The following is a 56409-nucleotide window of genomic DNA, read 5'->3' on the forward strand; positions in this document are numbered from 1 at the left end:
ACGCTCGTATTCGATCGCGCCGGTGTTGCGATCCAGGCTCAGCCACGCATCGCCGCCGGGGCGCGGCAGCGCCAGGTACACCTCGTCGGCCGACCATTCGCCGTTGCGCGTGCCGATGCTGATCTCCAGCTCACGCCCCAGCCAGTGCGCTACGCGTGGCGGCAGCGGGGCGTCGCCATCTTCGCGGGTGCCCAGGGACTTGAGCAGTGCCGGCGGCAGCGTGAGCGTGCGGTGTTCGGTCGAGGGGCTGGCTTCGATGCGCGCGGCGTGATTCAAGGTCAGCCCGGTGATGGTGAACAGCAGCATGCCGATCAGGCACAGCGCCGAACTGATCCAGTGCCATTGATGCAGCATGCGCAGCCAGAAGCCGCGGCGTTGCTGCGTGGTGGCCAGGGTGTCATTGGAAGTGGCCATGCCGCGCTCAGGCCACGTCCGCTGCCGGGGACGGCTGCAACTGCGATTGCCGCGCGGTCACTTCGCTCAGCAACGCGCGCAGACGTGGGTGCGTTGCACCCGCCAGCAACGGCGTGAGCTGTTGCAGGAAGCCGGCATGCCCGCCGGCGATCGCACGGCGCATCCAGCGCTCGGCCTGATCGAGGTCGCCGGCATCCGCGAGCAAGGTGGCGTAACTGGCCTGGCCGCGAAAATCGCCTGCTTCTGCAGAGCGGCGATACCAGTGGCGCGCAGCGATCGGATCCGCGGTGCAGGCCAGGCCCTGGTCGAGATAGCGCGCCACAAAGTTCATCGACTTGGCGTGCCCGCGTTCGGCGGCCGTGCGGTACAGCGCAAGCGCCTGGGCGTGGTCCTGTGGCACGCCACGCCCGGAGCCGTACAGATGCGCGAGGTTGTACATGCCCCAATCCAGGCCATGTTCGGCGGCGCGGCGATACCACAGCGCCGCCAGCACCTCGTTGCACGCGGTGCCGAAGCCCAGTTCATGGCAACGCCCCAACTGGTTCATCGCTTCCGCATGCCCGGCATTGGCGGCCACCTCGTACCACAGCATGGCCATGGCCGGATCGGCGGGGATGCCGCGGCCCTCGGCGTAGAGCTGCGCGAGCAGCAGTTGCGCCGCCAGATCCTGGCGCTCGGCGGCCTTGCGCAGCCATGCGATCGCGCGATCGGGGTGAGTGCGCAGCAGGTCGATCAACTGCGTGGGGTCCGGTGCGGGCTCAGACATCGGCCCATTGCCGCAACAGGTTGTGATACACGCCGGTGAGCTGGATCAGCGAGGGATGGCCAGGGGTGTCCTGGGTCAGCCGCCGGATGGACACATCCAGTTCGAACAGCAGGCGCCGCTGCGCATCGTCGCGCAACATGCTTTGCGTCCAGAAGAAACACGCCACGCGGGCGCCGCGGGTCACCGGCATCACCCGATGCAGGCTGGTGCCGGGATAGATCACCAGGTGCCCGGCCGGCAGCTTCACCGACTGCGTGCCGTAGGTGTCTTCGATCACCAGCTCGCCGCCGTCGTAGCTGTCCGGGTCGCTGAGGAACAAGGTGGCGGAGACATCGGTGCGGATGGGATCTGCGCCGCCGCGACTGCGGTCGTAACGGATCGCGTTGTCGACGTGATACCCGAACGACTGCCCGCCGCTGTAGCGGTTGAACAGCGGCGGATAGATGCGCCGCGGCAACACCGCCGAAAAGAACGTGCTGTTGCGCGCGAGCGCCTCGAGCACCAGCGCGCCGGCCTCGCGTGCAATGGCGCTGTCTTCGGGCAGTTGTGCGTTGTCCTTGGCCTGCGCGGACTGATGGCCGGCAGTGATGCGGCCGTCCGCCCAGTCGGCTGCGTCCAGCCGTGCCCGCAACTCGCCGAGTTGTGCGGGGGTGAGGACATCGGGAATGGGCAGCAACATGGGCAGATCTCCACGCCGCCCGCACCGTGCGGGCGGCGTGCCGGAGGCTTAGAAACTAAACGTTGCGCTCAACACCGCCGAGCGGCCTTCGCCAGGAATTGCCCAGCCATTGCCCGCCGTGACAGTCCCTGCGGTGTTGACGGTGAGGTTGTTGCGCACGCTGGTGTAGTACTCCTCGTCGAACAGGTTGTTGACGTTCAACTGCAGGCTGAGCCAGTCGTTGACGCGCAGGCCGACCATCGCGCGGTGCACCCAGTAGTCATCGGTCTTGATGTAGGCGGCCGCCGAGGAATTATTCGGATAGAAACCGCCCTGGTAGGTGACGCCGTAGCCGAAGGTCCACTGGTTGAGCGTGTAGGTGGTCCAGATGTTGCCGGCATTGCGCGGAGTCTGCACCAGCTCGCGTCCGGCCACCGGGTCGCCGGTGAGGCTCTCGGTGCGGTTGGACACGCTCTGCAGCACTTCGCTGTCCAGGAAGGTGTAGTTGGCGAAGATCGACCAGCGCTCGGTCAGGTAACCGGCGGCGCCAAGCGCGACGCCGTCCACGCGCGCCTTGCCGTCCAGCACCTGCTCGGGAATCAGCGGGTCGCCGCTGTTGACCTTGTAGTTTTCGCGCTCATTGCGGAACACCGCAGCGGTCAGTGCCAGGCGCTGGTCCAGCACGTCCCACTTGCCGCCCAGTTCGATGTTGACCGCCGTCTCCGGCTCGACATTGCAGTTGGCGCCGGCGGTGGCAGTGGCGATCGGCGTGCACGAGCCGTTGACCGAGGCCTTGGACGGCGTCTTGCTGTTGGCGTAGGACAGGTACAGGCTGGCGTTCTCGGTCGGCTTGAAGACCAGGCCGGCGCGATACGAGAACAGGTCCTCTTCGCTGCCGGCCGGGAAGCCCGGGCTCACACCGGTGACGTTGCCGGCGGCGTTGACGGTATAGGTGGTGCTGTCGCCTTCGTTGTGCTCGTAGCGGCCGCCCAGGTTGAGCATCCATTGCTCGTTGAATTGCAAGGTATCGAACAGGTACACCGCCTGGTTGGTCAGGCTGCCCTTACTGCGCCCGGTGCGGAAATAGTTCTGCGGGCCGGTCCAGACGTTGTAGGGATTGTCGAAGGACTGCAGCGGATAGGTGATGCCGGTGGTGGAGCCATCGGCATTGCGGAAGGTGGTGCCGCTATCGAGTTCGAAGTCTTCCTTGCTGAAGGCCACGCCAGCGACCACGCGGTGCTCGATGGCGCCGGTATGCAAGGTGGCGGTCAGGTCGGTCTGGCTGTGCGCGATGAAGTTCTCCGTCTCGCGTACCAGGCCGCGCGGGCCGCTGTTCGGATTCCAGCTGGCCGCCGGCTGGCCGGCGCAGGCGCGGCCGGTGTACGGATCGGTGCCGTCGGGCAGGCACCAGGTGCCCTGCAGCGCGGTGGCGTTGGTGGTCTGGTCGACCCGCTGCACGCGCGCCAGGCTGCGCAGCTTGATGTTGTCGTCGAAGTCCATTTCCAGCACGCCGGTCAGCATGTCCACGTCGATGTCCTGACGCGAGGTGTTGCGGTACCCGAAGAAGGTCTCCGGGTCCACGCCCGGCAGCGGACCGTCGTTGAACGGGCTGAGCGCGAATGGCACGCCGTACTGCGGCAGGTTGTTGTCGTGCTGGTGCAGATAGCTCAGGGTGAAGCGGGTATCCGAGCCCAGGCCGAAGGCCACCGACGGCGCAAAGCCCCAGCGATGCCGGAATTCCTCATCGCGCCCCGGCACGTCCTGGGTGTGGCCCATCGCGTTCAGGCGCACGGCGGTGCCGTTGTCGAAATCGTAATTGCTGTCGGCGGTCAGCCGGCCATAGCGGTCGCTGCCGCCACCGACCATAACGTTGGTGAAGTCGCCCTGGCCGGCGGTCTTGGTCACCAGATTGATGTTGCCGCCGACCGAGCCGGCGCCGGACATGGCCGAGTTGGCGCCGTTGATCAGCTCCACGGCCTCGAGGTTGAAGGTGTCGCTGCGGCTGTACTGCGCGCTGTCGCGCACGCCATCGGTGGTGATGTCGCTGCTGGCGGTGAAGCCGCGCAGGTTGATGCTGTCGCCATAGCCGCCGCCGCCTTCGCCCGCGCCGAAGGTGATGCCGGGCAGGGTGCTCAGCACGTCGCGCAGCGACAGCAGGTTCTGCTGGTCCATGGTCTGCTTGGTGACCACGGTGATCGTCTGCGGCGTGTCGCGCAGCACCTCGGTGTACTTGGGCGAGGACGGCTTTTGCGCACGTTCCTGCTGCACCCGGATGGCGTCCAGATCGACCGCGCCCGGAGGCGCCGGCGCATCGCCGGGCTGGGCGAAGGCAGGAGCGGACAGCGTCAGCAGCACGGCCGAGGTGAGCGGGGAAATCCTGGGAGTCATGAGGCGTCTCGAAGAGGAAAGCGAGGCTCCGGCCTGGCGATGGCTCGGCGGATGCGGGATGGGAAGGCAGGTCGGGGAGCGCGCCCGCTAGCCCGAGGCGGACAGTCGGCCCGACCAGTGTCCGGACACACGCAAGCGCTGCGCAGCCAGGCGCATGCGGGGCAAGGTCAGGAAAAACGTGTCGAGCAGGGCTGGGCGCATGGGATCGCAGGGCAGGCCAGTTGTTAAGAAGGCCTGAAGGGCTGAGATCTTAAATGCAAATCATTCTTCTTTGCAATCTTTCTTGGTGCCTGCCATGCCAAGGGACAACCGCGACGCCTGAGGCATCAGGCAGCTGCAGTCCCAAGGCAGAGATGCGTGGGAGATGCGTGTGTCCGCGCCTGCTCGCCGGCCCAACAGCCGCGCTCCAGCCGGCCGCGCTCGCTGACATGGCAGGGGGATTCCCATGCAGGGCGCGAAGCTGCGGACTCCGGGTGTGCATGCAGGACAGCGACCCACTGCAGATCAGCGCCGTGCGTGGCCTCCACTCACGGCTGCCGTAACGCGCGCGGATGCGGCCGCGGTCAGCGGTCGTCGCGGGTCCAGATGCCGCCGTGTTCGCGCTTGACCGGGAACTTGGGCACCGCGGTGTAGGCCGGTGCGCACAGCGGGCGGCCGTCGCGGATGTCGAAGCGGGCGCTGTGCAGCAGGCACTCGATGCTGCCTTCTACGGGGTCGAACGTGCCCGGCGACAATTCATAGTCTTCATGGCTGCAGCGGTCTTCCAGCGCGTACAGCTCGCCGTCGAGGTTGAAGATCACGATCGGGGCATCGGTTACCTCGTCCCAGACGGTCTGCAGCTCGCCGGGCAGCAGCGCCTCGCTGGCGCAGACAAAGGTCCAGGTGTCGCTCACAGCGCTGGGCCGCCGAGCGGTTTTTCCAGCACCTCGAAGCGCAGGTCCTGGCGCAGCGGCACGCCGAAACGCGCGTCGCCATACGGGAACGGCTTGGTGATGCCGGTGCGGCGGTAGCCGCGTCGCTCATAGAACGCGATCAGCTCGGCGCGAATGTCGATCACCGTCATGCGCATTACCGGCAACTGCCACTCGCTGTGGGCGATACGCTCGGCCTCGGCCAGCAGCGTCTTGCCCAGCCCGCTGCCCTGCAGCGCGGGGTCGACCGCAAACATGCCGAAGTAGCCGGCACCCTGGTCGTCGGCGATATGCGCACAGGCCAGCAGGCGCCTGTCCTGTTCGACCAGCAGCACCAGGCTGCGATCGCGCAGCAGGTCCTCGCGCAGGACTGCAGGATCGATCCGCGCGCCGTCGAGAAAGTCGGCCTCGGTGGTCCAGCCCACCCGGCTGACATCACCGCGATAGGCCGAGGTCACCAGTGACACGAGGGCGTCGATATCGTCGACGGTGGCGGTACGGAAGGTGGTGGTCTGCATGGCAGCAGTTTAGCGGGAGTCGGGATTTGGGATTCGTAAAAGCGCAAGAACGCTGTTTCTTATGCCGTGTCGGACGCCTGGATTGCGGCGTTGCTCTGAGTCTTGTCATGGGCAAGTGCGCCAACGCACGGAGGTCTGGCGCACGCGCTGCAGGGTAGCGAAGGGGTCTTCCGAATCCCCAATGCCAAATCTCAAATCCCCGCCGTCAACCCAGCAGGCGACGCACCTTCACCAGCGCAGCGACGAAGCGCTCGATCTCGTCATGCGTGTTGTAGAACGCCAGCGAGGCACGGCAGGTGGCGGCGACGCCGTAGTACTGCAGCAACGGGTGCGCGCAGTGCTGGCCCGAGCGCACCGCGACGCCTTCCAGGTCGAGCAGGGTGGCCAGGTCATGGGCATGCGCGCCTTCGATCAGGAACGACACCACCGCGGCCTTGTCCGGCGTGGTGCCGAAGATGCGCAGGCCGTCGATGCGCTGCAGCTCCTCGGTGAAGTGCGCCAGCAGCTCGGCCTCGCGCGCTTCCACGTGCGCCAGGCCGACCGACTCCAGGTAATCGACTGCCGCGCCCAGGCCGATGAATCCGGCGATGTTGGGCGTGCCGGCTTCGAACTTGTGCGGGGCATCATTGAACACCGTGCCCTCGAAACTCACTTCCTTGATCATCTCGCCGCCGCCCAGGAACGGCGGCATCGCCTGCAGGTGTTCGCGACGCGCCCACAGTGCGCCGGTACCGGTAGGCCCGCACATCTTGTGGCCGGTGATGGCGTAGAAATCGCAGCCGATGCCGGCCACGTCGATACGCCGATGCGGCGCCGCCTGCGAGCCATCCACCACGGTGACGATGCCGCGCTTGCGCGCCTCGCGGCAGATCTCGCGCACCGGATTGACCGTGCCCAGCACATTGGATACATGCGTGATCGCCAGCAGCTTGACCTGCGGCGTCATCGCCTTGCGCAAGGCATCCAGATCCAGCGCACCGTCCGGGGTGATCTCGGCCACGCGAATGGTGGCGCCGGTGCGTTGCGCCACCAGCTGCCACGGCACGATGTTGGCGTGGTGCTCCATGCGCGAGATCAGGATCACATCGCCGGCGCCCAGGCGCGGCAGCGCCCAGGAATAAGCGACCAGATTGATCGCAAAGGTCGTGCCGCTGCACAGCACCAGTTCGTCGGCGCGTACGTTGAGAAAGCGTGCCAGCTTGCTGCGCGCGCCTTCGAAGGCATCGGTGGCCTCGGTGCCCAGCGCATGCACTGCGCGGCTCACGTTGGCGTTCTGGCGACGGTAGAACTCGTCGGTCGCGGCGATGACCTGCAGCGGCTTCTGCCCGGTGTTGGCGTTGTCGAAATAGATCAGCGGCTTGCCATGCACCTGCCGCATCAGCAACGGGAAATCCGAGCGCACGCGCTCCCAGTCCGGCGCGGCGAGGTGCGTGGTGGCGGGCGCGTTCATGCCACGCCTGCCGAGGTCAGTGCGCGATCCAGCTGCAGCGCCAGCACCGCGCCCAGCGCGCTGGGCAGCATGCGCAGCGGCTCGTGGCAGAACGCGGCGCTCAGCAAGCGCTGCGCCTCGGCCTGCGGCAGGCCGCGCGAGCGCAGATAGAACAGGGCATTGTCGTCAAGCTGGCCGACGGTGGCGCCATGCGCGGCCTGCACTTCCTCGGCATCGATCACCAGCACCGGCTGGGTATCGATCTCGGCATTGGCCGACAGCAGCAGGTTCTTGTTCGACAGCCGCGCGTCGGTGCCGTCGGCGCCGGGACGGATGTTGATGCCGCCGTGGAAGACCACCCGGCTGCGATCGGCGCCCACGCCGCGCCAGACCAGCTCGCAGCTGGTGTCGCGGGCGATATGCGCGATACCCAGGCGTGTATCGACATGGCGGCGGCCGTTGCCGAGCAGCACGCCATTGGCGGTGAGCTGGGCATTATTGCCTTCTAGGCGAACGTTGAGCTCGTGGCGCGACAGGTTGGAACCCAGTTCCAGATCCACGCGCTGGTAGCGCGCATTGCGCGCCAGCACCGCGTCGGTGCGCAACAGCGACGTTGCGTGCGCACTGTCGGCCTGCACGCGCGCATGCGACAGCACCGCATCCTGGGCCAGATGGACATGCATCAGGCTGTTGTGCAGATGCGCGGCATCGCCGACATGCAGGTGATGCTCGACCACGTTCAGCGCAGCGCCGGCGCGCAGTTCGATCAGGTGACGGTGATGCCAGGACAGGTCATGCTCGCCGGCCACGCCGATGAAGACCAGGTGCAGCGGCGCCTCGATCTGCGCGCCGTCCTGCACGCGCACCAGCACGCCTTCGTCGGCAAGCGCGGCATTGAGGCGTGCGAAGATTTCGTCGGGTCCTTCGAAACGGCGGCCAAGCAACTGCTGCGCCTCGTCGCCTGCGGCCAGCGACGCGGACAAGGTATCCAGCTGTACGCCGTCCGGCAGCGTCGACAGGTCGCTCAATGCGTCGGACGGGCGGCCGTTGACGAATACCAGCCGCGGCGACGGGATCTCGTCCAGCAACGCGGCGTCGATCAACGTCGGCACCAGCGGCGCGGGCTGGAAGCTGCGCCGCTCCAGCTGCCGCAGCGAGGTGTATTTCCAGGCTTCGGCGCGCGGGCCGGGCAGGCCGGTCTGCAGCGCGGCATCGAGCTCGGCGCGGCGAGCGTCGTTGCCGCTGAAGCCACGGGCGAGGGATTCCAGCAGGGCGCTCATCAGGCAGCCGCCTCGGGCACCACGCGGTCCTTGAGGAAGTGGTAGCCGTGCTTTTCAAGCTCCAGCGCCAGTTCCGGGCCGCCGCTCTGCACGATGCGGCCTTCGGCCAGGACATGCACCACGTCCGGGGTGATGTAGTCGAGCAGGCGCTGATAGTGGGTGATCACCAGGAACGAACGCTCCGGCGAGCGCAGCGCGTTGACGCCATCAGCCACGCTCTTGAGCGCGTCGATGTCCAGGCCCGAATCGGTCTCGTCCAGGATGGCGAGCTTGGGTTCGAGCACGGCCAGCTGGAAGATCTCGTTGCGCTTCTTCTCGCCACCGGAGAACCCTTCGTTGACGCCACGGTGCAGCAGCTCGTCCTTCAGATGCAGCACGGCCAGTTTCTGCCGCACCAGCTTGAGGAACTGCATCGAGTCCAGCTCGTCCTCGCCACGCGCCTTGCGCTGTGCATTGAGGGCCGCGCGCAGGAAGTAGGTGTTGTTGACGCCGGGGATTTCCACCGGGTACTGGAAGGCCAGGAACAGACCGGCCGCCGCGCGTTCTTCCGGCGGCAGCTCGAGCAGGTCCTTGCCTTCGAACTGCACGCTGCCGGCGCTGACCTCATAGCCGTCGCGCCCGGCCAGCACATTGCCCAGCGTGGACTTGCCGGCGCCGTTGGGCCCCATGATGGCGTGCACCTGGCCCGGCTGGATGTCCAGCGACAGGCCCTTGAGGATGTCTTTGCCGGCGATGCTGGCGTGGAGGTTGTTGATCGTAAGCATGGGAATAGGGAATCGAGAATAGGGAATGGGTAATGCGAGACGTTGGCGCGGCAAGGAGCAGGAAAGAGAACCAATACCGATTCTCCATTCCCCACTCCCGATTCCGTCGGCGTCAGCCGACGCTGCCTTCCAGCGAGACTTCCAGCAGCTTCTTGGCTTCCACTGCGAACTCCATCGGCAGCTCGCGGAACACCTGCTTGCAGAAGCCGTCGACGATCAGCGACACCGCGTCTTCCTGGCTGATGCCGCGCGCGCGGCAATAGAACAGCTGATCGTCGCTGATCTTGGAGGTGGTGGCCTCGTGCTCGACGGTGGCGCCGGGGTTCTTCACCTCGATGTAGGGGAAGGTATGCGCGCCGCACTGCTTGCCGATCAACAACGAATCGCACTGGGTGTAGTTGCGCGCGCCATCGGCATTGCGGTCCACCTTGACCAGGCCGCGATAGGTGTTCTGCCCGCGCCCGGCGCTGATGCCCTTGCTGACGATCTTGCTCTTGGTGCGCTTGCCGATGTGGATCATCTTGGTGCCGGTATCGGCCTGCTGACGGTGATGGGTCAGCGCCACCGAATGGAACTCGCCGACCGAATCGTCGCCGAGCAGCACGCAGGAGGGATACTTCCAGGTGATCGCCGAACCGGTTTCGACCTGGGTCCAGGTGACCTTGCTGCGCGCGCCGCGGCACTCGGCACGCTTGGTGACGAAGTTGTAGATGCCGCCACGGCCTTCCTCGTCGCCCGGATACCAGTTCTGCACGGTCGAATACTTGATTTCGGCATCTTCCAGCGTCACCAGCTCGACCACCGCCGCGTGCAACTGGTTCTCATCGCGCATCGGCGCGGTGCAGCCTTCCAGATACGACACATAGGCCTTGTCCTCGCACACGATCAAGGTGCGTTCGAACTGCCCGGTGTGGCCGGCGTTGATGCGGAAATAGGTGCTCAGTTCCATCGGGCAACGCACGCCCTTCGGGATGAAAACGAAGCTGCCATCGGAGAACACCGCCGAGTTGAGCGCGGCGAAATAGTTGTCGCCGACCGGCACCACGCTGCCCAGATATTGCTTGACGATCTCCGGGTGTTCCTTGATGGCCTCGGACATCGAGCAGAAGATCACGCCCTTTTCGGCCAGCTCCTTGCGGAAGGTGGTGCCGACCGAGACCGAGTCGAACACCGCATCCACTGCCACGCCGGCCAGCCGGGCGCGCTCGTGCAATGGCACGCCGAGCTTGTCGTAGGTGTCGAGCAGCTCCTTGGGCACGTCGTCCAGCGAGGCGTACTTCGGGCCCTTGGGCGCGGAGTAATAGCTCAATGCCTGGAAATCGATCGGCGAAACCTTCAATTTCGCCCATTCCGGCATCGGCATCTTCAGCCAGTGCCGATACGCCTCGAGACGCCAGTCGGTCATCCATTGCGGCTCGTCTTTCTTGGCCGACAACGCACGGATGACGTCCTCGTCCAGGCCGGGCGGGAGCGAGTCCGATTCGATCTCGGTGATGAAGCCGGCGTCATAGCGTCGGCCCAACCGTTCGATAATTTCGGCATTCTGCGGGGGTGCAAGTTCGGTGGCCATCGGGCTGCCTACAGGGTCAGGTGGTCGCGACGCGTGCGGCGATGGAACGCCGACGGCCGTCGCCAGGGAGAGAGAGGGGCTGCAACATCTGGGCGAGCGTGACGCGACGCAATGCATCGCCAACCACGTCGTTGATCAGGCGCCAGTTGGAGCGCACCCCGCATGTCTGCGCGATGCCGCACTGGCTGTGGTCCTGGCTGCATTCGGTGATCGCCAGCGGGCCTTCCATCGCCTCGACGATCTCCACCAGCGTGATCTCGCTGGCCGCGCGCGCCAGGCGGTAGCCACCATGCACGCCGCGCAGCCCTTCGACCAGGCCCGCCTGCGACAGCGGCTTGAGGATCTTGCTCACGGTCGGCGGTTCCAGGCCGGCCTGCTCGGCCAGTTCGCTGGCGCTGAGCACCTGCCCGCAGCGCGCTGCCAGGACGGTCAACACGACGGTGGCGTAATCGGTGAGTTTGGTAACGCGCAACATGAGCGAGCAGGAACCTTAAAGCGGACCGAAATTGTACTCTTTCCGGCCGGGCAGGGCCAACCGCCCGGTTCAGCCGCCGGCAAGCGTGCGCCGTTGCGAGCGATGGTGCGCTTGTGCTTGGCGCATCGTCGCACTGCAGTCACAATGAGCGGCCCCATCACTGGACCCCTTCATGTCGCGCAAAGTTGCCGCCCGCAAGTCACGTATCCACGGCAATGGCATGTTCGCCCTCGCCGCGCTCCGCAAGGGCGAGCGCATCATCCAGTACAAGGGGCGTTTGCGCACGCACGCGGAAGTGGATGCCGATGACACCGGCGATGTCGAAAGCGGGCATACCTTCCTGTTCACGCTCAGCGACGACTACGTGCTGGATGCCAACTACGAGGGCAATGTCGCGCGCTGGATCAACCACAGCTGCAATCCCAATTGCGAAGCGGTGATCGAAGAGGCCGAAGGCGACGACCGTAGCAAGGACAAGATCTTCATCGAGGCCAAACGCGCGATCAAGGCCGGCGAAGAGCTCACCTACAATTACGGCATCACGCTGGCCGAGCGGCATACGCCGCGTCTGAAGAAGATCTGGGCATGCCGCTGCGGGTCCAAGAACTGCACCGGCACCATGCTGCAGCCCAAGCGCTGAGCACGCGCGTGCGGCTGCCCACACTGACGCGGCGCACACATCGGTTCACCCACGTGCAACAGCTGCACGACTAGCGTGCGGGCTTCTTTTCAGCAAGGAGTCCCCCATGTCTTATTCGCTCTCCGGCAAGACCATCGCCGTGCTCGCCACCGACGGCTTCGAACAGTCCGAACTGACTGAGCCCAAGCGCCTGCTGGAATCCTGGGGTGCCAAGGTCGATGTGATCGCGCCCGGCGACGCCGCGCAGATTCGCGCCTGGGACAAGACCGACTGGGGCGATTCGGTGCCGGTGGACCAGCGGCTGGACCAGGCCAAGGTCGATACCTACGATGCGCTGGTGCTGCCGGGCGGTGTGCTCAACCCCGACACCTTGCGCGGCGACGCCAAGGCGATCGCATTCATCCAGGCCTTTGCCAGCGCAGACAAGCCGGTTGCCGCGATCTGCCACGGCCCGTGGCTGCTGGTGGAAAGCGATCTGGTGCGCGATCGCGACGTCACCTCGTGGTCGTCGGTCAAGACCGACCTGCGCAATGCCGGCGCACGCTGGCAGGATGCAGAGGTCGTTGTCGACGGGGCGCTGATCACCAGCCGCAAGCCAGACGATATCCCGGCCTTCACCGCCGCGGTGGCCAAGGCCCTGGTGACCTGATCGCGTCGTTGCAATGGTGACAGCATGAAAGCAAAGGCCCGGCGTGGTGGCGCCGGGCCTTTGTCTTGATCCAATCATGGTTCGCGCGACTTTGCGCAACGGCATGACGGCGTACGTCCATGCTGCGTCGCGACCGGTGCGAGGGCCTATTTCCCGGACAGTGCGGCTGCTGGCACCAGTTGCTCGATGTTCTGGTTGAAATTGACCGCGACGCGGCCGTTCTGGATGCCGACCGACTCCACCTGCACATTGCCCATCACCGCCGCGATGGCCGGGTCGATGCGATAGATCGGCTCCTTGCGCGCGTAATCGGCCAGCCAGGCATTGAGCAGCTGGCGGGTGCTTTGGTCGAGTCGTGCGCCGGCGTTGGCCGGGCGGAAGTCATCGATGGTGGGCTGATCCAGGTAAAAGCCCTGCTTGGCGGTGTCGTAGCGCAGTGCGCTGGTCAAGGTCACATTGCCGACCGGTGCGGGCGCGCCGCCGGCGGTGGCCAGCGCCAGATCGAATGCCATCTTGAGCCGGTCGCCCGGCGGCAGCGACAGCGCCGGATTGCTGACCGTCATCTCGACCAGGCCGCCCAGCGCATCATGCGTCTGCGGGAAGCGGCCACCCAGGAACTGCTGCAGGTCGCTGCCCTGCACGCTGATCTGGTGCCCCTGGATCTGCGGCGTCGCCCACGCGCCGGTCGTCGGTAGCGCCAGAGCCAGGGCAAGCAGGGATCCGGCAAGCGAACGCAGTTTCATCGGGTGACTCCGGCAACAGGTGGAGATCACCTTAGTCGGTGCCGGTGAACCGTGGGTTAGCGCAATACCGGGTGCAGGGTGGCCGAATAGATCTCCCAGTCATCGCTGCCGCTGCGCGGCTGCAGCCGGTAGGCGCCGGCCAGGCGTTGGGTGCCGGCCTCGGTGCGCACGATCAGTCGCACCGGTACTTCGATCAGGCGCGGGGGCTGCGCGTGGTCCAGTGCGATGGGCGGGTCGTTGTCGATGCGCATCGACTGGATGTTGGTGATGCTGCGCAGCGCCGCATCGTCCGGTGCCGGCGCAGGGCGACCACCGCTCCACAGTGCATCGGCATCGCCACGTGCCGCGCCGGGCAAGGCGCCCAGATACCGCTGCACGGTTGCGCTTGCTTTGGCGAAGTTGGCGCGCGTGGCGGCTTCGTCAAGGTTGGCATCGGTTGCGGGTCGTGCGGGCGCATCGCCCTCGGTGGCGACCCCTGGCGTCTTGGTTGCCGCCATGACTTGCGAGGACGCTGCCGCGGCGGTTTCTTCGTCAGCGCTGCGATGACAACTGCAACCGGCGATGGCCGCTGCAAACATGACGATCCCCAACCCACGCATGGCGCATCTCCCGTCCCCGATGCGCGCAGTGTAGCGATCACCGCGGCGTCGGTCTCAGCTGCCGGGAGCCGGCTGCACGCGCTGCAGGCGCTCCAGCAGCAACTGCAGTTTTGGCCGCAAGGCCTCCAGCGCATCGCTTGGCTGCGCGCGCGGGCGGGCGGCCAGGTCTTCCAGCAACTGCGAACCGACGGTCAGTGCGGCACATTCGTCGCTGCTCAAATCGCGTCGCAGGTGCAGCTCCTCGAGCAGCCGCATCCAGTCGGCACGTGAGCGCTGTTCGAATTCGATGGTGCAGCGATCGCTGCAGGGGCGGCCATCGCTCTCGATGGGCGTGACCGTAATGCGATAGCGTTTTCGGGACATGGAAAGGGCGTCGTTCCTTGGGCTGACTCCACCATAGGCGCAGCCAGCAACGGCCTCGATAGCGCGGGCCATGACGCAGTGTTCCAGCATGCTCACTGTGCCGGCTGTGGCACGGGTTTGCGCAGCAGCGGCAGCGGATCGTACGCACCGTTGCGCCCATAGACACCATAGTGCAGATGCGGCGGCGTGCCGCGCGCGTTGCCGGTGGTGCCGACCATGCCGAGCCGTGTGCCGGGCTCGACGACATCGCCAACGGCCAGGCCGGCGGCCCAATCGTCCAGGTGCGCATAGTAATGGCGTTCCATCGCCGGCCCGAGCACCCAGACCTGTTTGCCGCCCAGGCCTTGATCGCGGATGGCACTGACCACCCCGCGCGTTGCGGACAGCACCGGCGTGCCGCGCGGCGCGAAGATATCCACGCCGGCATGGCGTCGGTCGCGACCGCGCGGTGCGCCGAAGGTATCGGCGATGCGGCGCGCCTGCACCCCTTCGACCGGTACCGATAACTGCGCCGGTGGCGGCATGCGCGACAGCTCCCAGCTGGTGCGCAGTTGTTCGGCAATCGGCAATTGCCATGCCCAGCGCGCCGCCACACCCAGGACGCACAGCAGTGCAATCGACACCAGCAGGCGGCGCAGGCGACGTGCAGGGCTGCGGGCTGCCGATGGCATCGGTGTGGATGGGCGGGGAGACGACGATGGATCGGTCACATGCACCTGCTGCGTTGCGAATCAGCGCGCAGGGTAGGCAAGTGCCGATGAGCGGCATGTGGGTAGTGAAGCGGGCGGTCACGTGCGCAAAAAAAGACGGCCCGCAGGCCGCCTTCGTGGCACCGGAGGCATGCTCGATTAGAGCGCGGCGTCCTTCAACTTCTTCAGCAGGCGCGCCTTGACCTTGAAGCTGGCCGGCTTCGCTGCAAAGGTCTGCTCTTCCTTGGTGAACGGGTTGATGCCCTTGCGCTTCGGCTTGGCCGGCACGTGGACGCTGGTCAGCTTCAGCATGCCCGGCAGGGTGAACGAGCCGGCGCCCTTCTTGTTCAGCGACGAATGGGCGGCCGTTTCCAGCGACGCCAGAACGGCGCGAACGTCCTTCGGAGCCAGCTGGGTGGATTCGGCAATGTGCGCGACCAGGCCGGTCTTGCTCAGCGCTTCCTTGATCGGCTTCGGCGCAGCGGACTTGGCAGCAGCGGCCTTGGCCGGCTTTGCGGTCTTGGTCGCGGCGACCTTTTTCACTGCCTTCTTGGGGGCAGCCTTCTTAGCGGCGGTTTTTGCCATGAGTTATGTGTTCCGTGATCGTTGGTGGTGTTGGGTCTGCCGACCCGGTCGGCAACGCGAAATGTAGGGCAACTGCTGCGCGCCGCCAATAGGCAAACGATGAAACAACCGAAAAAAAGCGTCTTTTGACGGGGATTCGTTCACCGCTGGCAGAAAACCCCCGCCAACGCGCTGTCGAAGCGGCTGCAATGCGCATGGCGATGCGGTGTCTGACGCACAGCAGCAGGTCGTTTGCGCGAAGGCATGTGTGCTTTTTTGCAGCGCGCTCGGTGCCGAGCGTTGCTCACGGTGTGCTGCCGGCGGTGGCGTTCGCTGCCGCGATCAGCGTTGCTGCGTGGCTATGCCTTGCAGGAGACGTCTGGCGTTTCCGGCTGTTGGTACGCGTACCCGAGGCCTTGCTCGATCCGTCGACCCGCTGCGTTCGCGCTGTTGCTGCCATGTGCGCCAGTCACGTGCGCCGGGTTTTTTCCTGCACCTGGCAGGCGCCGATGCGCGACGCGTCGTGACGGTTCCACCGCACAGTCGCCGTGGCACTCCCGCGCGCGGCACGGCCGGCCGCTGCGAGACATTCCTGCTTTGGATGATGTCCCGTCACCGGTCGACTAATCATTGGCCGCCGACAAGCTGCGGCCGCGTTCGGTCGCTGCGGCAATCGCCTGGGCGGTGAGCGCTTCGAACTGGCCGGCCTGAAAAGTCTCGATTGCCGCCTGCGTGGTGCCGTTGGGCGAGGTCACCCGGCGGCGGAGCAGCTCCGGTGCCTCGCCCGATTCGGTCAGCATGCGCGAGGCACCGAGCAGGGTCTGCAGCACCAGCGTGCGTGCGGTCTCGGCTGGCAGGCCTTGCGCACACGCGGCGGCTTCCATCGCTTCGGCCAGCAGGAACACATAGGCCGGACCGCTGCCGGAGACCGCGGTCACCGCGTCCATCTGCGCTTCGTCGTCGATCCAGACGGTGACACCGGCGCTCTCCAGCAAGCCGGTTGCCTGCGCGCGTTGCTCGTCGGACACGCGGGAATTGGCATACAGCCCGGTGACGCCGGCACCGAGCAGCGCGGGCGTATTGGGCATCGCGCGCACCACCGCAAGGTTGCCGCCGGACCAGCGCTCCAGCTGCGGCGCGGTGATGCCGGCGGCGATGGACAGCAGCAACGGCTGTTGCGCCTGCGCAAGATCGGCCAGCTGCGCGCATACCGCCGGCAGCACCTGCGGCTTGACCGCCAGCACCCAGACGGCTGCGCCCTCCACCGCGCTGCGCGCCTGCTCCACGGCATGCACGCCGAAATCGCGCGCCAGCGCATCGCGCAGTTCGGCCACCGGCTCGGCGACGCGGATGCTGGCAGCGGGGACGCCTTGCCGGATCAGCCCGGCAATCAGGCTGCGCGCCATGTTGCCGCCACCGACGAATGCGGTGAGCGCAGCGGCAGCAGGCGAGGGCGCGGGGGCGGAGGGCAGAGTCATTGCGACACCTTAAATAAGAGGGAGCAGGATAAGAGGGCGCAGCGACGCTGCGCGCGGCTGACCGGAAGGAATGCTCAGGACGCTGCGGCAGCCGATGAAGCGCGTTCGCCGAACAAGGCAGTTCCCACCCGCACCATGGTCGCGCCAGCTGCGATCGCTTCGGCAAAATCCGAACTCATGCCCATCGACAAGGTATCCACCTGCGGGTAACGGCGCTTGAGGTCTTCGAACAGGTTCTGCATGCGGGTAAACGCCGCCATGCGGCGCGCCTGCTCGGGAAACGGCGCGGGGATCGCCATCAGGCCGCGCAATTGCAGCTGCGGTTGCAGCGCGATGGCCGCGGCCAGGCCGTCGACCGCCTCCGGCGCGCAGCCGTGCTTGCTGTCCTCGTCGTCGATATTGACCTGGATCAGCACATTCAACGGTGCGCGATCGGCCGGGCGGTGCCTGGCCAGCGGTGCGATCAGCTTGGCGCGGTCCACGGTCTGCACCCAGTCGAACCACTGGCTGGCCAGTTCGGCCTTGTTGGATTGCAGGTGGCCGATCAGGTGCCACTCCAGTCCCAGCGTCTGCAGCCGGGCGATCTTGGTTTGCGCTTCCTGCACGTAGTTTTCGCCGAACGCCCGCTGGCCCTGCGCCGCCAGCGCGGCAACCGCATCCGCCGGCCGGGTCTTGGACACTGCCAGCAGGCGCACATCGGCGCGCGCGTGCCGAGCCGCGGCGGCGTGGATGGCATCGAGAATCTGCTGCAGCGACGAAGCCGGCACGTGGCAATCCAGGCGGGAAAGGAACGCTATAGTGCCGCCCCCGGCAGCGTCCTTCCAGCCGGGTTGCCGAATCGGGCCGGCCAAGGACGCTGCACTGGCGCGCGGCGGTGCCGGGACCGGCCGCAGGCGTGGCGAGCCGGCAGTCGATGCCCGAGCCGGACCAGGCAAGGAGCGTGCCCGCACCGCAGCCCCAAACCAACGCCTTCAGGCCCGCCCGATGGTGCCGGCCTGAACCGGCCGCGCGCCGCTTCCCGCCGGCAGCCAGAACGCTATACTGCCGCTTGGGGAGTAACTTCCAATCGCAGCCTAGGGGAAAAGCAGCGCATGGATATCGCTGAACTATTGGCGTTTTCTGTCAAGAACAAGGCATCGGACCTGCATCTGTCGGCTGGCTTGCCGCCGATGATCCGTGTCGATGGCGATGTCCGTCGCATCAATATTCCGGCCCTGGACCACAAGCAGGTGCACGCGCTGGTCTACGACATCATGTCGGACAAGCAGCGTCGCGATTACGAGGAATTCCTCGAGGTCGACTTCTCGTTCGAGATCACGTCGCTGGCGCGCTTCCGCGTCAATGCGTTCAACCAGAACCGCGGCGCCGGTGCGGTGTTCCGTACCATTCCGTCCGAAGTGCTGACGCTGGAGGACCTGGGCTGCCCGCCGATCTTCCGCCAGCTGATCGACCAGCCGCAGGGCCTGATCCTGGTCACCGGCCCGACCGGTTCGGGCAAGTCGACCACGCTCGCCGGCATGATCGACTACATCAACAAGAACGAATACGGCCACATCCTCACCGTCGAGGATCCGATCGAATTCGTGCATACCTCGCAGAAGTGCCTGATCAACCAGCGCGAAGTGCACCGCGACACGCACGGCTTCAACGAGGCGCTGCGCTCGGCGCTGCGCGAAGACCCGGACATCATCCTGGTCGGCGAATTGCGCGACCTGGAAACCATCCGCCTGGCGTTGACCGCCGCCGAAACCGGCCACCTGGTGTTCGGCACCCTGCACACCAGCTCGGCGGCCAAGACCATCGACCGCATCATCGACGTGTTCCCGGCCGGCGAAAAGCCGATGGTGCGCTCGATGCTGTCCGAATCGCTGCGTGCGGTGATTTCGCAGGCATTGCTCAAGAAAGTGGGCGGCGGGCGCACCGCCGCCTGGGAAATCATGGTCGGCACCCCGGCCATCCGTAACCTGATCCGCGAGGACAAGGTGGCGCAGATGTACTCCTCGATCCAGACCGGCCAGCAATACGGCATGCAGACGCTGGACCAGCATCTGCAGGACCTGGTCAAGCGCAGCCTGATCACGCGCAACCAGGCACGCGAATACGCCAAGGACAAGCGGATATTCGAGTAGCCGGGATTCGGGATTCGGGATTCGCAACGGCGGCTCCCGGACCGGACCCCGCTCTTGCGAATCCCGAATCTCCACTCCCGACTCCCTGCTCCCGAGGAGCACGCCATGAGCACCATCGACTTCACCTCCTTCCTCAAGCTGATGGCGCACCAGAAGGCGTCGGATCTGTTCATCACCTCGGGGATGCCGCCGGCGATCAAGGTGCACGGCAAGATCAGTCCGATCACCCAGACGCCGCTGACCGCGCAACAGAGTCGCGACCTGGTGCTGAACGTGATGACGCCGTCGCAGCGCGAAGAATTCGAAAAGACCCACGAGTGCAATTTCGCCATCGGCGTGTCCGGGGTCGGGCGCTTTCGCGTGAGCTGCTTCTACCAGCGCAACCAGGTCGGCATGGTGCTGCGCCGGATCGAAACGCGCATCCCCACGGTGGAGGAGTTGAGCCTGCCGCCGGTGATCAAGACGCTGGCGATGACCAAGCGCGGGATCATCATCTTCGTCGGCGCCACCGGTACCGGTAAATCGACCTCGCTGGCGGCGATGATCGGTTACCGCAACCAGAATTCCACCGGGCACATCATCACCATCGAAGACCCGATCGAATTCGTGCACAAGCACGAGGGCTGCATCATCACCCAGCGCGAAGTCGGCATCGATACCGACAGCTGGGAGAACGCGCTGAAAAACACCCTGCGCCAGGCGCCGGACGTGATCATGATCGGCGAGGTGCGCACCCGCGAGGGCATGGATCACGCCGTGGCCTTTGCCGAAACCGGCCACCTGGTGCTGTGCACCCTGCACGCCAACAACGCCAACCAGGCGATGGACCGCATCATCAACTTCTTCCCGGAAGACCGGCGCAACCAGCTGCTGATGGATCTGTCGCTCAATCTCAAGGGCGTTGTCGCGCAGCAGCTGATTCCGACCCCGGATGGTCGCGGCCGGCGTGTGGCGATGGAGATCATGCTGGGCACTCCGCTGGTGCAGGACTACATCCGCGACGGCGAGATCCACAAGCTCAAGGAGATCATGAAGGAGTCCACCAACCTGGGCATGCGCACCTTCGATCAGAGCCTGTTCGAGCTGTACCAGGCCGGCGAAATCAGCTACGAAGACGCGCTGCGCTACGCCGACTCGCAGAACGAGGTGCGCCTGCGCATCAAGCTCTCGCAGGGCGGCGACGCCAAGACCCTGGCCCAGGGACTGGATGGCGTGGAGATCGCCGAGGTTCGTTGAGCAATTGCAGGCGTGCTGCCGTGGCCGATGGCCGGGGCATGCGCGGAAGCAGGATGGCCTGCGCCGGGCGCGGCGTGTTGCTGACTGCAGCTGTCCGGTGCGCGATGCCAGCGGCGGATGGCGCCGCAGCGACACGGGCGCAGCGGAAGGCGCGGACGGTGTGATGTTTCAGATGTAACCAGGTGCGCCGATAGTGTCTAATATCCGCACCCCACCGCAGTGCCCAGACCCGTGAGCCTTCCCGATTCCGATCTCCGTCCGGAGCAAGAGCCGTTGCCCGACGACGGTGCCGTGTTCACCTCCGGCCCGCTGACGCCGCCGCCGGATTCGGCCGGTACCAGCGCCGATGACCACGCGTATCACCACTCGGTGGCCGAGGATGCGCAAGGCATGGTGCTGGCGACGTTGGTGGCATCGCTGGGGCTGGCGATCTTTGCCAAGGGCGGCCTGATGATCGGTGGCATGGCCGGGGTGGCGTTCCTGCTGCACTACGCGTTGCACTGGAATTTCGGCCTGGTGTTCGTGCTGGTCAATCTGCCGTTCTATTGGTTGAGCGTGCGCCGCATGGGCTGGGAATTCACCTTGAAGACCTTCGCTGCGGTGGGCGCCTGCGGGGCCTTGACCGACCTGCTGCCTCGTTGGGCCGACTATGCGCACATGAGCACATTGTTTGCCGCAGTGGTGGGCGGTGCGTTGGCCGGGCTGGGCATTCTGTTCTTCATTCGCCACCGCGGCAGCCTGGGCGGCATCGGCATCCTGGCGGTGTACCTGCAGCGCGAGCGTGGCTGGAGTGCGGGCAAGGTGCAGATGAGTTTCGATGCGATACTCATGCTAGTCGCGTTCTTCGTGCTGACGCCGGACAAGGTACTGTATTCGGCCATTGGCGCGCTGATGCTGAGCCTTGTGCTGATGTTCAACCACCGGCCGCACCGCTACATGGGCGTGTGAGCGCGCAGCGGAATTACACGACCTCCTCGCGCGCCGGGCAGTCTGTGGGCAGGTCCAGTCGCTGCATCAGGCCGCGCGCATCGAACGGTGCGTGCACCTTCATGTCGTTGTCGAAATAGCAGTACACGTCGCGCCGCGCGCGCTTGCTGGCACGCGGCCCGACACGCTGCGCATCGGAGGGCTCACCGCCTGCGGCCCAGGCCGCGATCCGCTCGCCCCAGCGGTCCAGAGCGTGGTCACTGTAGCCGCTGGCATACAGCTGCGCGTCGCCATGCAGCCGCAGGTAGACAAAGTCGGCAGTGACATCCTCCAGGTACGGAAACTTGCCTGCAGTGTCGGCCACCACCACGCCCACCTTGTGCTTGCGCAGCAGCTTCATGCAGGACGGGTCGCAGAAGCTGGAATGGCGCATTTCCAGCGCATGCCGTAGCGGGCGCTTGCGATCGACGCTCAAGGCCATGCGCCCATGCATCAAGGTGGTGTCGCGTTTGCGCGCCAGGGTGAGTGCCGCCTCGGTGTCGTGCGGCAGGTTGGAGAGAAATGCATCCAGCACCGCTGCGTCAAAGCGCAGGCTTGGCGGCAATTGCCACAGGATCGGCCCTAGCTTTGGCCCCAGCCGCAGTACGCCGGACGCAAAGAAGTTGGCCAGCGCCTGTTCGCAATCGCGCAGCCGCTTCATATGCGTGACAAACCGCGGTCCTTTGACCGCGAAGACGAAGTCGTCCGGCGTCTCGTCATGCCAGCTCTGGTAGCTCTCCGGCCGCTGCAGCGAATAGAACGAGCCATTGATTTCCACGCTGGGAAAACAGCGCCCGGCGTAGGCCAACTCGCGCCGCTGGGCCAGGCCAGTCGGGTAGAACGTGCCGCGCCAGCGTGCATAACGCCAGCCTGAAATGCCGATGCGGATGCTCATGTGCCGACCATGCCGCAACGGGTGTGCAGTGATCGTGGATGCTGCGGCAAGGCCGCGTCATCTAGTGCGCCGCGTGCGTGCGAGTGGATAAGCGGGACGGCATTGTCGAAACGATCGCGCCGCTGCAAGGCGGGCGCGGCCGGTGCGCGGAGTAGGCATGGAGCGCGCCCCCGGTACCCGCCTGGTGCGCCATCACTGTCTGGCTGGCGGCGCGTTGCGTGCGGTCAGTCTTGTGAGGAATCCACAGGCGCTGCGGTGATCAATGTAATGCCGCTGCGCTCGCGCGTTGACAGCAGCGGCAGGTTCGCAAACTGGTTGCCGGGCGCGTCGTAGAGCCACAGCACGCAGCACTCGGTATTGGCGCTTTGGAAGCTACTGCGGAACGCCACCACGCTGGCGCCGTAGCAGTCGCTGCCGTGGCGCACGCCAAGATCGGCGACAAAGTCGAACGTGTAATGCCCGGCGTCATGCCATGGCCATTGCGCCTGCAGCTCGGGGTCGCTGCTCTCGGCGGGCGTCGGGCAGCGTGCATCTGGATCAGGCGAGCGTTGCCGGCCTTGCGCATCCAGGCGCAGGTGCTGCAACTGGGTGTCTACCGCGGCACGCATCGCCGGGTGTTGCGCCAGCCAGTCGTCCGCTTGGCGTTCCTCGGGCAAGCGCTCGGCAGCAGCCTTGCGCGGCGCCGCCAGCGTGTGCTGGTAGGGTAGCGGATCTGCAGTACCTGGGTTGGGTGGCGCTCGGCGGGCAGCGGCGACAACGGGCGCGACAGGGCCAACGTGTCCTGGAAATAATCGCCGTCGCGGTAGGCCGCATAGCTGCGTCCATCGATGCGTAGCCAGTACAGCGCTTGGTCGCCACCGCGGCCGCTGATGCTGAATCCAGCGTCCGCTCCTATATCCGCTGGTGTCCCTGTGGGCGTGGGGGCGGCTGCGCGGAAGCCATCGTTATGACCCGCAGCACTGTGATTTGGGTAAATAGACCGGTGCCGCCCACATAGGCGTCATCCAGCAGATCGCGTTGGCCGTCCTCGTCCAGGTCGATCAGGGTGTAGTGGTGGCTGCGGTTCTCGGAGAGATCGTCTGCTTCGCTGGTGGTGCGCGTGCGGTAGGCTTGCAGCGCGTGCCACTCGGCATCGGTGACGCCGGCCGGCTGCGTGGGTGGCACCGCCTCGGATGGGTCTTCCGCCGGATCCGGGCTCGCAATGTCGAAGCTTTGCCCGCTGGTAGCGGCGTAGCGTTTCATCACGGTGTCGATGGGCGTGGGGTCGCTGGCCGGCACGGCGGCAATGTCACGGCGCAACTGGTCCAGCACCTGCGTCAGCGAAAGCCCAGGCACCTTGTGCGCGTCTGCCTGCGGCACTGCCGCGGCGAAGGCAATCAGCAACCCGCCAATGCTCAGCGAGCAGCGCAGGCGAGAGGTGTGATGCGGTGTGGCCGCGGCACGAAGTGCTGGCGCCTCGCACGCGGCACGCAGGGTGTTGATCACGCGCTGCGCATCCAGGGCGGCGACAGTGCCTGAATGTCCGCAAATACCGGGCACTCGGGATGGTGCGCGCCGGGCAGGTAGCCCAGGCTCATCAGGAATTCGCCAGTGATCTCGCCGCCGGTGAAGCGGAAGGTCTTCTTGAACAGCTTGACCCAGGCGGCTTTGTCGAGCGGGTGCTGCGCGTCCAGCCATTGCGCGAAGCTGCCGTGCGTGGCGCGCAGCTGCTGGATGACCTGCGCGTTGTGGATGGCCGCCAGCACCTTCAAGCGGTTGCGGATGATGCCGGCATCGCCGAGCAGCCGTGCGATGTCGCTCTCGCCATAGGCCGCCACCGTGTCCACGTCGAAGCCGCCGTAGGCGCGCTGGAAGTTGCCGCGCTTGCGCAGGATGGTTTCCCAGCTCAGCCCGGCCTGATTGATCTCCAGCACCAGGCGCTCGAACAGCTCGGACTCCTCGCGTTGCGGAAAGCCGTACTCGTGATCGTGGTAATGGCCGTGGACCGGATGGCCTGGGGCGATGCTGCAGTAGCCGCTCATGAGATGCCTGTTGTTGATGGACCGGTTGTAGGTGGACCGGCTGTGAGTGGACCAAGGGCCGGCGCTGTGGCCGGGAATCCGATGCACGGCCACAGCGACCGAACAGCGACGCGTGGGTGGATAGATCGACTGCCGTACCGGAGCAGATCGATCGCGGTAAGGCACAGCCTGTAGGGCCGCTGCGCAGCCGCCAGCAATCTGAATGGGCCGGCCTTGCCTGCCGGACCATCGGTGGCGTCTGCAAGGTCCAAGTCCATCGGCCACATCGGCAGTCCAATGACGCCCGCGTGCAGCAAGTATGGCAGCGGCTCTGCGCGCGGCGAAGCGAACGGCTAGAATGCGGCCATGTCCGTTTTGCCCACGCCTCTGGCCAACCAACTGCTGATCGCGCTTCCGGCGCTGTCCGATCCCACCTTTTCGCGTAGCGTCGCGCTGATCTGCCAGCACGACGAGAACGGCGCCATGGGCGTGCTGGTCAACCGGCCGTCCGAGTACACCCTGGGCGAGGTCCTGTCGCAGATGGGCATCGACACCGTCGACGAGCACCTGCGTGAGCAGGTCGTGCTCAGCGGCGGGCCGGTGCACCCGGAGCGCGGTTTCGTCATTCACGACGATGCGCGCGACTGGGATTCCAGCCTGGAAGTGGGGCAGGGCGTGTACCTGACCACCTCGCGCGACATTCTCGAAGCCATGGCGGCCGGCGAAGGCCCGCGCAATGCGCTGGTGGCGCTGGGCTGTGCCGGCTGGGGCGCGGGGCAACTGGAATTCGAACTGGGCGAGAACAGCTGGCTGACCGCGCCGTCGGACGCCAACGTGCTGTTCGCCACCGCGCTGGAAGATCGCTGGCAGACCGCTGCCGGGCGCATCGGCGTGGATCTGTTCCGGCTGACGGATTATTCCGGGCATGCCTGAGGCGGGCGCGATCCGCCCCGATGGCACGGTGCTGGGCTTCGACGTGGGGTCGCGCCGGATCGGCGTGGCGGTCGGTACCGCATTGGGTGCCGGTGCGCGTGCAGTGGCGGTCATCCCTGTGCATGCGAATGGCCCGGACTGGGTCGCGCTGGACCGCGTGCACAAGGAATGGCGCCCCGACGGCCTGGTGGTCGGCGACCCGCTCACTCTGGACGACAAGGATCAACCGGCACGCAAGCGCGCACATGCCTTTGCCCGCCAACTGCGCGAGCGCTATGCGCTGCCGGTGGTACTGATCGACGAGCGCTCCAGTTCGGTCGAAGCTGCGCAGCGCTTCGCGCGCGAGCGCGCCGACGGGCGCAAGCGCCGCCGCGATGCCGAGGCGCTGGACGCGATGGCGGCCGCGGTGATCGTCGAACGCTGGTTGGCCGCGCCCGACCAAGCCACCCTTCTTCCCTGACACTCCCGACCTGCGATGACCACCATGCAACTCGATTCGGACGGACGCCTGCGCCACCTGCTTACCCTGGAAGGACTGCCGCGCACCACGCTGCTGCAACTGCTCGATCGTGCCGGCCAGATCCGCGACGCGGCGGTGGGGCGCGTAGGCAAGCGCAGCGTGCTCGCCGGCACCGCGGTGTGCACGCTGTTCTTTGAACCGTCCACGCGCACGCGCAGCTCGTTCCACCTGGCTGCGCAGCGGCTGGGCGCGGACGTGCTCAACTTCGATGCCTCGACCTCCTCGACCCGCAAGGGCGAGACCGCACGCGACACCTTGAAGAACCTCGAGGCGATGGGCGTGCGCGGCTTTGTGGTGCGCCATCCCGACGACGGTGCGGTGGAAGCGCTGGCCGCGGCCGCAGGCGAGGGCACCGCGCTGATCAATGCCGGTGACGGCCGCAGTGCGCATCCCACCCAGGGCCTGCTCGACATGCTGACCCTGCGCCAGGCCAAGGGCACCGATTTTTCCAAGCTCAAGGTGGTGATTGTCGGCGACGTGAAGCACTCGCGCGTGGCGCGCTCGGACCTGCATGCACTGCGCACGCTGGGTGCCGGCGAGATCCGCGTCTGCGGTCCGGCCAGCCTGCTGCCCGACGACGACATGCTGGACGGTTGCGTGGTCGGCCAGGACTTCGACGCCATGCTGGACGGTGCCGACGCCTTGATGATGCTGCGCCTGCAGCGCGAGCGCATGGAAGAAGGCCTGGTGCCGTCGCTGGAGCAGTATCACGCCGACTACGGACTCACCCGCGAGCGCCTGGCACGCGCCGGCCGTGACGCTGCCGTGCTGCATCCGGGCCCGATCAACCGCAGTGTGGAAATCACCGACGAAGTCGCCGACGGCGCGCAATCGTGCGTGCTGCGCCAGGTCGCCAACGGCGTGGCGGTGCGCATGGCCGTACTGGAAACCCTGCTCGGCTGAGCGAGCGCAGCAACGCGGCCGCGGACCCGCAATGCGGTCGCGGTCGCCGCCGGCCGAGCGTCTTCGCGCAGACGCTCGCAAAGCCGTTGCCATCAGAACGCGCACGCGGCCTGCTCTTACGATTCCCGATTCCCGATTCCCGATTCCCGATTCCAGCCACCACGCCATAACATCCACTCGCCTATCGTGACCGCTCCTTTCATCGCAGGAGATCGCAATGGGTATTTCACGTCACGCCACCGCTCACTGGGAAGGCGACCTCAAGACCGGCAAGGGCCAGCTCAGCACACCGCAGAGCGGGCTGATGGACAAGACCCGCTACGCCTTCAGCAGCCGCTTCGGCGACGAGAAGGGCACCAACCCGGAAGAACTGATCGCCGCCGCGCATGCCGGCTGCTTCACCATGGCGCTGTCCGCTCAGCTGAGCGAAGCCGGTTTTCCGCCGACCTCGCTGGACACGCGTGCAGACGTGGACCTGTCGATGGAAGGCGGCCCGCAGCTGTCGCAGATCCGCCTCAAGCTCACCGCCGTGGTGCCGGGGATCGACGAAGCCAAGTTCCGCGAGCTGGCCGACACCGCCAAGAAGAACTGCCCGGTGTCCAAGGCGCTGAGCGCGGTGCCGATCAGCCTGGAAAGCGAGTTTTCCAACCAGGCGTGATCCCTGTGCGTGCGCCGGCGATGGTGGCCGGCGTACGCAGCTGGCGGCGACCTGAATAGGGCTTTGCAGGGGCGGTTCGGTTCAGGGCGGTTTCACTGGCGCAGGCCGAGCATCGGCTGCGTGTCCTCCCTGTGAAGCTGCTGCAATGAAAACTCTCGTGCTTGGTGCTCTGGTGGTGGGTCTGGCCGTTGCAGGCAATGCAACCGCGCAGCGCTATGACGGCGGCTACAACGGACGTGGCAACTACGAGGATGGTCGCTACGAATATGCGCGGGTGGTGCGCGTGGACCCGATCATCGTCACCGATACGTACAACGAGCGCAGCAGCGAACGTTGCTACAACCGCCCGGCCGACGGCTACTACACCAGCAACGATGGCTATTACCGCGATGGCGGCAGCTACGGCCAGACCGGCGTGTCCAATCGTGGGGTGGCCAGCGTGATCGGCGGAATCGCCGGTGCGGTGCTCGGCAGCCAGGTCGGTGGCGGCAATGGCCGCCTGGTCGGTACCGCTGTCGGCACCATGGCCGGCGTCGCGGCAGGCCGCTCGATCTACGAAGCCAATAACCGCAACTACCAGGGCAATGTCAGCGTCTGCGAGCCGGTGTCCTACCGCCGCGAGCGCGATCGAGTCGATGGCTACGACGTGACGTACGAATACGCGGGCCGCACCTATCACACGCGTAGCGACTACAACCCGGGCGATCGCATCCGCGTACGCGTGGACGTGCGTCCCGACTGAGCGCCGCGGCATCGCGCCGTGCTCGGGCGATCTCCATCAGCCGCTTGAATGACGAAAACGCTGTGGGAGGCCACAGCGTTTTTCGTTTCGACCCAGGCGCGCGTCAGCCGCAGGATCAGGCGGCGATCACGCCCAATCCAGCGTGCCGCGAATCACCGTCTGCACCTGGCCGCCCGACCACACGTCACCATTGGCATCGATGCGCAATTCCAGCAGGGCGTCGAAGCCGATCTCGCGGCCCTGGCTGACCACATACCGGCGTTCCTTGCCGGGCAATGCGTTGCGACTGTCCAGCCAGGCGGCAAGCACCGCATTGGCCGCGCCGGAGGCGGCATCTTCGAAGCGCCGGCCATTGCCGACGAAGGCGCGCACCGCCAGATCGTAGGCGCCGGGCGCTGCGGCGCCGGCATAGGCGAACACGCCCATGCTGCCGGTAGATTCGGCCAGCGCGGCGATCGCCTCCCAATCCGGCTGCAGGCCGCGCAGTGCCGCTTCGCTGGCCAGTTCCACCACCCACCAGGTGCGGCCGCCGTCCATCAGCGCGGGCGGCAGCCCGCCGAGGGGCCAGCCGCGCAATGCATCGCGCAGGCGCGGGTCGTCGGCCTGCACCTGCTCGGCCACGCGTGCACGCGGGGTGCGGATGGCGATGCTGCGGTGGCCTGCGATCTGCTCCACGCGCAGCGGCAACTGGCCGGCGATGCCGTCCTGGATCAGCACGCCGTCGTCGGGCGCGGCCAGGCCGGCCTCCAGCACCGCATGTGCGGTGCCCACGCTGGGGTGGCCGGCAAACGGCACTTCCTTTTGTGGCGAAAACATCCGCAGCCGATAACTGCTGTGCGCGTCCGGCGCCGCAAACACGAAGGTGGTTTCCGGCAGCTTGGTCCAGCGTGCGATGGCCTGCATCGCGGCATCGTCCAGGCCTTCGGCGTCCAGCACCACTGCCAGCGGGTTGCCGCTGCCGGGGCGGGCGGAGAACACATCCAGTTGCAGGAAGCGGCGGGTGGTCATGGTGGCGGATCCGCGAACAGGGCGCGGCAGCTTACCAATCGATGCGGCCTTCGATCACTTGCCGGGTCGTTCCGCCGATCCAGACCTCGCCTTGGTGATCCACCTCCACGTGGACGCGGCCGTCGCGGCCGACCTCGCGGCCCTGGCTGGCGACATAGCGCGACGCCTCGCCCGGCACGCGGCCCTGGCCGTGCAGGCGCGCGGCAATGCAGGCGTTGGCACTGCCGGTGACAGGATCTTCCGCAATGCCGTCACCGGGGCAGAAGGCGCGTACCACCAGGTCCGCGTCGCCATTGGCCTGCGGCGCGTAGATGGCCAGGCCGGTGGCCGCGCTGGCCTGGGTCAGGCGGGTGATGGCAGACAAATCGGGCGTCGCCTGGCGTACCGCCTGCGCGTCGGCCAGTTCCAGCAGCCACCAGCCGGGGCCGTTGTTCCAGAGAGCGGCCGGGTGGTCGGCCACGCGCAGACCCGCGCAGGCATCGTGCAACGCCGCGGCATGGATCGCGCCGGTCTCGATCGCTTGCGCACGCGGTGCCTGCAGCCGCACCAGCAGGGCGCCATGCCGGTCGATCACCTGCACCGGCAGCACGCCCGCCGCACATTGCTGGCGCATCCGGCCGTCCGGCTTGAACGCCACCAGCCCGTGGGTTGTCGCCGCCCATGCAGCGCCGACGCTGGGGTGGCCGGCAAACGGCAACTCGGCGCGCGGGGTGAAGATGCGGATGTGGTAATCCGCATCGGGCGCGCTGACCGGCAGGAAAAAAATCGTCTCCGACAGGTTCAGCCACGCGGCGATCTGCTGCATCTGCGCGGACGACAACGCCTGCGCGTTGAGCACCACGCCCAACGGATTGCCGTTGCCGTGCTGGCCGCCGAAGACATCCAGTTGCAGGTAGCGGTGCTTGCTCATGGGGCATGGATCTCGATCGATGGAATGCGCGTGGATGGTTGCAGCGCAAACCGTTGCGGTGATGGAAGCGGCCGCCGGCAGGCTGTGACCGCACGCGGGGTCATGCGGGCGACATTGGCAGTAGAATCGGAGGTTCCGCCCGGCGTACCGGGCGTTTTCCCCCTCATCCTAAACGCCTATCTCCATGTCAGCTCCCCACTCTACCGATCGTTGGATCGTCCTCAAGTTCGGCGGCACCTCGGTGTCGCGTCGTCATCGCTGGGACACGATTGGAAAACTGGCGGGCAAACGGGCCGAGGAAACCGGTGGCCGTGTGCTGGTGGTGGTGTCTGCATTGTCGGGCGTGACCAACGAACTCACCGCGATCGCCGATGGCGCCGCCGACAGCGCCCAGCGCGTGGCCGCGCTGGAGCAGCGTCACCGCCAGTTCCTGGCCGAGCTGGAGCTGGATGCCGATGCGGTGCTGGGCGAGCGCCTGGCCGCCTTGCATGCCTTGGTCGGCGACGCGCGCGCGGCCGCGCGCACGCTGGACTGGCAGGCCGAGGTGCTGGGGCAGGGCGAGTTGCTGTCTTCCACCATCGGTGCGGCGTACCTGCATGCCAGCGGCCTGGACATGGGCTGGCTGGATGCGCGCCAGTGGCTGTCGGCGCTGCCGCCGCAGCCCAATCAGAGCGAATGGTCCAAGCGCCTGTCGGTGTCCTGCCAATGGCAGTCCGATGCCGACTGGCGCGCGCGTTTCGATGCGCAGCCCACCCGCCTGTTGATCACCCAGGGCTTCATTTCGCGGCACGCCGATGGCGGCACCGCGATCCTGGGGCGTGGCGGTTCGGATACCTCGGCGGCGTATTTCGGTGCGCTGCTCGGCGCCAGCCGCGTGGAAATCTGGACCGACGTGCCCGGCATGTTCAGCGCCAATCCCAAGGAAGTGCCGGACGCGCGGCTGCTGACCCGCCTGGACTATTACGAAGCGCAGGAAATCGCCACCACCGGCGCCAAGGTGCTGCACCCGCGCTCGATCAAGCCATGCCGCGATTCCGGTGTGCCGATGGCGATCCTGGATACCGAGCGCCCCGATCTGCCGGGCACCAGCATCGACGGCAATGCCGAGCCGGTGCCGGGCGTCAAGGCGATCAGCCGCCGCAACGGCATCGTGCTGGTGTCGATGGAAGGTATCGGCATGTGGCAGCAGGTCGGCTTCCTGGCCGATGTGTTTACGCTGTTCAAGAAGCACGGCCTGTCGGTGGACCTGATCGGTTCGGCCGAGACCAATGTCACCGTGTCGCTGGACCCGTCCGAGAACCTGGTCAACACCGACGTGCTGGCCGCTTTGTCGGCCGATCTGTCGCAGATCTGCAAGGTCAAGATCATCGTTCCCTGCGCGGCCATCACCCTGGTCGGGCGCGGCATGCGCTCGCTGCTGCACAAGCTTTCCGATGTGTGGGCCACGTTCGGGCAGGAACGCGTGCACATGATTTCGCAGTCGTCCAACGACCTGAATCTGACCTTCGTCATCGACGAAGCCGATGCCGATGGCCTGCTGCCGATCCTGCATGCGGAATTGATCGACAGCGGCGCGATGCCGGTGAGCGAAGGCGAGGTGTTCGGTCCGCGCTGGCGGCAGATCATCGGTTCGGTGCGCCCGCGGCCCACGCCGTGGTGGCATGCCGAGCGCGCGCATCTGCTGACGCTGTCCAGGGCCGGCACGCCGCGTTACGTCTATCACCTGCCCACCGTGCGCGCGCGTGCGCAGGCGCTGGCGCAGATCGCGGCGGTGGATCAGCGTTATTACGCAATCAAGGCCAATGCGCATCCGGCGATCCTGATGGCGCTGGAACAGGCCGGGTTCGGCCTGGAATGCGTCTCGCACGGCGAGCTGCGCCGCGTGTTCGACACCTTGCCCGAGCTGTCGCCGCGGCGCGTGCTGTTCACGCCGAGCTTCGCGCCCAAGGCCGAGTACGAAGCGGGATTTGCGCTGGGCGTGACCGTCACCGTGGACAACGTCGAAGCATTGCGGCGCTGGCCGGAGGTGTTCCGCGGCCGCAACGTGTGGCTGCGCATCGACCTGGGGCATGGCGACGGGCACCACGAGAAGGTCAACACCGGCGGCAAGGCGTCCAAGTTCGGGTTGTCGTCCACGCGGGTGGATGAGTTCGTGGAGGTGGCGCGCACGCTCGAGGTCACCATCACCGGCGTGCATGCGCACCTGGGCAGTGGCGTGGAGACCGGCGAACACTGGCGGATGATGTACGACGAACTGGCCGGCTTTGCGCGCCGCATCGGCACGGTGGAGACCATCGACATCGGTGGCGGCCTGCCGATTCCCTACAGCGCCGAGGACGAGCCGTTCGACCTGGAGGTGTGGGCCAAGGGCCTGGCCGAGGTCAAGGCGGTGCATCCGGGCTATCGCCTGGCGATCGAGCCGGGCCGCTACCTGGTGGCCGAAGCCGGCGTGCTACTGGCGCAGGTAACCCAGGTGATCGAAAAGGATGGCGTGCAGCGCGTGGGCCTGGATGCGGGCATGAACACACTGATCCGCCCCGCCTTGTACGACGCCTGGCACGATATCGAGAACCTCAGCCAGCTCGATGCGCCGGCCGATGGCAGCTTCGATATCGTCGGGCCGATCTGCGAATCCTCCGACGTGTTCGGCAAGCGCCGTCGTCTGCCTGCCGCCACCGCACCGGGCGATGTGATGCTGGTGGCCGATGCCGGTGCCTACGGCTACTCGATGGCCAGCACTTACAACCAGCGCGAATTGCCGCGCGAAGAGGTGATCGATGCGCCCGCAGGCTGAGTTCATTGCGCTCAGTACGCTGGCCGGTGGCGGTGCGATCGTGTTCGCCACCGCGCTCCAGCAACTGAGCCTGGGCATGCCGTGGAGCGACACCTTCAAATGGGCGCTGCCCGCGTTGGTCGCCGCCGGTATCGGCGCATGGCTGGCCGGGCGTTGGCAACGTCGACGCGATGCGCGGGCTCCGGCACGCCGCAGTGGCGGGATGGCGGTGCGCACGGTGCTGTTGAGCGCGCTGAGCTATGTGCCGGTGGTGGCGCTGTATCTCGCAGTCGCCTTCGCGGTGTCCGGCGATGCGACGGCCGCACGCCTGGATGTGCTGGTGCTGGCGGTGCTGTTCGGTTGCCTGCCGTTGCTGTGGGCCGTGGTGCCGTTTTCCATGATTGAATATGTCCTGTGCCGACGTTATCTGCGTCGCGTACGTGTTCCTGCAGGTAGTCCATGAGCGCTTTCGACAAACACCAGATCTCCACCTTCCGTTTCGTGCGTTGCGCACTCGACGCACAGACCGGCGTGGCGACGCTGGTGTATGCCTTCGACCAAGGGCCGGAACTGGTCGAGACCGTCGCGGTGCCGGGTGCACCCTTCGCGCTGGACGGCGCGCATGCCGCTGCGGTGCAACAGGCGCTGCGCCTGCTGCACCTCATCGCCGGCGTCAGCTATTTCAAGGCGGCGGTGCCGCCGACCATCCAGATCGACGATTACGCCATCGACGCGGACACCGCCGCGCTGGTGGAAAGCGTCTACCTGCACGGCCTGGGCGAGTTCGCCTACCGCAATGGCTTGAACCTGCACGGCAGGATCCGCTTCCCGGTGGCCGCACCGGCAACTGCCGATGCGCCGGCGCTGGGCCTGCGCGAGCATGCCTTGGTGGCGATCGGCGGCGGCAAGGATTCGCTGGTCAGCATCGAAGCCCTGCGGCACGCCGGCATCGACCAGACGGTGAGCTGGATCGGCGGCTCGCAGCTGATCCGTGCCTGCGCCGAGCGCACCGGTCTGCCGGTGCTCAATATCGGCCGCGTGCTGGCGTCGGAATTGTTCGAGCTCAATCGCCAGGGCGCGTGGAACGGGCATATCCCGGTTACCGCGGTGAACTCGGCCATCCTGGTGCTGTCCGCCTTGCTCAATGGCGTGGACCAGGTGGTGTTTTCCAACGAGCGTTCGGCCAGTTACGGCAGCCAGATTCCCGGCACCGGCGAGGTCAATCACCAGTGGTCCAAGGGCTGGGCGTTCGAGCAGGCGTTCGGCGACTACGTACAGCGGCATGTGGCGGCCGACCTGCGCTATTACTCGTTGCTGCGGCCGTTGTCGGAGCTGGCGGTGGCGCGCCAGTTCGCCAAGACCGACCACTACGACGCGCATTTTTCCAGCTGCAACCGCAACTTCCACATCATGGGCGAGCGCCCGGTGCACCGCTGGTGCGGGGTCTGCCCGAAGTGCCATTTCGTGTTCCTGGCGTTGGCACCGTTCATGCCCAAGACGCGCCTGGTCAACATCTTCGGGCGCAATCTGCTCGACGATGCAGGCCAGGCCGGCGGCTACGATGCGTTGCTGGAATTCCAGGACCACAAGCCGTTCGAATGCGTGGGTGAAGGCCGCGAATCGCGCGCGGCGATGGCGGTGCTGGCCGGCCGTGCCGAATGGAAGGAAGACGCGCTGGTGCTACGTTTCATCCGCGAGATCCAGCCGCAGCTGGACCAGCAGGAATTGCAGCTGGAGCCGTTGCTGGCCATCGACGGCGAGCACCGGATTCCGTCGGCGCTGTGGGAGCGCGTGCGTGCGAATTTCGCAGCTTGAGGGCAAGGCGCTTGCGTTATGGGGTTGGGGGCGCGAAGGACGCGCCGCGTATCGCGCCTTGCGCGCCGCGTTGCCGACGCAAACGCTGACGGTGTTCTGCAACGCCGACGAAGCGCGCGAGCTCGAGACGCTGGCCGATGCTGCGTTGCATGTGGAAACCGATGCCAGCGCGCAGGCGCTGGGCCGGTTCGAGGTGGTGGTGAAATCGCCCGGCATCAGCCCGTATCGCCCCGAGGCGCACACCGCGGCAACCGTGCACGGCACGCAATTCATCGGCGGCACCGCGTTGTGGTTTGCCGAACATGCGCAGCCAGATGGCGTGGTGCCGGGCGCCATCTGCGTCACCGGCACCAAGGGCAAGAGCACCACCACCGCGCTGCTGGCGCATCTGCTGCGTGCGGCCGGCCATCGCACCGCGCTGGTCGGCAACATCGGCCAGCCCTTGCTGGAAGTGCTGGCACCGCAACCGCCGCCGACATATTGGGCGATCGAGTTGTCCAGCTACCAGACCGGCGAGGTGGGGCGCAGCGGCGCGCGTCCGGAATTGGCGCTGGTGCTGAACCTGTTTCCCGAGCATCTGGACTGGCATGGCGATGAAGCGCGCTATGTGCGCGACAAGCTGGCGCTGGTCACCGAAGGCCGCCCGCGCATCGCCTTGCTCAACGCGGCCGACCCGCACCTGACCCAGCTGCAGTTGCCCGACAGCCAGGTGCGCTGGTTCAACCATCCCGATGGCTGGCACCTGCGCGGCGATGTGGTGTATCGCGCCGAGCAGCCCGTGTTCGATACCGCCAACGTGCCGCTGCCGGGCGAACACAATCGGCGCAACCTGTGCGCGGTGCTGGCCGCGGTGGAAGCCTTGGGGCTGGACGCTGCGGCACTGGCGCCGGCCGCAGCGAGCTTCCGCCCGTTGCCGAACCGCCTGCAGCTGCTTGGCAGCGTGGACGGCATCAGCTACGTCAACGACTCGATCAGCACCACGCCGCATGCGTCACTGGCGGCGCTGGCCTGCTTTGCGCAGCATCGTGTGGCCTTGCTGGTGGGTGGGCACGATCGTGGGCTGGACTGGCAGGAGTTTGCCGCGCAGATGGCGCAGAAAGCGCCGCTGGAAATCGTCACCATGGGAGCGAACGGGCCGCGGATCCATGCGTTGCTGGCCCCGCTGGCCGAGAGCGGCCGCTTCGGCCTGCATGCGGCCGCCGACCTGGAACATGCCGTGCGGCTGGCACGCGAGGCCCTGGGCGAGCAGGGCGGTGTGGTGCTGCTGTCGCCGGGGGCGCCCAGCTTCGGCGCGTACAGCGACTACGTCGCGCGCGGCCGCCATTTTGCGCAGCTGACCGGGTTCGACCCGGCGATGATCAGCGCGATTCCGGGCCTGGGCGTGCAGTAGCGCTGCAATGACCGCGCCGGTCGATGGCGGTCATTCGCCTCGAGTTTTCGATCGCGGCTGCAGGCCGCCGACGCAACGGCTCTGCCGTCGCCGGCGATGACCCGGCCTGCACGGCAACAGCGCCTACACTCGCCGGACCTTCCCGGGAGCAGGCACATGCACAAGCAATGGAGATGGCGTGGCGTTGGGGTGTTCGGTGTCCTGGCGTCGCTGGCATGGCCGGCCGCCGCTGCGATGCAGGCCAAGCCGCTGGAATGGACGATCGGCAAGGACACCTTCAGCGGCGTGCTGGTCTACGACGATGCCGGTGCCGCCAGGCGCCCAGGCCTGGTGATGGTGCCGAACTGGCGCGGGGTCAACGATTCGGCGGTCACCAAGGCCAGGCAACTGGCCGGCGACGACTACGTGGTGCTGGTTGCCGACGTCTACGGCAAGGGCAGGCGTCCGGCCAACGACAGCGAGGCCGGGCAGTTTGCCGGTGCGCTGAAGAAGGACCCGCAGACGCTGCGCGCCCGCGCGCTGAAAGCAGTGGACGTGCTCAAGGCGCAGGCCAGCAAGGCGCCGCTGGATGCATCGCGCATCGGTGCGGTGGGCTTCTGCTTCGGCGGCACCACGGTGCTGGAACTGGTGCGCGCGGGCGCCCAGCTGGCCGGTGTGGTCAGCCTGCACGGCGGTATCGCCACACCCAGCCCGGCGGCCGCCGGTTCGGCCAGGACACCGCTGCTGGTGCTCAACGGCGCCGACGACAAGAGCGTGACCAAGGCGGACATCGCCGCGTTCGAAACCGAGATGACTGCGGCCGGCGCGGACTGGCAGTTCGTCAACTTCAGTGGGGCCGTGCATTGCTTTGCCGAAGCCGATGCCAACAGCCCGCCGGGCTGCCTGTACAACCCGCGTGCGGCGACGCGCGCATACCGCATGCTGGGCGACTTCTTCGATGAGCGGTTTGGTCGATAGCAGGGAGTGGTGATTCGAGATTCGGGATTCGGGATTCGGGATTCGCAACAGCGTGGTCCCGTTCTTCGAATCTTCCTGTGAGCCAGTGCTCAGGGCTTTGGGCTGAGCGTCGTTGCGCCATCGCATGCCGGGAGTCGTGAAAGCACAAGCAGCCGCTTTTGCGAATCCCCAATCCCAAATGCCCACTTCCGTCCGGGGCGTCCAGCCCCGGATCAGTGCGTGCGTTGCACCGCGTAGCGAGCCAGGCCGCGCAATGCGGCGACCGCCGGGCTGGCGGGCAGGGTGTCCAGCGCCTGTTCGGCGGCGGCTGCGTATTCGGCGGCGCGCTGGCGGCTGTAGTCCAGTCCGCCGGTGGCGTGGATGGCGGCCAATACTTCCGGCATCGCGGCTGCATCGCCTTGTTCGACGATCTGGCGCAGCCGCTCCCGGGTGTCCGCATCCGAGTGCGCCATGGCGTGGATCAGCGGCAGGGTCGCCTTGCCTTCGGCCAGGTCGTCGCCCAGGTTCTTGCCCAAGTCGGCTGCGTCGGCAGCGTAATCGAGTACGTCATCGGCAATCTGGAAGGCAAAGCCCAACTGCATGCCGTAGTCGTACAGGCGCTGCTGCACCTGCGCGTCCGCGCCCGAGGCCAGCGCGCCCAGGCGGGTGCCGGCGGCGAACAGCACCGCAGTCTTGCGCTCGATCACGCGCAGGTAGGCGGCTTCGTCGGTGTCGGGGTTGTGCACGTGCAGCAGCTGCAGCACCTCGCCCTCGGCAATGCGGTTGGTGGTGTCGGCCAGGATCTGCATGACTTCCATGCGATCCAGCTCCACCATCAACTGAAAGCTGCGCGAATACAGGAAGTCGCCGACCAGCACGCTGGGTGCATTGCCCCACAGCGCATTGGCGGTGCTGCGCCCGCGGCGCAGGTCCGACTCGTCCACCACGTCGTCATGCAACAAGGTGGAGGTGTGAATGAACTCGATGATCGCCGCCAACTGGTGGTGCTCCGGGCCGGAGCCGCCTGCGGCATGACCGGCCAGCATCACCAGCATCGGACGCAGGCGCTTGCCGCCGGCGGAGATGATGTGATCGGCGATCTGGTTGATCAGCACGACGTCCGAGGCCAGGCGGCGGCGGATCAGCGCGTCGACCGCGGCCATGTCGGGCGCGGCGAGGGACTGGATCTGGGGCAGGCCCAGGACGGTGGGGAGGTCTTCGGCGATGGTCATGCGCAGGCGTTCGTGATGTGCGCCGATTATAGGTGTCTGGGCCAGATCCGTCCCGTCGGCCGTGTCCGGAGGTCCTCACGGCAGCCGCAAACCCTTGCGGCGTCAGCGCCGGGCAGGTTCGGGAGTGCCCGGATTCCGACCTGCCGGCGCGGCATTCCCCGGCCCGGCGCTGCGGGGACCTACAGGCACCGGGGCAGGGCAGGTGCGGTAACATTGGCACCAAGACATTCACCGCCGCGCCCCATTGGCGCCGGCGCACCATCTCGGAAGCATCTATGGCCCGCGGCATCAACAAAGTCATCCTCGTCGGCAACCTCGGCAACGATCCCGACACCAAGTACACCCAGGCCGGCATGGCGATCACGCGCGTGAGTCTGGCCACCACCAGCATGCGCAAGGACCGCGAGGGCAACAACCAGGAGCGCACCGAGTGGCACCGCGTGGTGTTCTTCGGCAAGCTGGGCGAGATCGCCGGCGAGTACCTGCGCAAGGGTTCGCAGGTGTACGTCGAAGGCGAGCTGCGCTACGACAAGTACACCGGCCAGGACGGCGTGGAGAAGTACAGCACCGACATCGTCGCCAACGAGATGCAGATGCTGGGCGGCCGTGGCGAAGGCGGTGGTGGTGGTGGCATGGGCGGCGATCGCCCGCAGCGCAGCCAGGCGCCGCGCCAGCAGCAAGGCGGCGGTGGTCAGGGCGGCGGTCAGGACTATGCCCCGCGTCGTCAGCAGCCGGCCCAGCAGCAGTCGGCACCACCGATGGACGATTTTGCCGACGACGATATCCCGTTCTGATCGGCAGCCAGCCTGTTTGTCATTCCGGAAGGCCCGCATTGTGCGGGCCTTCTGCGTGCTGGCCATTTGCGGCATCGCTGCACGCCGGTGGTTCCAAAGCGGCTGCACGCGCAGGCTGACCTGGCCGGTACGGCGGCGCCGCTGACCAGTCTCGACCAGGCATGGCTGGCACCCCCTCGCAAGCAATCGCCAGGCGGGTGCGAGCGCCGCGCAGCACGGGTGCGTGCGCCTGGCACCTGCCGATTCCGAGCGCGAGACGCGCCCACCCGGCGTAGCGCAATGGTGCTGTCCGCTGCGCTAGGCCGATGTGCGATTCCGGCCATTCTGCTTGGCGCGATACAGCGCCGAATCGGCGTCATGCACGAAGGCATCCGGGCTGAGTGGCACTTCGCCCGGTTCGAACGTCGCTGCGCCGACGCTGACGGTGACGTGCGCGCTGGTCGGGCTGGACATGTGCATCAGGCCGAGCGCGGCGACGGCGCTGCGGATTGCATCGGCCAGTCGCAACGCGCCGGCAGCATCTGTCTGCGGCAGGATCATGCCGAACTCTTCGCCGCCGTAACGCGCGGCAATGTCTTCGCTGCGCCGTGAGCAGCCGGCAATTGCGCCCGCGATCAGGCGCAGGCAGGCGTCGCCATTTACATGGCCGTAGGTGTCGTTATAGAGCTTGAAATGATCGACATCGATCATCAGCACCGACAATGGCGCTTGTCGATGCACCGCCTGCTGCAAGGCGCGCGAGAGCCGGTGATCGAATGCACGCCGGTTGGCAATGCCGGTGAGCGCATCTATCCAGGCTTCGGAGCTGAGCTTTTCCTCGTTGCGGTGCATGCGGCGCAATTGCAGATCCAGCCAGATGCCCACGCCCAGCAGCAGCACGCATCCCAAGGTGGCGATCATGATCCGCTGGCGCGCGGATTGGCGCCAATTGGCCAATGCGTCATCGACCGAGACGCCGGTCAAGACGGTCAGTGGATACGCCTGCGCCGGCGCGAAACTGGAAATACGCTCCACGCCGTCGATCGGCGAACGATAGGTCGCAGTGCCGTGCCTGCGTGCGCGCATAGTGACGTAGATCGAGGTGCCGGCGATCGAGGTGCCGATCACGCCAGGTTTGTCGGGCCGTCGTACCAGCACGATGCCATCGTCGTTGGTCATGCCGATGGTGCCATTCGGGCCGACCTCGAAGCTGCTGTAGTAGTTCTGGAAATACTTCAGTTGCAGGGTGACCAGGACAACGCCTGCAAATTCGCCGCCGGGCGTGTTGAGGCGCCGGCTCAACGTGAGCACCCAGCTACCATCGGAGCGGCTCTGGACCGGCGGCCCGACCAGCGACAGGGCGTCGCGATGGTCGCGGTGATATTTGAAATAGGCACGATCGGCGTTGTTGTGTGTCCTGGGCGTGCTGCTCAGTGACGAACTCATCCAGGTGCCATCGGCCGCATAGATGAAGATGCCGTGCAACCGGTCCGAGCGACGCGCCTCATGTACCAGAAAGTCATGCATGACCAGTCGCGCACTGGCCGAGCCCTGGTCATGCTCCACCCGCGACACCAACCCGGACAGCACGGCATCGGCGATGGTCATGGTGTCGCTGGCATGCTGCGCCAGCGAATTGGCGAGATTCAACGATTGTGCTTCGGCGGCATGCAGCGCGCTGGTGCGCTCGTCATGGATGGACCAGTACTCCGAACCAAGCAGCAGCAGGCACGAAATGCTCAGCACAAAGTGCAACGCGATGCGTTGTGCACGTTGCCGCCGTCGCTTGCTGGTCGATGTCACGGAAGGTACCTGTCTGGACAGCAGGAGGTTGCAATTGCCATGCCAGCCTAGCGGTTGGCGCCGCGGGGAATCGCTTGCACCGCGGCGTGCAATGCAGATCTGTGATTGATGCCTCATGCGCTGCGGGAACGCTCACCTAGCGTGCAACCGCGCCGCTGTCCAGCCTGCTGTTGTCACCGTGCTCGACGATGCGACGAACTACGGCAGCCGACAGCAGCGCCAAAAGCCAGCTCGACTGCATGCGGCTAACGCCCGGCGTGTTATCCCGAACGCCGATCACAACAGGGAGTGCCGTATGCGCGCCATTCGTTTAGCTCATCCTGCAGGTTTGAACGCATTACATGCCGTTGCGCTGCCAGACCCCGGGCAGCCGGCACGCGGTCAGATCAGAGTGCGGCTGCACGCAAGCTCGCTGAATTTCCACGACCTTGGCGTGGTGTCGGGGCAGGCACCGACCGCTGATGGCCGCATCCCCATGTCCGACGGCGCCGGTGTAGTCGAGGCCGTCGGGCCGGAGGTGGATGAGTTCGCCGTCGGCGACCATGTGGTATCCACCTTCTTTCCCGACTGGCTGGATGGCGAGCCGCTACGTGCCGGTTTTGCCACCACGCCTGGCGATGGCGTGGACGGGTATGCGCGTTCTGCAGTCGTGGCCGCGGCGCACGCGTTCACGCATGCGCCGGTCGGCTACAGCCATGCCGAAGCGGCCACCTTGACCACGGCCGGCGTCACGGCATGGCGTGCCCTGGTGGTCAATGGCGGACTCAAGGCCGGCGATAGCGTGCTGGTGCTCGGCACCGGCGGTGTGTCGATCTTTGCATTGCAGTTTGCCAAGGCGATGGGCGCCACCGTCATTGCGACATCGTCGTCCGACGAAAAGCTGGCCAAGGCGCGCGCGCTGGGTGCAGACCACGTGATCAACTACCGGCAGCATGCCGAGTGGTCGGCGCAGGTGCGGGAGATCACCAACGGACGCGGCGTGGATCACGTGGTCGAGGTCGGTGGGCCGGGCACGTTGGCGCAATCGATCCGTGCTGGACGGGTGGGCGGGCATATCGCCTTGATCGGCGTGTTGACCGGTGCCGCCGGTCCGGTGCCGACCGCGGAAATGATGGTCCGGCAGCAGCGCCTGCAAGGGCTGGTGGTCGGCAGCCGCACGCATCAGCAGCAACTGGTGCGTGCGCTGGACGCCTTGCCGCTGCGGCCGGTGATCGATCGCGCCTTCGCGCTGGACGAGATCGCCGACGCGTTTGCGTTGCAGCAGGCAGGCGGCCACCTGGGAAAGATCGTGCTGGAGTTCTAGGAGCAGTTGCAAACTGCCGCGCTTGCCACCGGGCGGGCGCGGCTGCTGCGCCGAGTCGGCATGTACCACGCCGAGACGCCAGGGCCTGCACGCTGTCCATGCGCGCCTGGCAACTGCGCGCTAGGCGTGGGTTGCCGCTGCAGTTGATCGTTCGCATCCGGATGTTCTCTACCTGGATGTTCTCTACACAGTGCGCCCGGCTGCGCCAGGCGCTCATGGTGAAGCGGAAAAATGACGGAGCGCGCGTCGCGTAGAGGCTCTGATCGTCGTCGCCCACGCAGCTGGCAGGGATGCGGGCATCCCTGCCAGCATGTCGAGAAAACATCTTGCATCACCGCAAGCGCTGCGACCCGCTGTCCACTCACACACGCGCTGCCGGTGCGTCTTGATCGATGCGCAGGCCGGCGCGCATCGCATGCCAACAATGATGAGCGCGTTTCATAGGCACATGCCGTCCATGCCGCCAATGCCTGCCTGCAGCGCCTCTAGAATCAAGGCATACCGCAGATTCACACCCGCACACACGCGCTGCATGCTCACGCGATTGTGACCAGCCGCGCTGCACATTATTTAAGAACTGTATAAGCCAGCATTGTTGGAGATGCCAGCCATGAGAGATATCAAGATGACCCGTCGCGAGGTACTGATCGCTGGCACGGCGTCGGCAGCCAGCGTTGCCGCAACCCAATCGATGGCTGCAACTGCCGCCACTGCGATGTCGCAGCGGCAGGCAGTCGAGCCTGCCAATGCATCGAGCCAGGTTGCGTTCGAAGTCAACGGCAAGCCGGTGACGCTGACCCTGGACAATCGCACCACCTTGCTGGATGCCCTGCGCGAACACCTGCAGCTGACCGGCACCAAGAAAGGCTGCGACCACGGCCAGTGCGGTGCCTGCACCGTGATCGTCGATGGGCAGCGGATGAATTCCTGCCTGTCGCTGGCGGTGATGCACCAGGGCGGCAAGATCACCACCATCGAAGGCCTTGGCACGCCGGACAAGCTGCATCCGATGCAGGCGGCCTTCGTCAAGCACGATGGATACCAGTGCGGCTATTGCACGCCCGGGCAGATCTGTTCGGCAGTGGCGGTGCTGGACGAGGTCAAGCGCGGCATTCCCAGCCACGTCACCGAAGATCTCACCGGCAAGACCCGGCTCACCACGCCGGAATTGCAGGAACGGATGAGTGGCAACATCTGCCGCTGCGGCGCGTATTCCAACATCGTCGATGCGATCAACGAAGTTGCCGGAGAGCGCGCATGAAGGCGTTTAGCTACGAGCGCGCGACCTCGCCCGCCGATGCAGCGGCCAAGGCGGCGCGTCAGCCGGGTGCCAAATTCATCGCAGGCGGCACCAACCTGCTCGATCTGATGAAACTGCAGATCGAAACGCCCTCGCACCTGATCGACGTCAACGGGCTGAGCCTGGACACCATCGAGGAAACGCCGGACGGCGGCCTGCGCATCGGTGCGCTGGTGCGCAATACTGGGCTGGCAGCCGACGCCCGCGTGCGTCGCGATTACGCCGTGCTGTCGCGCGCGTTGCTTGCAGGTGCCTCGGGGCAGTTGCGCAACCGCGCCACCACGGCGGGCAACCTGTTGCAACGTACGCGTTGCCCGTATTTCTACGACACCAATCAGCCGTGCAACAAGCGCCTGCCGGGCAGCGGGTGCGCGGCCATCGGCGGCTTCAACCGGCAGTTGGCGGTGATCGGCGTGAGCGAAGAATGCATTGCCACCCATCCCAGCGATATGGCCATTGCGATGCGCGTCCTCGATGCGGTTGTCGAGACCGTGCGTCCGGATGGACAGACGCGTGCGGTGCCGCTGTCCGAGTTTTATCGTGCGCCCGGCAAGACGCCGCACCTGGAAACCGTCCTGGAACGCGGCGAACTGATCACCGCGGTAAGCCTGCCCAAGCCGCTCGGCGGCACGCATGTCTACCGCAAGGTGCGCGACCGCGCCTCGTATGCATTTGCCCTGGTGTCGGTTGCGGCGGTCGTGCAACGCGATGGCAGCGTGCGTGTCGGCGTCGGCGGTGTCGCCCACAAGCCATGGCGCAGCGAGGCGGCCGAAGCGCAGTCGCGCCAGGGCGCGCGTGCGATTGCCTCCGTGCTGCTCGACGGCGCACAACCCACCGAACACAACGCCTTCAAGCTGCCGCTGGTTGAGCGCACCTTGACCGCGATCCTGGCCGACACGAGGGCCTGATATGAAATTCGACACTCCCGCCAGTACCAACCCCATCGACCAGCTCAAGGTCGTCGGCAAGCCGGTCGATCGTATCGACGGTCCGCTCAAGACCACCGGGCAGGCGCCGTATGCCTACGAGCATCACGACCTGCCTGGACGTGCCGCCTACGGCCATGTCGTCGGTGCCGGCATCTCCAAGGGCAGCATCCGCAGCATCGATCTGAGCGCTGCGCGCAATGCGCCAGGCGTGCTCGGCATCGTCACCGCGCAGAATGCAGGCAAGCTGCAGAAAGGCAAATACAACACCGCCAAGTTGCTGGGCGGCCCGGAGATCCAGCATTACCACCAGGCCATTGCGGTGGTGGTGGCCGAGACCTTCGAGCAGGCGCGCGCCGCAGGCCAGCTGATCAAGGTCGACTACGGCCGCCATGTCGGTGCCTACGATCTGGAGAAGGCACGCGATGGCGCCAAGGTCACCAAGGAGGGCGGGGCGCCGAACAGCGCAGTCGGCAATTTCGATAGCGCCTTCGCGGCAGCCCCGGTGCAACTGGATGCCGAATACACCACGCCGGACCATTCGCACGCGATGATGGAGCCGCACGCATCGATCGCCATGTGGGAGGGCGACAAGCTCAGCGTGTGGACCTCCAATCAGATGATCGACTGGAGCACGGGCGATCTGGCCAGGACGCTCGGTATCCCGCGCGAAAACGTGCGTCTGATGTCGCCGTATATCGGTGGCGGTTTCGGCGGCAAGCTCTTCCTGCGTGCCGATGCGGTGCTGGCCTCGCTGGCCGCACGCCAGGTCGGACGCCCGGTCAAGGTGATGTTGCCGCGGCCGCTGATCTTCAACAACACCACGCACCGCCCGGCCACCGTGCAGCGTATCCGTATCGGCGCACAGCGCGATGGCAAGATCACGGCGATTGCGCATGAGAGCTGGTCCGGCGACCTGCCCGAGGGCGGGCCTGAGATTGCGGCCGCGCAGACGCAGTTGCTGTATGCCGGTGCCAACCGCCTGATTGCCACACGCCTGGCCGTGCTCGATCTGCCCGAAGGCAATGCGATGCGTGCGCCTGGCGAAGCGCCGGGGTTGATGGCGCTGGAAGTGGCCATGGACGAAATGGCCGAGAAGCTGGACATGGATCCGGTCAAGTTCCGGATCGTCAACGATACCCAGGTGGATCCGGAAAACCCGCAGCGCCCGTTCTCGCAGCGTCAGTTGGTCAAGTGCCTGGAAGATGGCGCAAAGCGTTTCGACTGGTCCAAGCGCAAGGCCAAGCCGGCCAGCAACCGCGATGGGCGCTGGTTGGTCGGCATTGGCGTGGCCGCGGCGTTCCGCAATGCACCGGTGATGACCTCCGGCGCGCGCATGCGCCTGGAGCAGGGCGGTCGCGTGGTGGTGGAAACCGACATGACCGATATCGGCACCGGCTCCTACACCATCATTGCGCAGACCGCCGCAGAAATGATGGGCGTGCCGCTGGACTGGGTGGATGTGCGGCTGGGCGATTCCAGTTTTCCTGCCTCGGCTGGCTCCGGTGGACAGTGGGGTGCGAACAGCTCCACCGCCGGTGTCTACGCCGCAGCGGTGAAGCTGCGCGAGGCCGTCGCCAAGCAGCTGGGGCTGGACCCGGCCAAGGCCGAATTTGCCGACAGCCATGTGCGTGCCGGCGGCAAGCGCATCGCGCTGGGCGATGCGGCCGCCAATGGTGCCTTGGTGGTGGAGGACAAGATCGAGTTCGGCGACCTCTCCAAGACGCATCAGCTGTCGACCTTTGGCGCGCACTTCGTCGAAGTCGGCGTGGATATCGCCACTGCCGAGGTGCGCATCCGCCGCATGCTCGCGGTGTGTGCGGCTGGACGCATCCTCAATCCCAAGTCTGCACGTAGCCAGGTCATCGGCGGCATGACGATGGGCGCGGGCGCGGCCCTGATGGAAGAGTTGGCGGTCGACAAGCGGCTGGGCTTTTTCGTCAATCACGATCTGGCCGGTTACGAAGTGCCGGTGCATGCAGACATCCCGCACCAGGAAGTGATCTTTCTCGAAGAGAGCGACCCGATGTCGTCGCCGATGAAGGCCAAGGGTGTCGGCGAGCTGGGCATCTGCGGCGTGGCCGCGGCAATCGCCAATGCGGTCTACAACGCTACCGGTGTGCGCGTCCGTGAGTACCCGGTGACGCTGGACAAGCTGCTTCCGCATCTGCCCGAGCTGTTGCGCGCGTGAGTGCGATGGTGGCCCCGGTCACGCATGCGGCGCCGGCCGAGCCGGCGTGGCCGGCATGGCCAAGCTACGCGTTGCACGATGACCTGCTGCCGACGCTCAGCGCCTGGCATCGGGCGGGCCAGCGCGTGGCCATCGCCACGCTAATCGACGTGCAAGGCTCCTCGCCGCGCCCGTTGGGCAGCGAGATGGCCATCAGTGCCGATGGGCGGGTGGCCGGCTACGTCTCGGGCGGGTGCGTGGAGGCGGCAGTGGCGCACGAAGCCATCGCCGCCTTGCGTGACGGCACCCCGCGCTGGCTGGACTACGGCGAAGGCAGCCAGGTGTTGGATATCCAGCTCAGCTGCGGTGGCCGTATCGGCGTGCTGGTCTGGCCGGTACAGGATCTTGGCGAGCATCTGGCACGCTGGCGCAACGCGCGCCAGCATCGTCGCCCGTTTCATGTTGCGCTGGATCGGACCACCGGTGCGGTCCGTTACCCGGTGAGCACGCAGGATCTGCGTCCCGACGAATTCCTGCGCACGCATCGCCCGCCGCTGCGGCTGGTGCTGGTCGGTGCCGATCCTGCGCTGCTGGTGCTGGTGTCACTTGCCAGCCAGATGGGCATCGAGGTGCGCGTGCTGCGGCCGCATGGTCCCGGCGAACCGCCGCCCGGACTGGCTGCGGACCACTACGATCGCCGTGCCTTGGGCGAGGCTTTGCAAGATCTGCATCTGGATGCGGACACCGCGCTGTACAGCCTTGCGCACGATGGCGACAGCGATCTGCAGGTCGCCTGTCGTGGACTTGCCTCCGGGGTCGCCTGCATCGGCATCCTGGGCAGTCGCCAGAAGCGTGAGGCACGCCTGCAGGCACTGCGTGCGCTCGGGTATGACGATGCGGCCCTGGCCAGATTGCGGCTGCCGGCGGGCTGGCGCATGGGGCACTCCTCACCGCACACGATTGCATTGGGCATCATTGCCGAAGCCATCCAGGCGGTGGCCGATGGGCAGGCCGCCGCGCTGGCCGGCTGAGGCTGTTGCGGTCAGGCGAGCGGGCAGCAAGGCGCAATCGCGTATTTGCATTGATTTCGATCTGCGGTGGGCCATCGCGTTGGTCTGTTGCTCGTAGCCGAGGTTTTCTGCTGCGGTGCGGCGCCGTGGAAAGCTGATGGTTGATAGGCCCTTGGGTATGTATTTACTGCATGCTCCTCGCGGCCGCGATTAACTGCCTTATCCCGCGCTGACACTTACGCACTGCGATGTTTATCGTAGCGCTGCCGTGGCCTTGTCTCCCCAATCGTCGAGCTGACATCGCAATGCAATGCCCGCCACGCCATTGGTCGGGTGCAGGGGGCGCCATCCAGCGCGAGCCGGAGACTGCGCTGCATTTAGTCACTCCGCGCGCACAGTTGAATCTCTACGCTGGCGCATCTCCAAAACCACGCCACGTCGCCATGACCGAACTACGTGATCACGATGACGACGTCGCTTGCGACGCAGCTCGATTGCCGTCGCCCGTCATTGCCGGCCCTTTATCCGCGACTTTGCGCGATGCCGGTTTTGACTGGTCTCCAATGCCGCCGGCATCGCGCCATCGTTCGCCTCGTGCGATGGCAGTTGACGCATGAGCAGCGATCACGTCGCGCTGCTGCTCGCCGCAGGTGCAGGACGCCGGCTGGGGCGTTCCAAACAATTGTTGCTGCGCGACGGTGAACCGTTGTTGCGGCGTTTTGCACGCATCGCGTTGCAGACGGGGCCACGCCGCTGCGTGGTGGTGCTGGGCGCCGATGCCGACGCGCTGAGCGATGTCCTGCAGGGACTGGAGGTGGAGGTGTTGCGCCACGCCGACTGGGCCGCCGGCATGGGCTCCAGCCTGGCGGCGCTGCGCCAGCATGTGCAGGACGATACCTCGCTGCGGCGCAGCCTGATCCTGGGGTGCGATCAGCCCGCGCTGGATGCGCCGCATCTGCGCGCCTTGCTCGAAGAGGCCGACCGTGCCGCCTCCGGGTGCGCCACCAGCGGGTATGCCGGTGTGCGCGGCATTCCCGCAGTGGTCACGCACGCGGCTTGGGCCGACGTGCCGCTGCAGGGCGACAGCGGCCTGCGTGGCTTGTTCGCCGGCCTGGACGTGCAGACCTTGGGCTGCGTCAGCGCCCCGGCGCTTGCGCTGGACGTGGACACGCCCGCCGATCTGGTCGCAGCGCAACAGCGTGGCTGGGTGGATGCGGATTGAGACACCGTGACGGGTGCAGCTGCGCGCTATCCGGCAGCCTGGCGGCAGAGCTGCATCAGGACCAGAGCACGATCGCTTCCCTGATCACCAGGACATAGCCCACCACCATTGCGGTCTTGACCGGAAACTCGAACTTCCTGAGCAGATGCATGCGACTCCTCCCCCGAGGCATTTCCACGAGCGACCAATTCCCTCGCGCCGTCTGCGCCCGTTGACGGCCACTTGCGACGTCGGTTCGCCGCTCGAGCGCGAATCTAGCGCCCGCCCTGATCGGTGTCACGTAGGAATTTTCCTACCTTCATGCCAGTGTCCGCCCGACGGTATTGGCATAAGCGAAGAAGCATTCTTGCTATGCCGGACGCGGGGCCCCTGGCCACTCTCCCGCGGCCCCTTGAGTAAGGGCGCGCCGGCATCCCCGGCAGGCCCATGGCCCCCCAGCGCCGGTGCGCTGCGCCTCCCCGCGCTGCCCACCTCAATCGTTCGATCGCTGCATCTACCGGCCGGAGGCCCTGATGGACGAGTCCCGCTATGTTGTCCGTATTCATCCCGAACAGGGCGGTTGGTGGGTCACCCGGCCGCAATGGTCGCCGCTGCGTTATCTGCGCGAGCAGGGCGCACTGGAAAATGCCGAATTGATGGCCAAGCTGCACTGCCTGACCACCGGTCAGCCCAGCGGCGTGGTGTTGCATACCGCCGAAGGCGATCGCGTGGTGCGTCGCTACGGCTGACCGGGCCGGCACCCTGCAGCAGGGGAAAGGCGGCGCTGACCGTCCGCCCTGGCAGGGCGGGGGGTGATCGCGCGCACCCGGCAACCTGCGGTTGCTTAAAATCCGGCCACTTCGTAGGCACCCCCGTGGTTGCGAGGATGGCCAGTCGACTGGATGCAGGCGATCGGCCATTCTTGCTGGGATCCGCACGTTGGCGGCTCCCAGTCGAGAGTGTCGCCCCAGTGAACGTTGCCGGTTCTGCCTTGATCCAAAACGATATCGTCGTCTTCGGCCTGATCGCCGCCACCTTGGGCGCGGTGTTCTGGACTTCCTCGCGCGAGCAGGGGCCGTGGCGCCGCTTCTACGCCGTCGTCCCGGCGCTGCTGCTGTGTTACCTGCTCCCAGGCATCTACAACACCGTTGGCCTGATCGACGGTGCCAATACCCGCCTGTACAACCCGATCGCGCGCGACGTGCTGCTGCCGGCCGCGCTGGTCCTGCTCACCTTGAGCGTCGACCTGCGCGCCATCCTGGGACTGGGGCCCAAGCTGGTCGCCATGTACCTGGGCGCATCGCTGAGCATCATGCTCGGGGCGGTGGTGGCGTTCTGGGTGATGGGCTGGCTGCATCCGGCCACGGTGGCCGGCGATACCTGGGCCGGCATGGCCGCGCTGGCGGGCAGCTGGATCGGCGGCGGGGCCAACATGCTGGCGATGCGCGAGGTCTTCAACGTGGACGCCACCACGTTCGGGCAGTTTGCGGTGGTGGATGTGGGCGTCGGTTATGTGTGGATGGCGGCGCTGATCTTCCTGGCCGGGCGCGCACGCAGCATCGATGCGCGCAGCGGAGCCGATAGCCGCGCGCTGGATGCCCTGCAGGCGCGCATGGCGCAGTTTCAGGCCGAACACGCGCGCATTCCCAGCCTGGCCGATCTGATGGTGATCGTGGCGGTGGCGTTCGGCGGGGTCGGGCTGGCGCATGCGCTGGCCACGCCGCTGGCCGCCTGGTGCAAGGCCAACCTGCGCTGGTCCAGCCAGTTCAGCCTGGACACGCCGTTCGTCTGGGTGGTGGTGCTGGCGACCAGCATCGGCCTGCTGCTGAGCTTCACCCGCGCACGGACGCTGGAGGGCGCTGGCGCGTCCAGGATCGGCTCGCTGCTGCTGTACTTCCTGATCGCCTGTATCGGCATGCAGATGGATCTGCTGGCGTTGCTGGACCGGCCATGGCTGTTCCTGCTCGGGCTGATCTGGATCGCGGTGCATATCGGGTTGCTATGGGGCCTGGGCCGCCTGTTGCGGGTGCCGTTCTTTTATTTCGCGATCGGCTCGCAATCCAATATCGGTGGACCGGCCTCGGCGCCGGTGGTGGCCGCCGCGTTCCACCCGGCCCTGGCGCCGGTCGGCGTGCTGCTGGGCACGATGGGCTACGCCACCGGCACGTATCTGGCCTATCTGGTCGGTATCACCCTGCGGGCGATGGCAGGCGCGGGCTGACCGGGCCTGCCGCTGCCTGGCGCGCCGTCGGACCGTGTTGCCGGGCGCGCGCGGGCGTTGCCACGCCTCTGCCGCAGTGTCGGATGCACCCGCTGCCTCCATGCGACAACCGTTCGCCAAGGGGGGGCGGCCACATCGAGTCGGGCACCGGCAGCGCCGGTGCCCGACCACGATTACTGCTGAAGACCGCGGCGCTGCGCTTCCTGCTGCGTGCTCTGCTGCGACTGCTGCTGGTTGTGCTGCTGCAACTGATCGACATTGCCGTGCGCCGGCTCGCTGGCTGCCGAGGCGGTCTGCACATGGCTGCGCAGATGCGCCGGGTCGTCCATCCGGCCCTGCACCGCAATCAGGCTGTCGCCATCGCGGTTGGGCACCAGGTGGTCGATCCGCTGCAGACCGTCGCTGCTGGCACGCGCGGCCACGCTGGCGGCGGTATTGAGAAACGCGGTGTCGTCGCGCAGGCCCAGGCGCTCGCGCTGGCCGTCCAGCCGCACCACCGCATCGTTGAACAACTGGCTGCCGGTACCTTGCGCCTGCACGGGCGATTGCATGTCCTGCGCCTTCATCACCGAGTCCATGCCGTGCAGGTCCAGGCGGTGCTTCAGCATCATGCCCGGCACCAGGCGTTGCCCGAACGACAACGGGTCCGGTTCCGGCAGCTCGATCTGATGGCCGGCCGCATTGGGCATCGCCCATTTCAGCGGGATGCTGTCTTCCTGCAGATGGGTGAGGATCTCGTTGCGGACGTGGTAGCCGCGGATCAACTCGCTGCTGGCGTAGTCCTTGGCCGCCGAGGCATCCAGCCCCTGGCGTTCCAGCGTGCGGTCGTTGACGCCAGCGGCGTTGTAGGTCACGGCGGGGATGTCGTTGACCATCGCCGATGCCGCCGCCAGACCGCCACCGAGCGAGTGTCCGGAGATCACCACCTGGTCGCCGAACGCCTGCTTGGCCTGGCTGCCGAGCTGGATCGCAGACGCGTACTGCGCGTCGTCGAAGCCCAGGCCTTGGCCGAGGTTGTGCTTCCAGTCCTTGCCTTCGTCGGTGCCGCAGAAGCCGAGCACCACCTGGCCCTGGTCGTTGCGGTAGAACGCGGCATCGAAACCGCTCTTGGCGTCGTGCAGCAGGCCGGGGTCGATACCGGCACGCTGCAGCGTGCTGTCGTCCATGCGCGTCCAGCCGTTGGGCAGGGGCGCGAAGGTTTCAGCGCTGCCTTCGCGTCGCTGCGAGGCAGTGGCGTAGAGGTCTTGCAGCACCGCCGGAAACTGGCGGTCTTCCGGCTGCGGTTGCTGTCCACGCATCGACTCTGCGAATGGCGTGGACGAGTGGGTGGAATCTGACGGGCTCATGCGCGGCTCCTTGCGTTCGTCGTGCGAAAAGCCCGCTTAGCGGCTGCTTTCCACGGGAATGTTGTGGGCGCTCAACCATGCGCGCACGTCCGCCCTGACCTGCTGGCCAGCGGCATTGAGCAGGCGATCGGGGGTGGTGAAGAAATACGCCTGAAAGGTTTTCTGTTGTGCGTTGCGCAGCGTCGGATCCACGCCGGCCTTGAGCAATTGCAGCACTGCCGGACTCGCCGCGCCGCTTTGGGCGGCCAGGTGCAGCACGCTGTTGCCGGTGTTGTCGACGCGCTGCAGATCGGCGCCGGCGTCGATCAACAGCGCGATCTGCGCATCGCGCTTGCTCTGCACGGCGCGGAACAACGGTGTCCAGCCGGCGCGCGCGCTGACCACGTCGATCGGCGCCTTGTGCTGCAGCAGGATCTTCAGGTACTCCGCGTCCTGCGCCATGGCGGCCATGTGCACGACCGTTTCCTGGTCCATGCCCGGCAACGACGGGTCTGCGCCTGCATCGAGCAATGCGGCCAGGGCGCGGGGTTGTTCATTCCAGATCGCCCACTCGAGCAGGGTGACGTTCTGATCGCCGTGTGCGGCGAGGTCGACTGTCGGTGCGAGTGCGCCGATTCGGGCGACGTCACCGTGCGCAATGGCGTTGGCGATATCGCTCAGGCCGGGGTCGCGGAAGGCGACGGTGTGATCGTGCAGCGTAGCTGACATGGTGGTTTGCTCCTTGGCACCGGGCGAGGCGGTGCATGAGACCGCGAAAAACGAGGTCGCAAGAACGAGCAGGGTGGGGAATCGCGGTTGCATCGAAATCTCCTTCTCCTGATCGCATTCCTGGTGGCACTGCGGTGTGTCCTTCCGCAGCCGGGCCGATCCTACCAGCTGCCCAACCGACGCGCGGTAAGATTTCGTGACATGCGCCGGCGCCTGGGTGCCGGCCGTTGAGGCCGCTCGCCGGGGTGGTGTCTGCATGGTGCCGATACACCCACGATGGGCTTCACACGCGGATGCACTCACAGCCAACGGTCACAACGCGGCCGGCATAATGGTGCTTTGCGAGCAGATGGGTGCAATGGTCTACGAATTACTGATCAGCGACTGCGATGGCGTGCTTGTCGACAGCGAGATACTGGCCGACCGGGTGATGCGCGAGGCGCTGGCGGCCTTCGTGCCGGCCGAGGCGTTGGAGCATTTGCTCGGGACAACGTTCGGGCAGACCACGCGTGAGGTATTGCTGCGCGTACAGGAACACTTCGCCGTGCAGCTGCCGGAGACCTTGCTGGCCCAGATCCAGGCGCGTAGCGAAGCCTTGATCAAGGCCGAGGTGCAGCCGATCGCCGGCGTGCGCGACGCATTGGAACAGATACCGTTGCCGCTGGCGGTGGCCTCCAACAGCCGCCGCCACAATGTGATCGCCTCGGTCGAACGGGTGGGGCTCACCGCACGTGCGGCGGGGAATGTCTTCGCTGCCGATATGGTGGAGCGTCCCAAGCCGGCGCCTGATGTCTATCTACTGGCTGCACGCACCCTGGGCGTTGCGCCGGAGCGCTGCCTGGTGATCGAAGACAGCCCCACCGGTGCGACTGCCGCATTGGCGGCCGGCATGCAGGTGCTGGGTTTTACCGGGGCCAGCCATATCCCGCAGGGGCATGCCGACACCTTGCGTCGGCTTGGCGTGCTGGCGGTGTTCGACGATATGCGCGATTTACCGGCGTTGTTCGAGCGGCTCACGCAAAAACGCGCTGGCTGAGCGCTGCTGACAAGAGTTGTTGAATGCGGTGTCGATGGCGGCGAAGTGGCAGCCAGCTCGTTCTTCAACCGCAGTCGGCCAGATCGTGCAATCGACTTGCGATAACAGAGCTGTTGAGCCGTAGCGTGGTTTGAGTGCAGTCAAACGCTCAGGTCAAAGTCCAGGTCAACAGCTCGGTGGGTCGAGGGCGCGGTGTCCTCACCGCTCGCGGGACACGCCGCAAGTACGTCCATGTAGGCGCGGTGGCGGCATCCATGCCGCCACACGGTCCCGCAACCGGCGAGGACACCGCACCAGACGCTTGGTCGGTGGTCGGTTGAAAACCTGCCTGTTGCCAGGCTTACCTCAAGACGCTGGGAAGTCTTGGGTTGCTCTACTGAAGTCTGGCTGTTGCTCGGCGTGCGCCTGAAAGCTGATCGGATGCCCCCTGATCCGACCAACGCACGTCATGTCCCGCTCGCAACCACGCACACCGACCCTCTTGACTGGTCCTTGCCCGCCCACCGTCGCGGGACCTTGAGCGGCATGGATGCCGCGCCAGAGCCTACAAGGACGTACTTGCGGCGTGTCCCGCGATGGTGGGCGGGCAAGGGCCCTGCAGCCAGGCCGCAGATCACCCGCCCTACAACTGTTCCTTCCGCAAGGCCGTCCATCGGCCGCCCCGCCTTGCGGCGTGTCCCGCAGCGGTGGGCGGGCAAGGGCCCTGCAGCGAGGCCGCAGATCACCCGCCCTACAACTGATCCATCGGCAAGGCCGTCCATCGGCCGCCCGTGCTTGCGGCGTGTCCCGCAGCGGCGGGCGGGCAAGGGCCTTGCAGCCAGGCCGCAGATCACCCGCCCTACAACTGATCCATCGGCAAGGCCGTCCATCGGCCGCCCGGCCTTGCGGCGTGTCCGCGGTGATGAGTGCGAGAGGACTCCCTGCGGCCAACCCCAAGCCATCGACGCAGCAGGGCGCGATTCGCATCGCGCCCTGCTGCATCCCGACTCGCCACCTGCCCGGTCATCCGGTCAGCAGCAGCGAAACCCGCTCTTGCCGCCGTAACGCGCGTCCTGGCGCTCGCGGAAGAAGGTGGGGTAGTCCATCACCGGCTTGTCGGGGTGTTTTTCCAGCATGTGACGCACATAGTTGTCGTAATCGGGAATGCCGCAGCACAGGCGGGCGGTCTGTATCAGGCGCCGCCAGATGCGGCGATGCACCTGGTACTGGCTGGCAAGAACGAGTTGGGTGCCCATTACAGGTCCGCCATCTGGTGTGGCTGCAAGGCCACGTACGGGGTTTCGCGATCACTGAGCTGCGGATTGCGGCGCGCAATCACGATCGTCCTGACCGCGTAGACCAGGATCGATCCCACCACGAACAGGAACAGCACCGTCAGCCCGGTGTTGACGTAGGCATTGGTGACGATCTGCTGCATCTGCGCCACCGTCTTGGCCGGCGCGGTGATGGTGTTGCCGGCGATGGCGTCCTGGTACTTGTGCGCCTGCGCCAGGAAGCCCTGCGCCGGGTTGCTGTCGAAGATCTTGATCAGCCCCGCATACGTGGTGCAGATCAGCAGCCACAACGCCGGCACCAGCGTGACCCAGGCGTAGCGGTCGCGCTTCATCTTGAACAGCACCACCGTGCCCAGCATCAGCGCGATCCCGGCCAGCATCTGGTTGGAGATGCCGAACAGCGGCCACAGGGTCTGGATGCCGCCGAACGGATCGATTACGCCGGTGTAGAGCAGATAGCCCCACAGCGCCACGCAGCCGGCCGTGGCGATGATGTTGGCGGTCCACGATTCGGTCTTCTTCAGTGCCGGGATGAAGTTGCCCAGCAGATCCTGCAGCATGAAGCGGCCCGCACGTGTGCCGGCATCCACTGCGGTCAGGATGAACAGCGCTTCGAACAGGATCGCGAAGTGGTACCAGAACGCCATGGTGTCTTCGCCCGGCAGCAGATGGTGCAGGATCTGCGCGATGCCCACCGCCAGGGTGGGCGCACCACCGGCGCGTGCCAGGATGCTGTGCTCGCCGATGTCGCGTGCCGTGGCTTCCAGCACCTCGGGCGTGATCGCAAAGCCCCACTCGGACACCTTGGCCGCAACGGCCACCGTGTCGCTGCCGACCAGCGAGGCCGGGCTGTTCATGGCGAAGTAGATGCCCGGCTCGATGATCGATGCGGCCACCAGCGCCATCACTGCCACGAACGATTCCATCAGCATGCCGCCGTAGCCGATGTAGCGCATGTGGCCTTCGTTGGCGAGCAGCTTGGGCGTGGTGCCCGAGGCGATCAACGCGTGGAAGCCGGAGACCGCACCGCAGGCGATGGTGATGAACAGGAACGGGAAGATGCCGCCTTTCCACACCGGGCCGTCGCCGGTGGACGCGAACTGGGTCAGCGCCGGCATCTTCAGGTCCGGCATGACCACCACAATGCCGATCGCCAGTGCCAGGATCGTGCCGATCTTGAGGAAGGTGGACAGGTAATCGCGCGGTGCCAGCAGCAGCCACACCGGCAACACCGAGGCGACGAAGCCGTAGCCGATCAGCATCCAGGTGATCTGCTTGGCGGTGAAGGTGAATGCCGGGCCCCAGCTCGGATCTGCCGCGACCTTGCCGCCCAGCCAGATCGCACCCAGCAACAGGATCAGGCCGACCACCGAAATCTCGCCGATCTTGCCGAC

The 56409-nt window shown here is 66.4% G+C and carries 53 protein-coding genes and 1 pseudogene (2 of these 54 only partly in view); 25 read left to right on the forward strand and 29 right to left on the reverse strand.

Annotation, left to right across the window (positions count from 1 at the left end; all coding sequences use genetic code 11):
* The 11 genes from EO174_RS13980 to EO174_RS14030 all read right to left on the reverse strand — a co-directional run.
* On the reverse strand, positions 1-414 hold the 5' portion of the coding sequence (locus EO174_RS13980; RefSeq protein WP_119131201.1) for a PepSY-associated TM helix domain-containing protein. 225 nt of this gene lie to the left of the window's left edge; only the first 414 of its 639 coding nucleotides appear in the window; it begins with the start codon at positions 412-414; the stop codon falls past the left edge of the window.
* Positions 415-421: 7 nt separating this feature from the next.
* On the reverse strand, positions 422-1180 hold the full coding sequence (locus tag EO174_RS13985; protein WP_126943430.1) for a tetratricopeptide repeat protein: 759 nt from the start codon (positions 1178-1180) through the stop codon (positions 422-424).
* Positions 1173-1859, reverse strand: coding sequence for a Fe2+-dependent dioxygenase (locus EO174_RS13990; protein WP_104583074.1), 687 nt, complete (start codon positions 1857-1859; stop codon positions 1173-1175). The genes EO174_RS13985 and EO174_RS13990 overlap by 8 nt, the downstream gene beginning before the upstream one ends.
* Before the next feature lie 48 nt (positions 1860-1907).
* Positions 1908-4226 carry a TonB-dependent siderophore receptor gene (locus tag EO174_RS13995; RefSeq protein ID WP_126945112.1) on the reverse strand — a complete coding sequence of 773 codons (2319 nt, stop codon included), beginning with the start codon at positions 4224-4226 and terminating at the stop codon, positions 1908-1910.
* Positions 4227-4789: 563 nt separating this feature from the next.
* Positions 4790-5119: a non-heme iron oxygenase ferredoxin subunit gene (locus tag EO174_RS14000; protein WP_104583076.1), complete on the reverse strand. Its 330-nt coding sequence runs from the start codon at positions 5117-5119 to the stop codon at positions 4790-4792.
* The gene (locus EO174_RS14005; protein ID WP_119127821.1) at positions 5116-5655 is read right to left on the reverse strand and encodes a GNAT family N-acetyltransferase; all 540 of its coding nucleotides are present in this window, start codon (positions 5653-5655) and stop codon (positions 5116-5118) included. The genes EO174_RS14000 and EO174_RS14005 overlap by 4 nt, the downstream gene beginning before the upstream one ends.
* Positions 5656-5860: 205 nt before the next feature.
* Positions 5861-7105, reverse strand: a complete 1245-nt coding sequence (locus EO174_RS14010; protein ID WP_126945115.1) for a cysteine desulfurase — start codon at positions 7103-7105, stop codon at positions 5861-5863.
* Entirely contained in the window at positions 7102-8364 is a 1263-nt protein-coding gene (gene sufD, locus EO174_RS14015; RefSeq protein WP_126945118.1) for a Fe-S cluster assembly protein SufD, read from the reverse strand. Before sufD ends, EO174_RS14010 begins: the two co-directional genes overlap by 4 nt.
* Positions 8364-9128 (reverse strand): Fe-S cluster assembly ATPase SufC, encoded by a 765-nt coding sequence (sufC, locus tag EO174_RS14020; protein WP_054591439.1) that lies wholly within the window; start codon positions 9126-9128, stop codon positions 8364-8366. Before sufC ends, sufD begins: the two co-directional genes overlap by 1 nt.
* A 112-nt stretch (positions 9129-9240) precedes the next feature.
* Positions 9241-10698, reverse strand: coding sequence for a Fe-S cluster assembly protein SufB (sufB, locus tag EO174_RS14025; RefSeq protein WP_104583080.1), 1458 nt, complete (start codon positions 10696-10698; stop codon positions 9241-9243).
* A gap of 16 nt (positions 10699-10714) precedes the next feature.
* A complete protein-coding gene (locus EO174_RS14030) occupies positions 10715-11173 on the reverse strand; it encodes an SUF system Fe-S cluster assembly regulator (protein WP_115677640.1) in 459 nt (152 codons plus the stop codon).
* A 172-nt stretch (positions 11174-11345) separates the two neighbouring features.
* Between EO174_RS14030 and EO174_RS14035 the strand changes: the two genes are divergently transcribed.
* Positions 11346-11813 carry an SET domain-containing protein-lysine N-methyltransferase gene (locus EO174_RS14035; RefSeq protein WP_016902346.1) on the forward strand — a complete coding sequence of 156 codons (468 nt, stop codon included), beginning with the start codon at positions 11346-11348 and terminating at the stop codon, positions 11811-11813.
* Positions 11814-11919: 106 nt separating this feature from the next.
* The gene (locus EO174_RS14040) at positions 11920-12462 is read left to right on the forward strand and encodes a type 1 glutamine amidotransferase domain-containing protein (RefSeq protein ID WP_126945121.1); all 543 of its coding nucleotides are present in this window, start codon (positions 11920-11922) and stop codon (positions 12460-12462) included.
* Positions 12463-12608: 146 nt separating this feature from the next.
* On the opposite strand, the gene EO174_RS14045 is transcribed toward EO174_RS14040, so the two are convergent.
* From EO174_RS14045 to EO174_RS14075, 7 genes are all read right to left on the reverse strand, one after another.
* Positions 12609-13205: a DUF1439 domain-containing protein gene (locus EO174_RS14045; protein ID WP_104583083.1), complete on the reverse strand. Its 597-nt coding sequence runs from the start codon at positions 13203-13205 to the stop codon at positions 12609-12611.
* A 56-nt stretch (positions 13206-13261) separates the two neighbouring features.
* Positions 13262-13702, reverse strand: a complete 441-nt coding sequence (locus EO174_RS23070; protein ID WP_241240014.1) for a hypothetical protein — start codon at positions 13700-13702, stop codon at positions 13262-13264.
* A 156-nt stretch (positions 13703-13858) separates the two neighbouring features.
* Positions 13859-14167, reverse strand: coding sequence for a DUF3861 family protein (locus EO174_RS14055; protein ID WP_104583084.1), 309 nt, complete (start codon positions 14165-14167; stop codon positions 13859-13861).
* A gap of 92 nt (positions 14168-14259) precedes the next feature.
* Entirely contained in the window at positions 14260-14838 is a 579-nt protein-coding gene (locus EO174_RS14060) for a M23 family metallopeptidase (RefSeq protein WP_115677637.1), read from the reverse strand.
* Between the two features lie 177 nt (positions 14839-15015).
* Positions 15016-15441, reverse strand: a complete 426-nt coding sequence (locus tag EO174_RS14065) for an HU family DNA-binding protein (protein ID WP_104583086.1) — start codon at positions 15439-15441, stop codon at positions 15016-15018.
* A gap of 602 nt (positions 15442-16043) precedes the next feature.
* Positions 16044-16898, reverse strand: coding sequence for a pyrroline-5-carboxylate reductase (gene proC / locus EO174_RS14070; protein ID WP_126945124.1), 855 nt, complete (start codon positions 16896-16898; stop codon positions 16044-16046).
* 74 nt (positions 16899-16972) lie between these two features.
* Positions 16973-17665, reverse strand: coding sequence for a YggS family pyridoxal phosphate-dependent enzyme (locus EO174_RS14075; RefSeq protein ID WP_119131209.1), 693 nt, complete (start codon positions 17663-17665; stop codon positions 16973-16975).
* Positions 17666-17989: 324 nt separating this feature from the next.
* On the opposite strand from EO174_RS14075, the gene EO174_RS14080 reads away from it, so the two are divergent.
* The 3 genes from EO174_RS14080 to EO174_RS14090 all read left to right on the forward strand — a co-directional run bounded on the left by EO174_RS14080 (position 17990) and on the right by EO174_RS14090 (position 21211).
* Positions 17990-19027: a type IV pilus twitching motility protein PilT gene (locus tag EO174_RS14080; protein WP_104583089.1), complete on the forward strand. Its 1038-nt coding sequence runs from the start codon at positions 17990-17992 to the stop codon at positions 19025-19027.
* 105 nt (positions 19028-19132) lie between these two features.
* Positions 19133-20263: a PilT/PilU family type 4a pilus ATPase gene (locus tag EO174_RS14085; protein WP_016902355.1), complete on the forward strand. Its 1131-nt coding sequence runs from the start codon at positions 19133-19135 to the stop codon at positions 20261-20263.
* A gap of 273 nt (positions 20264-20536) precedes the next feature.
* A complete protein-coding gene (locus EO174_RS14090) occupies positions 20537-21211 on the forward strand; it encodes a YitT family protein (protein WP_164739170.1) in 675 nt (224 codons plus the stop codon).
* Between the two features lie 13 nt (positions 21212-21224).
* Here the strand turns inward: EO174_RS14090 and EO174_RS14095 are convergent, their stop codons facing one another.
* The 3 genes and pseudogenes from EO174_RS14095 to EO174_RS14105 form a co-directional block, all read right to left on the reverse strand.
* Positions 21225-22124 (reverse strand): DUF72 domain-containing protein, encoded by a 900-nt coding sequence (locus EO174_RS14095; protein ID WP_126945127.1) that lies wholly within the window; start codon positions 22122-22124, stop codon positions 21225-21227.
* Between the two features lie 224 nt (positions 22125-22348).
* Positions 22349-23609: pseudogene (locus tag EO174_RS14100) on the reverse strand (hypothetical protein).
* Positions 23606-24145, reverse strand: coding sequence for a DNA-3-methyladenine glycosylase I (locus tag EO174_RS14105; RefSeq protein WP_119127834.1), 540 nt, complete (start codon positions 24143-24145; stop codon positions 23606-23608). Before EO174_RS14105 ends, EO174_RS14100 begins: the two are co-directional and overlap by 4 nt.
* 345 nt (positions 24146-24490) lie before the next feature.
* On the opposite strand from EO174_RS14105, the gene EO174_RS14110 reads away from it, so the two are divergent.
* From EO174_RS14110 to EO174_RS14130, 5 genes are all read left to right on the forward strand, one after another.
* Positions 24491-25057, forward strand: a complete 567-nt coding sequence (locus EO174_RS14110) for a YqgE/AlgH family protein (protein ID WP_047126906.1) — start codon at positions 24491-24493, stop codon at positions 25055-25057.
* Positions 25050-25517, forward strand: coding sequence for a Holliday junction resolvase RuvX (ruvX, locus tag EO174_RS14115; RefSeq protein ID WP_104583092.1), 468 nt, complete (start codon positions 25050-25052; stop codon positions 25515-25517). Before EO174_RS14110 ends, ruvX begins: the two co-directional genes overlap by 8 nt.
* 15 nt (positions 25518-25532) lie before the next feature.
* Positions 25533-26480 carry an aspartate carbamoyltransferase catalytic subunit gene (locus EO174_RS14120; protein ID WP_126945130.1) on the forward strand — a complete coding sequence of 316 codons (948 nt, stop codon included), beginning with the start codon at positions 25533-25535 and terminating at the stop codon, positions 26478-26480.
* A gap of 217 nt (positions 26481-26697) precedes the next feature.
* Positions 26698-27138, forward strand: coding sequence for an OsmC family protein (locus EO174_RS14125; RefSeq protein ID WP_104583095.1), 441 nt, complete (start codon positions 26698-26700; stop codon positions 27136-27138).
* Between the two features lie 145 nt (positions 27139-27283).
* Positions 27284-27880 (forward strand): glycine zipper 2TM domain-containing protein, encoded by a 597-nt coding sequence (locus EO174_RS14130; protein ID WP_164740208.1) that lies wholly within the window; start codon positions 27284-27286, stop codon positions 27878-27880.
* 126 nt (positions 27881-28006) lie between these two features.
* Here the strand turns inward: EO174_RS14130 and EO174_RS14135 are convergent, their stop codons facing one another.
* Both EO174_RS14135 and EO174_RS14140 read right to left on the reverse strand, forming a co-directional pair.
* The gene (locus tag EO174_RS14135) at positions 28007-28888 is read right to left on the reverse strand and encodes a PhzF family phenazine biosynthesis protein (protein WP_126945133.1); all 882 of its coding nucleotides are present in this window, start codon (positions 28886-28888) and stop codon (positions 28007-28009) included.
* Positions 28889-28919: 31 nt separating this feature from the next.
* Positions 28920-29798 (reverse strand): PhzF family phenazine biosynthesis protein, encoded by an 879-nt coding sequence (locus tag EO174_RS14140; protein ID WP_126945136.1) that lies wholly within the window; start codon positions 29796-29798, stop codon positions 28920-28922.
* A 184-nt stretch (positions 29799-29982) separates the two neighbouring features.
* Between EO174_RS14140 and EO174_RS14145 the strand changes: the two genes are divergently transcribed.
* The 5 genes from EO174_RS14145 (at position 29983) to EO174_RS14165 (ending at position 36733) form a co-directional block, all read left to right on the forward strand.
* A complete protein-coding gene (locus EO174_RS14145; RefSeq protein ID WP_126945139.1) occupies positions 29983-32592 on the forward strand; it encodes a bifunctional aspartate kinase/diaminopimelate decarboxylase in 2610 nt (869 codons plus the stop codon).
* Positions 32576-33034: a hypothetical protein gene (locus tag EO174_RS14150; RefSeq protein WP_126945142.1), complete on the forward strand. Its 459-nt coding sequence runs from the start codon at positions 32576-32578 to the stop codon at positions 33032-33034. The genes EO174_RS14145 and EO174_RS14150 overlap by 17 nt, the downstream gene beginning before the upstream one ends.
* Positions 33031-34386 (forward strand): UDP-N-acetyl-alpha-D-muramoyl-L-alanyl-L-glutamate epimerase, encoded by a 1356-nt coding sequence (gene murL, locus EO174_RS14155; protein WP_126945145.1) that lies wholly within the window; start codon positions 33031-33033, stop codon positions 34384-34386. The genes EO174_RS14150 and murL overlap by 4 nt, the downstream gene beginning before the upstream one ends.
* Positions 34367-35776, forward strand: a complete 1410-nt coding sequence (gene murD / locus EO174_RS14160; protein WP_126945148.1) for a UDP-N-acetylmuramoyl-L-alanine--D-glutamate ligase — start codon at positions 34367-34369, stop codon at positions 35774-35776. Before murL ends, murD begins: the two co-directional genes overlap by 20 nt.
* Positions 35777-35932: 156 nt before the next feature.
* Positions 35933-36733 (forward strand): dienelactone hydrolase family protein, encoded by an 801-nt coding sequence (locus tag EO174_RS14165; RefSeq protein ID WP_164740209.1) that lies wholly within the window; start codon positions 35933-35935, stop codon positions 36731-36733.
* A gap of 212 nt (positions 36734-36945) precedes the next feature.
* On the opposite strand, the gene EO174_RS14170 is transcribed toward EO174_RS14165, so the two are convergent.
* Positions 36946-37944: a polyprenyl synthetase family protein gene (locus EO174_RS14170; RefSeq protein ID WP_126945151.1), complete on the reverse strand. Its 999-nt coding sequence runs from the start codon at positions 37942-37944 to the stop codon at positions 36946-36948.
* Between the two features lie 275 nt (positions 37945-38219).
* Between EO174_RS14170 and EO174_RS14175 the strand changes: the two genes are divergently transcribed.
* Positions 38220-38738, forward strand: a complete 519-nt coding sequence (locus EO174_RS14175; RefSeq protein WP_104583104.1) for a single-stranded DNA-binding protein — start codon at positions 38220-38222, stop codon at positions 38736-38738.
* 297 nt (positions 38739-39035) lie between these two features.
* Here EO174_RS14175 and EO174_RS14180 read toward each other — a convergent pair whose 3' ends face one another.
* Entirely contained in the window at positions 39036-40520 is a 1485-nt protein-coding gene (locus tag EO174_RS14180) for a sensor domain-containing diguanylate cyclase (protein WP_104583105.1), read from the reverse strand.
* Positions 40521-40815: 295 nt separating this feature from the next.
* Here EO174_RS14180 and EO174_RS14185 point away from each other — a divergent pair, with 295 nt between their 5' ends.
* From EO174_RS14185 to EO174_RS14220, 8 genes are all read left to right on the forward strand, one after another.
* On the forward strand, positions 40816-41823 hold the full coding sequence (locus tag EO174_RS14185; RefSeq protein WP_126945154.1) for an NAD(P)-dependent alcohol dehydrogenase: 1008 nt from the start codon (positions 40816-40818) through the stop codon (positions 41821-41823).
* Between the two features lie 601 nt (positions 41824-42424).
* The gene (gene paoA / locus EO174_RS14190) at positions 42425-43084 is read left to right on the forward strand and encodes an aldehyde dehydrogenase iron-sulfur subunit PaoA (protein ID WP_256359916.1); all 660 of its coding nucleotides are present in this window, start codon (positions 42425-42427) and stop codon (positions 43082-43084) included.
* Positions 43081-44031: a xanthine dehydrogenase family protein subunit M gene (locus EO174_RS14195; RefSeq protein ID WP_126945157.1), complete on the forward strand. Its 951-nt coding sequence runs from the start codon at positions 43081-43083 to the stop codon at positions 44029-44031. Before paoA ends, EO174_RS14195 begins: the two co-directional genes overlap by 4 nt.
* A gap of 1 nt (position 44032) precedes the next feature.
* Entirely contained in the window at positions 44033-46240 is a 2208-nt protein-coding gene (gene paoC / locus EO174_RS14200; RefSeq protein WP_126945160.1) for an aldehyde oxidoreductase molybdenum-binding subunit PaoC, read from the forward strand.
* Positions 46237-47250, forward strand: a complete 1014-nt coding sequence (locus EO174_RS14205) for an XdhC family protein (protein WP_164740210.1) — start codon at positions 46237-46239, stop codon at positions 47248-47250. The genes paoC and EO174_RS14205 overlap by 4 nt, the downstream gene beginning before the upstream one ends.
* Before the next feature lie 592 nt (positions 47251-47842).
* Complete coding sequence (locus EO174_RS14210) at positions 47843-48451, forward strand: nucleotidyltransferase family protein (protein WP_126945163.1); 609 nt, start codon at positions 47843-47845, stop codon at positions 48449-48451.
* A gap of 512 nt (positions 48452-48963) precedes the next feature.
* On the forward strand, positions 48964-49179 hold the full coding sequence (locus EO174_RS14215; protein WP_104583112.1) for a hypothetical protein: 216 nt from the start codon (positions 48964-48966) through the stop codon (positions 49177-49179).
* A 221-nt stretch (positions 49180-49400) separates the two neighbouring features.
* Positions 49401-50651, forward strand: coding sequence for a DUF819 family protein (locus EO174_RS14220; protein WP_126945166.1), 1251 nt, complete (start codon positions 49401-49403; stop codon positions 50649-50651).
* Between the two features lie 173 nt (positions 50652-50824).
* Here EO174_RS14220 and EO174_RS14225 read toward each other — a convergent pair whose 3' ends face one another.
* Both EO174_RS14225 and EO174_RS14230 read right to left on the reverse strand, forming a co-directional pair.
* Positions 50825-51997 carry an XVIPCD domain-containing protein gene (locus EO174_RS14225; protein ID WP_126945168.1) on the reverse strand — a complete coding sequence of 391 codons (1173 nt, stop codon included), beginning with the start codon at positions 51995-51997 and terminating at the stop codon, positions 50825-50827.
* Positions 51998-52033: 36 nt separating this feature from the next.
* A complete protein-coding gene (locus EO174_RS14230) occupies positions 52034-52798 on the reverse strand; it encodes an ankyrin repeat domain-containing protein (protein ID WP_164739169.1) in 765 nt (254 codons plus the stop codon).
* 238 nt (positions 52799-53036) lie between these two features.
* Here EO174_RS14230 and EO174_RS14235 point away from each other — a divergent pair, with 238 nt between their 5' ends.
* Positions 53037-53741, forward strand: coding sequence for an HAD family hydrolase (locus tag EO174_RS14235; RefSeq protein WP_164740211.1), 705 nt, complete (start codon positions 53037-53039; stop codon positions 53739-53741).
* A gap of 1010 nt (positions 53742-54751) precedes the next feature.
* Here the strand turns inward: EO174_RS14235 and EO174_RS14245 are convergent.
* Positions 54752-54976, reverse strand: coding sequence for a CstA-like transporter-associated (seleno)protein (locus tag EO174_RS14245; protein ID WP_016904074.1), 225 nt, complete (start codon positions 54974-54976; stop codon positions 54752-54754).
* Positions 54976-56409 carry the 3' portion of a carbon starvation CstA family protein gene (locus tag EO174_RS14250; protein WP_126945171.1) on the reverse strand. Its footprint extends 639 nt past the window's final position, so 1434 of the gene's 2073 nt are visible here — the last part of the coding sequence; its start codon lies beyond the right edge, outside the window — the gene reads right to left on this strand; it ends in the stop codon at positions 54976-54978. Before EO174_RS14250 ends, EO174_RS14245 begins: the two co-directional genes overlap by 1 nt.

Source organism: Xanthomonas sp. BRIP62418, assembly GCF_003993495.1.
GTDB lineage: Bacteria > Pseudomonadota > Gammaproteobacteria > Xanthomonadales > Xanthomonadaceae > Xanthomonas > Xanthomonas euroxanthea.

Coding starts and splice junctions, on each gene's coding strand:
- EO174_RS14150 (WP_126945142.1), top strand. CDS start 32,576: ATGCGCCCGCAGGCTGAGTTCATTGCGCTCAGTACGCTGGCCGGTGGC.
- EO174_RS13990 (WP_104583074.1), bottom strand. CDS start 1,859: ATGTTGCTGCCCATTCCCGATGTCCTCACCCCCGCACAACTCGGCGAG.
- EO174_RS14210 (WP_126945163.1), top strand. CDS start 47,843: ATGAGCAGCGATCACGTCGCGCTGCTGCTCGCCGCAGGTGCAGGACGC.
- EO174_RS14060 (WP_115677637.1), bottom strand. CDS start 14,838: ATGCCATCGGCAGCCCGCAGCCCTGCACGTCGCCTGCGCCGCCTGCTG.
- EO174_RS14120 (WP_126945130.1), top strand. CDS start 25,533: ATGACCACCATGCAACTCGATTCGGACGGACGCCTGCGCCACCTGCTT.
- EO174_RS14165 (WP_164740209.1), top strand. CDS start 35,933: ATGCACAAGCAATGGAGATGGCGTGGCGTTGGGGTGTTCGGTGTCCTG.
- EO174_RS14055 (WP_104583084.1), bottom strand. CDS start 14,167: ATGTCCCGAAAACGCTATCGCATTACGGTCACGCCCATCGAGAGCGAT.
- EO174_RS14230 (WP_164739169.1), bottom strand. CDS start 52,798: ATGCAACCGCGATTCCCCACCCTGCTCGTTCTTGCGACCTCGTTTTTC.
- sufC (WP_054591439.1), bottom strand. CDS start 9,128: ATGCTTACGATCAACAACCTCCACGCCAGCATCGCCGGCAAAGACATC.
- EO174_RS14135 (WP_126945133.1), bottom strand. CDS start 28,888: ATGACCACCCGCCGCTTCCTGCAACTGGATGTGTTCTCCGCCCGCCCC.
- paoA (WP_256359916.1), top strand. CDS start 42,425: ATGCCAGCCATGAGAGATATCAAGATGACCCGTCGCGAGGTACTGATC.
- EO174_RS14175 (WP_104583104.1), top strand. CDS start 38,220: ATGGCCCGCGGCATCAACAAAGTCATCCTCGTCGGCAACCTCGGCAAC.
- sufB (WP_104583080.1), bottom strand. CDS start 10,698: ATGGCCACCGAACTTGCACCCCCGCAGAATGCCGAAATTATCGAACGG.
- EO174_RS14080 (WP_104583089.1), top strand. CDS start 17,990: ATGGATATCGCTGAACTATTGGCGTTTTCTGTCAAGAACAAGGCATCG.
- EO174_RS14130 (WP_164740208.1), top strand. CDS start 27,284: ATGAAAACTCTCGTGCTTGGTGCTCTGGTGGTGGGTCTGGCCGTTGCA.
- EO174_RS14045 (WP_104583083.1), bottom strand. CDS start 13,205: ATGAAACTGCGTTCGCTTGCCGGATCCCTGCTTGCCCTGGCTCTGGCG.
- EO174_RS23070 (WP_241240014.1), bottom strand. CDS start 13,702: ATGGCGGCAACCAAGACGCCAGGGGTCGCCACCGAGGGCGATGCGCCC.
- EO174_RS14170 (WP_126945151.1), bottom strand. CDS start 37,944: ATGACCATCGCCGAAGACCTCCCCACCGTCCTGGGCCTGCCCCAGATC.
- EO174_RS14185 (WP_126945154.1), top strand. CDS start 40,816: ATGCGCGCCATTCGTTTAGCTCATCCTGCAGGTTTGAACGCATTACAT.
- EO174_RS14095 (WP_126945127.1), bottom strand. CDS start 22,124: ATGAGCATCCGCATCGGCATTTCAGGCTGGCGTTATGCACGCTGGCGC.
- EO174_RS14110 (WP_047126906.1), top strand. CDS start 24,491: ATGTCCGTTTTGCCCACGCCTCTGGCCAACCAACTGCTGATCGCGCTT.
- EO174_RS14215 (WP_104583112.1), top strand. CDS start 48,964: ATGGACGAGTCCCGCTATGTTGTCCGTATTCATCCCGAACAGGGCGGT.
- EO174_RS14195 (WP_126945157.1), top strand. CDS start 43,081: ATGAAGGCGTTTAGCTACGAGCGCGCGACCTCGCCCGCCGATGCAGCG.
- EO174_RS13995 (WP_126945112.1), bottom strand. CDS start 4,226: ATGACTCCCAGGATTTCCCCGCTCACCTCGGCCGTGCTGCTGACGCTG.
- EO174_RS14125 (WP_104583095.1), top strand. CDS start 26,698: ATGGGTATTTCACGTCACGCCACCGCTCACTGGGAAGGCGACCTCAAG.
- EO174_RS14245 (WP_016904074.1), bottom strand. CDS start 54,976: ATGGGCACCCAACTCGTTCTTGCCAGCCAGTACCAGGTGCATCGCCGC.
- EO174_RS14030 (WP_115677640.1), bottom strand. CDS start 11,173: ATGTTGCGCGTTACCAAACTCACCGATTACGCCACCGTCGTGTTGACC.
- EO174_RS13985 (WP_126943430.1), bottom strand. CDS start 1,180: ATGTCTGAGCCCGCACCGGACCCCACGCAGTTGATCGACCTGCTGCGC.
- proC (WP_126945124.1), bottom strand. CDS start 16,898: ATGACTCTGCCCTCCGCCCCCGCGCCCTCGCCTGCTGCCGCTGCGCTC.
- EO174_RS14085 (WP_016902355.1), top strand. CDS start 19,133: ATGAGCACCATCGACTTCACCTCCTTCCTCAAGCTGATGGCGCACCAG.
- EO174_RS14040 (WP_126945121.1), top strand. CDS start 11,920: ATGTCTTATTCGCTCTCCGGCAAGACCATCGCCGTGCTCGCCACCGAC.
- EO174_RS14235 (WP_164740211.1), top strand. CDS start 53,037: ATGGTGCTTTGCGAGCAGATGGGTGCAATGGTCTACGAATTACTGATC.
- sufD (WP_126945118.1), bottom strand. CDS start 8,364: ATGAGCGCCCTGCTGGAATCCCTCGCCCGTGGCTTCAGCGGCAACGAC.
- EO174_RS14145 (WP_126945139.1), top strand. CDS start 29,983: ATGTCAGCTCCCCACTCTACCGATCGTTGGATCGTCCTCAAGTTCGGC.
- EO174_RS14105 (WP_119127834.1), bottom strand. CDS start 24,145: ATGAGCGGCTACTGCAGCATCGCCCCAGGCCATCCGGTCCACGGCCAT.
- EO174_RS14225 (WP_126945168.1), bottom strand. CDS start 51,997: ATGAGCCCGTCAGATTCCACCCACTCGTCCACGCCATTCGCAGAGTCG.
- ruvX (WP_104583092.1), top strand. CDS start 25,050: ATGCCTGAGGCGGGCGCGATCCGCCCCGATGGCACGGTGCTGGGCTTC.
- EO174_RS14005 (WP_119127821.1), bottom strand. CDS start 5,655: ATGCAGACCACCACCTTCCGTACCGCCACCGTCGACGATATCGACGCC.
- murL (WP_126945145.1), top strand. CDS start 33,031: ATGAGCGCTTTCGACAAACACCAGATCTCCACCTTCCGTTTCGTGCGT.
- EO174_RS14035 (WP_016902346.1), top strand. CDS start 11,346: ATGTCGCGCAAAGTTGCCGCCCGCAAGTCACGTATCCACGGCAATGGC.
- paoC (WP_126945160.1), top strand. CDS start 44,033: ATGAAATTCGACACTCCCGCCAGTACCAACCCCATCGACCAGCTCAAG.
- EO174_RS14140 (WP_126945136.1), bottom strand. CDS start 29,798: ATGAGCAAGCACCGCTACCTGCAACTGGATGTCTTCGGCGGCCAGCAC.
- EO174_RS14065 (WP_104583086.1), bottom strand. CDS start 15,441: ATGGCAAAAACCGCCGCTAAGAAGGCTGCCCCCAAGAAGGCAGTGAAA.
- EO174_RS14010 (WP_126945115.1), bottom strand. CDS start 7,105: ATGAACGCGCCCGCCACCACGCACCTCGCCGCGCCGGACTGGGAGCGC.